This window comes from Pseudomonas sp. DWP3-1-2, assembly GCF_049896285.1.
Lineage (GTDB): Bacteria > Pseudomonadota > Gammaproteobacteria > Pseudomonadales > Pseudomonadaceae > Aquipseudomonas.
In genome coordinates this window covers 1-57,671 of the sequence record NZ_JAFCTZ010000009.1, presented here as the reverse complement: position 1 = coordinate 57,671, position 57,671 = coordinate 1, and the positions used below count along the sequence as shown (strand labels likewise).

General features: G+C 58.6%; 46 protein-coding genes (1 of these 46 running past the window's edge). 24 read left to right on the top strand and 22 right to left on the bottom strand.

Translation table 11 applies throughout. The features are described 5' to 3' along the window. The 6 genes from prmA to ACP7B0_RS18185 all read right to left on the bottom strand — a co-directional run. Window positions 1-829: the 5' portion of a 50S ribosomal protein L11 methyltransferase gene (gene prmA, locus ACP7B0_RS18210; protein ID WP_426142922.1), read on the bottom strand. 50 nt of this gene lie to the left of the window's left edge; only the first 829 of its 879 coding nucleotides appear in the window; it begins with the start codon at window positions 827-829; the stop codon falls past the left edge of the window. A gap of 128 nt (window positions 830-957) precedes the next feature. Further along, window positions 958-2,301, bottom strand: a complete 1,344-nt coding sequence (accC, locus tag ACP7B0_RS18205; RefSeq protein ID WP_426142920.1) for an acetyl-CoA carboxylase biotin carboxylase subunit — start codon at window positions 2,299-2,301, stop codon at window positions 958-960. 17 nt (window positions 2,302-2,318) lie between these two features. Further along, the gene (gene accB, locus ACP7B0_RS18200; RefSeq protein WP_426142919.1) at window positions 2,319-2,777 is read right to left on the bottom strand and encodes an acetyl-CoA carboxylase biotin carboxyl carrier protein; all 459 of its coding nucleotides are present in this window, start codon (window positions 2,775-2,777) and stop codon (window positions 2,319-2,321) included. Between the two features lie 90 nt (window positions 2,778-2,867). Further along, the gene (gene aroQ / locus ACP7B0_RS18195; RefSeq protein ID WP_065831849.1) at window positions 2,868-3,320 is read right to left on the bottom strand and encodes a type II 3-dehydroquinate dehydratase; all 453 of its coding nucleotides are present in this window, start codon (window positions 3,318-3,320) and stop codon (window positions 2,868-2,870) included. A 129-nt stretch (window positions 3,321-3,449) separates the two neighbouring features. Beyond that, window positions 3,450-5,234: a protein-disulfide reductase DsbD gene (locus tag ACP7B0_RS18190; RefSeq protein WP_426142917.1), complete on the bottom strand. Its 1,785-nt coding sequence runs from the start codon at window positions 5,232-5,234 to the stop codon at window positions 3,450-3,452. Window positions 5,235-5,893: 659 nt separating this feature from the next. After that, window positions 5,894-7,543 carry a diguanylate cyclase gene (locus ACP7B0_RS18185; protein ID WP_426142915.1) on the bottom strand — a complete coding sequence of 550 codons (1,650 nt, stop codon included), beginning with the start codon at window positions 7,541-7,543 and terminating at the stop codon, window positions 5,894-5,896. Window positions 7,544-7,840: 297 nt separating this feature from the next. Between ACP7B0_RS18185 and ACP7B0_RS18180 the strand changes: the two genes are divergently transcribed. The 4 genes from ACP7B0_RS18180 to ACP7B0_RS18165 all read left to right on the top strand — a co-directional run bounded on the left by ACP7B0_RS18180 (window position 7,841) and on the right by ACP7B0_RS18165 (window position 10,761). After that, entirely contained in the window at window positions 7,841-8,347 is a 507-nt protein-coding gene (locus ACP7B0_RS18180; protein WP_426142914.1) for an Hcp family type VI secretion system effector, read from the top strand. Further along, entirely contained in the window at window positions 8,344-9,591 is a 1,248-nt protein-coding gene (locus ACP7B0_RS18175; protein ID WP_426142912.1) for a peptidoglycan recognition protein family protein, read from the top strand. The genes ACP7B0_RS18180 and ACP7B0_RS18175 overlap by 4 nt, the downstream gene beginning before the upstream one ends. 294 nt (window positions 9,592-9,885) lie before the next feature. After that, window positions 9,886-10,347, top strand: coding sequence for a hypothetical protein (locus tag ACP7B0_RS18170; protein ID WP_426142910.1), 462 nt, complete (start codon window positions 9,886-9,888; stop codon window positions 10,345-10,347). Window positions 10,348-10,404: 57 nt separating this feature from the next. After that, complete coding sequence (locus tag ACP7B0_RS18165; RefSeq protein WP_426142908.1) at window positions 10,405-10,761, top strand: peptidoglycan recognition protein family protein; 357 nt, start codon at window positions 10,405-10,407, stop codon at window positions 10,759-10,761. Window positions 10,762-11,554: 793 nt separating this feature from the next. On the opposite strand, the gene ACP7B0_RS18160 is transcribed toward ACP7B0_RS18165, so the two are convergent. Next, window positions 11,555-12,091, bottom strand: a complete 537-nt coding sequence (locus ACP7B0_RS18160; protein ID WP_426142905.1) for a BRO-N domain-containing protein — start codon at window positions 12,089-12,091, stop codon at window positions 11,555-11,557. 644 nt (window positions 12,092-12,735) lie between these two features. Between ACP7B0_RS18160 and ACP7B0_RS18155 the strand changes: the two genes are divergently transcribed. From ACP7B0_RS18155 to ACP7B0_RS18135, 5 genes are all read left to right on the top strand, one after another. Further along, window positions 12,736-13,815: a DUF2333 family protein gene (locus ACP7B0_RS18155; protein ID WP_426142904.1), complete on the top strand. Its 1,080-nt coding sequence runs from the start codon at window positions 12,736-12,738 to the stop codon at window positions 13,813-13,815. Between the two features lie 3 nt (window positions 13,816-13,818). After that, complete coding sequence (locus ACP7B0_RS18150; protein WP_426142903.1) at window positions 13,819-14,364, top strand: NUDIX hydrolase; 546 nt, start codon at window positions 13,819-13,821, stop codon at window positions 14,362-14,364. Between the two features lie 178 nt (window positions 14,365-14,542). Continuing rightward, window positions 14,543-14,914: a translation initiation factor Sui1 gene (locus tag ACP7B0_RS18145; RefSeq protein ID WP_426142902.1), complete on the top strand. Its 372-nt coding sequence runs from the start codon at window positions 14,543-14,545 to the stop codon at window positions 14,912-14,914. A gap of 138 nt (window positions 14,915-15,052) precedes the next feature. Further along, window positions 15,053-16,966, top strand: a complete 1,914-nt coding sequence (speA, locus tag ACP7B0_RS18140) for an arginine decarboxylase (protein WP_426142901.1) — start codon at window positions 15,053-15,055, stop codon at window positions 16,964-16,966. Window positions 16,967-17,215: 249 nt separating this feature from the next. Continuing rightward, entirely contained in the window at window positions 17,216-18,610 is a 1,395-nt protein-coding gene (locus tag ACP7B0_RS18135; RefSeq protein WP_426142900.1) for a type VI secretion system Vgr family protein, read from the top strand. A 14-nt stretch (window positions 18,611-18,624) separates the two neighbouring features. Here ACP7B0_RS18135 and ACP7B0_RS18130 read toward each other — a convergent pair whose 3' ends face one another. Continuing rightward, window positions 18,625-19,974: an MATE family efflux transporter gene (locus ACP7B0_RS18130; RefSeq protein ID WP_426142899.1), complete on the bottom strand. Its 1,350-nt coding sequence runs from the start codon at window positions 19,972-19,974 to the stop codon at window positions 18,625-18,627. A gap of 379 nt (window positions 19,975-20,353) precedes the next feature. On the opposite strand from ACP7B0_RS18130, the gene ACP7B0_RS18125 reads away from it, so the two are divergent. Beyond that, a complete protein-coding gene (locus ACP7B0_RS18125) occupies window positions 20,354-25,312 on the top strand; it encodes an alpha-2-macroglobulin family protein (RefSeq protein WP_426142898.1) in 4,959 nt (1,652 codons plus the stop codon). 112 nt (window positions 25,313-25,424) lie between these two features. Here the strand turns inward: ACP7B0_RS18125 and ACP7B0_RS18120 are convergent, their stop codons facing one another. Next, window positions 25,425-25,718 (bottom strand): hypothetical protein, encoded by a 294-nt coding sequence (locus ACP7B0_RS18120; protein ID WP_426142897.1) that lies wholly within the window; start codon window positions 25,716-25,718, stop codon window positions 25,425-25,427. Between the two features lie 212 nt (window positions 25,719-25,930). Between ACP7B0_RS18120 and pbpC the strand changes: the two genes are divergently transcribed. From pbpC to trpE, 4 genes are all read left to right on the top strand, one after another. Further along, window positions 25,931-28,222, top strand: coding sequence for a peptidoglycan glycosyltransferase PbpC (pbpC, locus tag ACP7B0_RS18115; protein WP_426143094.1), 2,292 nt, complete (start codon window positions 25,931-25,933; stop codon window positions 28,220-28,222). 117 nt (window positions 28,223-28,339) lie between these two features. After that, entirely contained in the window at window positions 28,340-29,014 is a 675-nt protein-coding gene (gene rpe / locus ACP7B0_RS18110; RefSeq protein ID WP_426142896.1) for a ribulose-phosphate 3-epimerase, read from the top strand. After that, on the top strand, window positions 29,011-29,829 hold the full coding sequence (locus tag ACP7B0_RS18105; protein WP_426142894.1) for a phosphoglycolate phosphatase: 819 nt from the start codon (window positions 29,011-29,013) through the stop codon (window positions 29,827-29,829). The genes rpe and ACP7B0_RS18105 overlap by 4 nt, the downstream gene beginning before the upstream one ends. A 70-nt stretch (window positions 29,830-29,899) precedes the next feature. Continuing rightward, a complete protein-coding gene (gene trpE / locus ACP7B0_RS18100) occupies window positions 29,900-31,375 on the top strand; it encodes an anthranilate synthase component I (protein WP_426142892.1) in 1,476 nt (491 codons plus the stop codon). Window positions 31,376-31,500: 125 nt separating this feature from the next. Here the strand turns inward: trpE and estP are convergent, their stop codons facing one another. The 4 genes from estP to ACP7B0_RS18080 form a co-directional block, all read right to left on the bottom strand. Further along, window positions 31,501-33,426: an esterase EstP gene (gene estP / locus ACP7B0_RS18095; RefSeq protein WP_426142890.1), complete on the bottom strand. Its 1,926-nt coding sequence runs from the start codon at window positions 33,424-33,426 to the stop codon at window positions 31,501-31,503. Between the two features lie 119 nt (window positions 33,427-33,545). Next, entirely contained in the window at window positions 33,546-34,316 is a 771-nt protein-coding gene (locus tag ACP7B0_RS18090; RefSeq protein ID WP_426142888.1) for a transporter substrate-binding domain-containing protein, read from the bottom strand. Between the two features lie 67 nt (window positions 34,317-34,383). After that, window positions 34,384-35,238, bottom strand: coding sequence for a PfkB family carbohydrate kinase (locus ACP7B0_RS18085; protein WP_426142886.1), 855 nt, complete (start codon window positions 35,236-35,238; stop codon window positions 34,384-34,386). A gap of 2 nt (window positions 35,239-35,240) precedes the next feature. Beyond that, a complete protein-coding gene (locus tag ACP7B0_RS18080; protein WP_426142883.1) occupies window positions 35,241-36,254 on the bottom strand; it encodes an SIS domain-containing protein in 1,014 nt (337 codons plus the stop codon). A gap of 254 nt (window positions 36,255-36,508) precedes the next feature. On the opposite strand from ACP7B0_RS18080, the gene ACP7B0_RS18075 reads away from it, so the two are divergent. Next, entirely contained in the window at window positions 36,509-37,303 is a 795-nt protein-coding gene (locus tag ACP7B0_RS18075) for a GntR family transcriptional regulator (protein ID WP_426142882.1), read from the top strand. A 52-nt stretch (window positions 37,304-37,355) separates the two neighbouring features. On the opposite strand, the gene ACP7B0_RS18070 is transcribed toward ACP7B0_RS18075, so the two are convergent. Next, complete coding sequence (locus ACP7B0_RS18070; protein ID WP_426142880.1) at window positions 37,356-42,185, bottom strand: M10 family metallopeptidase C-terminal domain-containing protein; 4,830 nt, start codon at window positions 42,183-42,185, stop codon at window positions 37,356-37,358. A 541-nt stretch (window positions 42,186-42,726) separates the two neighbouring features. Between ACP7B0_RS18070 and ACP7B0_RS18065 the strand changes: the two genes are divergently transcribed. The 4 genes from ACP7B0_RS18065 to ACP7B0_RS18050 are packed head-to-tail and all read left to right on the top strand — an operon-like array spanning window position 42,727 to window position 45,974. Further along, window positions 42,727-43,326 (top strand): aminodeoxychorismate/anthranilate synthase component II, encoded by a 600-nt coding sequence (locus tag ACP7B0_RS18065; RefSeq protein WP_426142879.1) that lies wholly within the window; start codon window positions 42,727-42,729, stop codon window positions 43,324-43,326. Between the two features lie 22 nt (window positions 43,327-43,348). Beyond that, window positions 43,349-44,398 (top strand): anthranilate phosphoribosyltransferase, encoded by a 1,050-nt coding sequence (trpD, locus tag ACP7B0_RS18060; protein WP_426143093.1) that lies wholly within the window; start codon window positions 43,349-43,351, stop codon window positions 44,396-44,398. Continuing rightward, window positions 44,395-45,231, top strand: coding sequence for an indole-3-glycerol phosphate synthase TrpC (trpC, locus tag ACP7B0_RS18055; RefSeq protein ID WP_426142877.1), 837 nt, complete (start codon window positions 44,395-44,397; stop codon window positions 45,229-45,231). The genes trpD and trpC overlap by 4 nt, the downstream gene beginning before the upstream one ends. A gap of 47 nt (window positions 45,232-45,278) precedes the next feature. After that, complete coding sequence (locus ACP7B0_RS18050; RefSeq protein ID WP_426142875.1) at window positions 45,279-45,974, top strand: lipoyl protein ligase domain-containing protein; 696 nt, start codon at window positions 45,279-45,281, stop codon at window positions 45,972-45,974. A gap of 50 nt (window positions 45,975-46,024) precedes the next feature. Here ACP7B0_RS18050 and crp read toward each other — a convergent pair whose 3' ends face one another. Beyond that, window positions 46,025-46,669 carry a cAMP-activated global transcriptional regulator CRP gene (crp, locus tag ACP7B0_RS18045; RefSeq protein WP_426142874.1) on the bottom strand — a complete coding sequence of 215 codons (645 nt, stop codon included), beginning with the start codon at window positions 46,667-46,669 and terminating at the stop codon, window positions 46,025-46,027. A 204-nt stretch (window positions 46,670-46,873) separates the two neighbouring features. Here crp and ACP7B0_RS18040 point away from each other — a divergent pair, with 204 nt between their 5' ends. Further along, window positions 46,874-47,296 (top strand): OsmC family protein, encoded by a 423-nt coding sequence (locus ACP7B0_RS18040; protein ID WP_426142872.1) that lies wholly within the window; start codon window positions 46,874-46,876, stop codon window positions 47,294-47,296. A 240-nt stretch (window positions 47,297-47,536) separates the two neighbouring features. Then, the gene (gene speD / locus ACP7B0_RS18035; protein ID WP_426142871.1) at window positions 47,537-48,331 is read left to right on the top strand and encodes an adenosylmethionine decarboxylase; all 795 of its coding nucleotides are present in this window, start codon (window positions 47,537-47,539) and stop codon (window positions 48,329-48,331) included. Between the two features lie 65 nt (window positions 48,332-48,396). Here the strand turns inward: speD and coq7 are convergent, their stop codons facing one another. From coq7 to hemJ, 5 genes are all read right to left on the bottom strand, one after another. Next, complete coding sequence (gene coq7, locus ACP7B0_RS18030; protein WP_426142868.1) at window positions 48,397-49,044, bottom strand: 2-polyprenyl-3-methyl-6-methoxy-1,4-benzoquinone monooxygenase; 648 nt, start codon at window positions 49,042-49,044, stop codon at window positions 48,397-48,399. Window positions 49,045-49,170: 126 nt separating this feature from the next. After that, the gene (locus tag ACP7B0_RS18025) at window positions 49,171-49,509 is read right to left on the bottom strand and encodes a histidine triad nucleotide-binding protein (protein ID WP_426142867.1); all 339 of its coding nucleotides are present in this window, start codon (window positions 49,507-49,509) and stop codon (window positions 49,171-49,173) included. A gap of 104 nt (window positions 49,510-49,613) precedes the next feature. Further along, window positions 49,614-50,405 carry an SDR family NAD(P)-dependent oxidoreductase gene (locus ACP7B0_RS18020; protein ID WP_426142866.1) on the bottom strand — a complete coding sequence of 264 codons (792 nt, stop codon included), beginning with the start codon at window positions 50,403-50,405 and terminating at the stop codon, window positions 49,614-49,616. Between the two features lie 61 nt (window positions 50,406-50,466). Then, window positions 50,467-51,351 carry a DUF805 domain-containing protein gene (locus ACP7B0_RS18015; protein WP_426142865.1) on the bottom strand — a complete coding sequence of 295 codons (885 nt, stop codon included), beginning with the start codon at window positions 51,349-51,351 and terminating at the stop codon, window positions 50,467-50,469. 52 nt (window positions 51,352-51,403) lie between these two features. Beyond that, window positions 51,404-51,829: a protoporphyrinogen oxidase HemJ gene (hemJ, locus tag ACP7B0_RS18010; RefSeq protein WP_426143092.1), complete on the bottom strand. Its 426-nt coding sequence runs from the start codon at window positions 51,827-51,829 to the stop codon at window positions 51,404-51,406. Between the two features lie 137 nt (window positions 51,830-51,966). Between hemJ and argC the strand changes: the two genes are divergently transcribed. Together argC and erpA are read left to right on the top strand one after the other, a co-directional pair. Beyond that, the gene (argC, locus tag ACP7B0_RS18005; protein ID WP_426142863.1) at window positions 51,967-53,001 is read left to right on the top strand and encodes an N-acetyl-gamma-glutamyl-phosphate reductase; all 1,035 of its coding nucleotides are present in this window, start codon (window positions 51,967-51,969) and stop codon (window positions 52,999-53,001) included. Between the two features lie 159 nt (window positions 53,002-53,160). Further along, window positions 53,161-53,511, top strand: a complete 351-nt coding sequence (erpA, locus tag ACP7B0_RS18000; protein WP_426142861.1) for an iron-sulfur cluster insertion protein ErpA — start codon at window positions 53,161-53,163, stop codon at window positions 53,509-53,511. Between the two features lie 62 nt (window positions 53,512-53,573). Here erpA and ACP7B0_RS17995 read toward each other — a convergent pair whose 3' ends face one another. Then, on the bottom strand, window positions 53,574-54,668 hold the full coding sequence (locus tag ACP7B0_RS17995) for an anhydro-N-acetylmuramic acid kinase (protein ID WP_426142860.1): 1,095 nt from the start codon (window positions 54,666-54,668) through the stop codon (window positions 53,574-53,576). Between the two features lie 3 nt (window positions 54,669-54,671). Continuing rightward, the gene (locus ACP7B0_RS17990) at window positions 54,672-56,114 is read right to left on the bottom strand and encodes a peptidoglycan DD-metalloendopeptidase family protein (protein WP_426142859.1); all 1,443 of its coding nucleotides are present in this window, start codon (window positions 56,112-56,114) and stop codon (window positions 54,672-54,674) included. Between the two features lie 211 nt (window positions 56,115-56,325). Between ACP7B0_RS17990 and tyrS the strand changes: the two genes are divergently transcribed. Then, a complete protein-coding gene (gene tyrS / locus ACP7B0_RS17985; RefSeq protein WP_426142858.1) occupies window positions 56,326-57,525 on the top strand; it encodes a tyrosine--tRNA ligase in 1,200 nt (399 codons plus the stop codon). Window positions 57,526-57,671: the final 146 nt, after the last annotated feature.

The window sequence follows — 57,671 nt, the reverse complement described above, 5'->3', positions numbered from 1 at the left end:
GATCCAGATCAAACTGGGCGGCATAAGCGGCGGCCACTTCCTCGCCTTGCTCGGCAAGGATGCCGGACAGCGCGAGTCGTCCGCCGGTTTTGACGAGCGTTGCCAACTGGGGCGCCAGGGCGACGAGTGGACCGGCGAGAATGTTGGCGACCAGCACATCGGCTTGTTCCTGGGGCAGGTCTTCCGGCAGATACAGCGGGAAGCGCTCCGGCGCGATGTGGTTACGTCCGGCGTTATCCCGGGAGGCTTCCAGCGCCTGAACGTCGATATCCGTGCCCACGGCCTGTTTCGCGCCCAGCAGCAGCGCGGCAATGGCGAGGATGCCCGAGCCGCAACCGAAATCCAGCACGTTGCAGTCTTTCAGGTCCTGACCGTCCAGCCACTCCAGGCACAGCGCGGTGGTCGGATGGGTGCCCGTGCCAAACGCCAGGCCCGGGTCGAGCAGCAGATTGACGGCGTCCGGCTCTGGCGCGGCATGCCAGCTCGGCACGATCCACAGACGCTGACCAAAACGCATCGGCTGGAAGTTGTCCATCCAGCTGCGTTCCCAGTCCTGATCTTCGATGACTTCGCTCATGTGTTCAGGCAAGTCAGCGCCCGTGAGCAGTTTCAGGTGTGCAAGCACGTGGGCTGCATCGGTGTCGGCTTCGAACAAGGCTAGCAGATGGGTGTGCGACCACAGCGGCGTGGTGTTGAGTTCCGGCTCGAAGATCGGCTGATCTTCAGCGTCCATGAACGTCACCGATACGGCGCCGACTTCAAGAAGGGCGTCTTCGTAGGTTTCGGCTTGTTCTGGACTGATGGCGAGACGGACTTGCAGCCAGGGCATGGCGGGTTACCTTCAAATGAAAAAGTGATGTGCAGTTCAGTGCAGCAGAAAACGCGCAAGTTTACTGCCATGCGTCACAAACAACAAAGCCGCTGTGAAAGCGGCTTTGTTGTTATGGGGCAGGCGGACTATTGATTAGCCAGCTTGTGTTCCAGGTAGTGAATGTTGACACCGCCTTCGCAGAAGCCTTCATCACGGGTCAGATCACGGTGCAGCGGGATGTTGGTCTTGATCCCGTCGACCACGATTTCGTCCAGGGCATTGCGCATGCGTGCCATGGCTTCGTCGCGGGTTGCGCCCCACGTGATCAGCTTGCCGATCAGCGAGTCGTAGTTCGAAGGGACCTTGTAACCGCTGTACAGGTGCGAGTCGACCCGCACGCCATTGCCGCCCGGCGCGTGGAAATGCTTGACCAGGCCTGGGCTCGGAACGAAGGTTTTCGGATCTTCGGCGTTGATCCGGCATTCCAGCGAATGCCCGTGGATGACGACGTCATCCTGGGTAAACGACAGTTTGTTGCCAGCGGCGATGCTCAGCATCTCCTTGACGATGTCGATACCCGTGACCATCTCCGAAACCGGGTGCTCTACCTGCACGCGCGTGTTCATCTCGATGAAGTAGAAGTGGCCGTTCTCGTAAAGAAACTCGAACGTACCGGCACCGCGGTAACCGATGTCGACGCAGGCCTTGACGCAGCTTGCCAGTACGGCCTTGCGTGCTTCTTCGTCGATGAACGGGGCCGGCGCTTCTTCCAGAACCTTCTGGTGACGACGCTGCAACGAGCAGTCGCGGTCGCCCAGGTGGATCGCCTGGCCCTGGCCGTCGGAAATGACCTGCACTTCCACGTGACGCGGGTTGGTCAGGTATTTTTCCAGATAAACCATCGGGTTGCTGAACCAGGCAGCCGCTTCGGCGCGGGTCTGCTTGGCCGCTTCGATCAGGTCTTCTTCCTTGTGAACCACGCGCATGCCGCGACCACCACCGCCACCGGCGGCCTTGATGATCACGGGATAACCGACTTCACGGCCGATGCGCAGAGCGGTTTCTTCGTCTTCAGGCAGCGGGCCGTCAGAACCTGGAACCGTGGGCACGTTGGCGCGCTTCATGGCGTCCTTGGCAGACACCTTGTCGCCCATCAGGCGGATGGTTTCGGCTTTCGGGCCGATGAAGGCGAAACCCGATTTCTCGACCTGTTCGGCAAAGTCGGCGTTTTCCGCAAGGAAGCCGTAGCCCGGGTGAATCGCCGTGGCGCCGGTCAGTTCGGCAGCCGAGATGATGGCCGGGATATTCAGGTAGGAAAGGTTGGCGGGCGCCGGGCCGATGCAGACGGTTTCGTCCGCCAGGCCCAGGTGCATTAACTCGCGGTCTGCCGTGGAGTGTACAGCGACAGTCTTGATGCCCAGTTCTTTACAGGCACGCAGAATGCGCAAGGCAATTTCGCCGCGGTTGGCGATCAGAACTTTTTCCAACATCGCAGGCTCTCCCCGGTTCAAACGATGGTGAACAGCGGCTGGTCATACTCAACCGGCTGACCGTTTTCTACCAGGATGGATTCGATCACGCCGCTGACTTCAGCTTCGATGTGATTCATCATTTTCATCGCTTCAACGATGCAGATGGTGTCGCCTTTCTTGACGGTCTGGCCCACTTCCACAAACGCTGGCGAAGTCGGCGCAGGGGTGCGGTAGAACGTACCGACCATAGGCGACTTGACCACGGTGCCATTGAGCTTGGGCGCTGACGGCGCTTCTGCGGCGGCAACCGGTGCGGCGGCAGCAGCAGGCGCAGCCGCTGGAGCAGGCATCGGGGCAGGCGCGTAGTACTGCTGTGCCGGAGTCTTGCTGTGACGGCTGATCCGTACGGACTCTTCGCCTTCACGGATTTCCAGTTCGTCGATGCCGGATTCTTCCAGCAGTTCGATCAGTTTCTTGACTTTACGGATATCCATTAATCTTCAACTCCCAAGGGTCGGTCAGGGGTAAGTCTTAGTCAGCAGCCGGTTCAGGCGATGGTTCAACACAGCTTCACGCCGGGTCGATCAAGGCCTGGAACTTACGGCCAGTTGTTCCAGGGCGGCCTCCAGGGCCAGTCGATAACCGCTGGCGCCAAGGCCGCAGATCACACCTACCGCAACATCGGAAAAGTAGGAGTGATGGCGGAAAGGTTCGCGCTTGTGCACGTTTGACAGATGCACTTCGATGAATGGGATGCTCACTCCCAGCAGCGCGTCACGTATTGCCACGCTGGTGTGCGTAAAAGCAGCCGGATTGATCAGGATGAAATCCACGCCTTCATCTCGCGCAGCATGAATGCGATCGATCAATTCGTACTCGGCATTGCTTTGCAGGTACATCAGATGGTGGCCGGCGTCACGGGCCTGCTGCTCAAGGTTCTGATTGATCTGGGCCAACGTAATCGCGCCGTAGATCCCCGGTTCGCGGGTGCCAAGCAGGTTCAGGTTGGGGCCATGCAGGACCAGGAAAGTCGCCATCGTGTGTTCCTTGTTAGGGTTGCGAGCGCTGATGCCCGGCGACTATGCCGGAAACCGCATTGGACTGTCCAGTTAACTGCAATAGCCAGCACGATGACCGACATTCGCGAAAAGTTTGTGACTCATTCGCTAGATTTGGTCATTTGCTCTAATCAGGCGCTCTACAAGGTCGTTCGCGTCGATTTCGCCGATGACCCGCAGATCTGCGCGCTCCTGGCCATTTTTGCCGAAGATCAACAACGCGGGAGGGCCGAACAGCTTGTAGCGGTCCAGCAAGGCGCGCTGTTCGGCATTGCTGTCGGTCATGTCGAAGCGGATCAGTCGATAACCCTTGAGCTGACTGACAACGCCCGGATCTGGCAGGACTTCATGTTCGATCACCTTGCAACTGATGCACCAGTCGGCGTACCAGTCGAGCAACAAGGGCTGGCTGTTGGCCTTCGCATCGCTCAAGGCACGATCCAGCTCCGCAGGCGTGGTGATGGTCTGCCAACCGGCGCTGGCCACTGCACGGCTGTCATTAATGAGCGAAGGTTGGGCGCGACCCAGGGGACGGGTCGGATCGGTTTGCCCGCTCCAGGCGCCGAACCAGCAGGTCAGAGCATAGACCAGCAGGAACAGGCCAAACAGTTGGCCGAGGCGTTGCCGAGTGGTTTTCTCGGTGAACTCCAGAGCCCCCAGAAACAAAGCGACCCCGGCGGCGAGCAGGCCAGCCAGCATCAGGGTGATCTCACCCGGCAGGACGCGGCTGAGCAACGCGATAGCCAATGCCAGCAGCAAAATACCGATGGCGTTCTTGACCAGCAGTAGCCATGGCCCGCTGCGTGGCAGCCAGGTGGCACCCCCGGTGGCGATGAGCAGCAGCGGTGCGCCCATGCCCAGGCCCAGGGCAAACAGCTTCAACGCGCCGCCAAGTGCATCGCCGCTGGCGCTGATATAAAGCAGGGCGCCCGCCAGCGGTGCCGACACGCAAGGTGACACCAGCAAACTGGAAACCACGCCCAGCACTGCGGCCCCCCATAATGAACCACCCTCGGTCCGGCCTGCGATGCGGTCCAGACGGGAGCTGATCGCATAGGGCAGGCGCAGCTCGAAGAAGCCGAACATGGCGATGGCGAACACCACGAAAAACAGTGAAAACGGCACCAGAACCCACGCCGATTGCAGGCGCGCCTGAAGGTTGAGCCCCGCCCCGAACACGCCCATCAAGGCCCCGAGCGCGGCAAAACAGATCGCCATGGGCAGCACATAAGCCAATGACAGACTGAAACCGCGCCACCCGCCAACCTGCCCGCGCAACACCACGCCGGACAGAATCGGCAGCATGGGCAGTACGCATGGGGTAAACGTCAGACCAATACCCGCCAGGAAAAACAGCGCCAGCTCCTTCCAGTCCCACCCGGTGGCTGCCTGGGTTGCAGGGGGCATTCCGGCAGGCGTGGCCACCGCGTCACCGATGCTCAGGCGCTCGGTTTCCGGCGGGTAGCACAAGCCTTTGTCGGCGCAGCCCTGGTAGGTCACCACCAGTGTGAAGGGTCGGTTGTCACCGGGTTTGCGGGGCAGATCAACATCAACGATGCCGTGGTACACCTCGACGTCGCCGAAGTACTCGTCATGCTTCTGCTCGCCGGCTGGCAACTGCGCGGCACCCAGGCCAATGTCGGCCGGCTCGGTACGGAACTGGAAGCGGTGGCGATACAGGTAATAACCTTCAGTGGCGACAAACCGCAGCTTGATCGACTCGGGTGTGGTGTCGATCAGGTTGAGCTGAAAAGCCTCACGGACGGGCAGGAAATCCTTGCTGTTGTCCAGCGTTGACCCGCCCAGAACCGAGTTCGGACGGCCGTCCAGAATGCCGGCACCCACGGCAGGCAAGGCGAGGATCAACAGCAACAGGCATAACAGGCGGCGCATGGCGGTCTCGGGTCGCGAAAGTTCGCGCATCATAGCGGAGTGTTTGAAGCTGTGCAGGGATGCAGGTCAAAAGAGGTTTCAATCCAATAATCTATGGGTTTTGGGGCGCTGTTCATTCTGTAGGACCGGCTTTAGCCGGGAGAGGGCATCTGCAACGATAAAGAAGCCGTGACTGTGCTGGCCTCTTCTCGGCTGAAGCCGGTCCCACGGGTGGAATTTCAATTCAATAATTCATGGTTGTTGGGGCGCTGTTCATTCTGTAGGACCGGCTTTAGCCGGGAGAGGGCATCTGCAACGATAGAGAAGCCGTGAATGTGCCGGCCTCTTCCCGGCTGAAGCCGGTCCCACGAAAATAATTCAATTCAATACTTATGGTTTTGGGCGCTATTCACCCTGTGGGACCGGCTTTAGCCGGGAGAGGGCATTTGCAGAGATAGAGAAGCCGTGAATGTACTGGCCTCTTCCCGGCTGAAGCCGGTCCCACGAAGATAATTCAATTCAATATTTATGGTTTTGGGCGCTGTTCACTCTGTGGGACCGGCTTTAGCCGGGAAACGGCATCCGCAGCAATAGAGGCGCCGTGAATGTACCGGTCTTTTCCCGGCTGAAGCCGGTCCAACGGGCAATGATTTATGGCTTTTGGGCGGGCGCAGCGCGTGTCACAGGCTGTCGCCGACGCTCACCAAAAACGGCCCTTCATGGTCGCAGTGCACGTGATTACGTCCTGCATCCTTGGCACGGTACAGCGCTTCATCTGCACGGGAGGCGAGCATCAGGCTGTCGTCCGTATCGCGCAGTTCCACGACCCCCGCGCTGAAGGTGCACGACAGGTCCACCGGTTGCGCCGGAAAGTGGATTTCCGAGAAGCGCTGACGGATTTCGTCGAGCACTTTGTGGGCGTTGTGAATGCTGGTGTCCGGCATCACGATGGCAAACTCTTCGCCGCCGTAGCGCCCGATGTAATCGGTCTTGCGCAGCCGCTGCTTAAGAAACAGCGCCAGGCTTTTGATAACCCGGTCGCCCATGGGATGGCCGTGGCTGTCGTTCACTTTTTTGAAGTGATCAATATCGAGCATCGCAAAGCACAGTCGTTGATTTTCCCGGCGAGCGCGAAAGCTGCAGTCTTCGAGCAATTGCAGGATATGCGTGTGGTTATACAGCCCCGTCAGGCTGTCCCGGACCATGCGCGCCTTGAGGTTGCGTGCCCGGGCCGCACGGTTGCGCACCGTGGTGATCAGGTGGCGCGGCTTGATCGGCTTGGTCAGGAAGTCATCCCCGCCCTCGCTCATGGCGTCGAGCTGCTTGTCCAGATCATCTTCGGCCGAAAGGTAAATAATCGGCACGCTGACATAACGATCGTTGTGCCGGATGACTTTGGCCAGCTCCACGCCCGTGCAGCCGGGCATGTACATGTCGAGGATGATCAGATCAGGCTGAAAATCTGCCAGTTCCGTCATTGCCTGAATCGGGTCCAGCAGCGTGCGGGTCACGATGCCCGCGCTGTTGAGCAAGCGTTCGGTGTGGGCAACCTGGGCGCGGGAGTCGTCGATGATCAGCACTTTATAAGGCTCATACTGCGCGACACAGGTCAGGATCTCGATTTTCTCCAGCAGGCTCGACGCTTCAAGCGTCCCGGTGAGAAATTCCTCACCCCCGGCGCGCACCGCAGCCAGGCGCGTAGGCGTGTCGGTTTCCTCATGGCTGAAAAACAACAGCGGCAACTTTTGCTCCAGGCCTTCCTGAACCTGCGCCGCCAGCTTCAAACCTTCGCCGGGGCCACAGAAATCCACATCGATGACAATGGCAGCAGGATGCCGCTGAGCCATGGCTTCGTGGAAGGTCTTCAGGTCACTCAGCGATTGCGCGAACAGGCCGAAGAACTCCAATTGCTTGGCCAGCCGCTCCGCGCGCTCGCAGTCCTGCAAAGCAATGTAGATCGGCTTGCGCAGCGGTGGCAGCGACGTCTGCTCGAAACGGTCGCCATGACGCAATCCCGTGCGAGACAGGCGCTGCATGATGCGATTGAGGTCCGTAATCAAGCCACTGCTCAACCGGCCCCGATTCGCCTCGACCGCGTCAAGCGCCAGGCTGATTGCACCCGCCAGTTCCACATGCTCGACCTGCTCGAAGCGCTCGGCAAAGCGCATCAGACGCTCATTGGCGTCCTTGAGCTCAGCCAGATCCTCAGAAGACCATTCACTTTGTTGCAGCCGCTGCCACGCCTCAAGAATCTGACGCGCCTGATGGATGACTCGTTGAGCGAAGTGATGCTTGAGCCGGTCTCGGCTTGGGTCTTCTGACTCGGTCATGGGCTGACTACGTAGTGATTTCACGGGTGAATAATGCTGGCGCTATGCTAGCACCTCTGTTTCGACGCAGCGTGCCGTAAGTCAATTAATTGGCAACTATTTGTACGCCCGTCGGCTTCCTTGTCGTTCTGCAAGGCAAGTGCCATGGCTTGTAGGGTTTTTGAGCGGAATCGCCGAGTTTTTCGTGTGAATTGAACCTGGGGGTTGTCAGGTATTTCCGAATTTTTGAGGGGGTGGGTTGGGGGGCTGGAAGGGCTGGTAGGGTGCCGGGTATTTACTACCAAGGAGTGTCTCCCTATGCCAACGCCCGCGTACATGAGGATTGAAGGAACGCAACAAGGCGTCATAACCCAAGGCGCACTGAGCGAGGCCTCTGTCGGCAATTCATGGCAGCAAGGGCATGAAAATCAGATTCTCGTCCAGCAAATTAGCCACGCGATAACAGTACCTGGCGGCGTGCAAGCAGGTCAGAGAATGCACAAGCCGGTAATCATTACCAAAGCGCTCGATAAATCATCCCCTCTTATCAATACCGCCTTGAGTAACGGTGAGCCGCTGAAACTCTGTCGGATCGAATTTTTCCGTAACGCCGTCAGTGGAGCGCAAGAACATTTCTACACGATCGAACTCAAGAATGCCCTGATCATCGGCATCGACTTGCTGCTTCCCCATTGTCAGGATCTCAGCACCGCCCATTTCACCCAGCTTGAAAGAGTGCACATCGCTTACCAGACCATTACCTGGCGGCACGAAATCGCCGGAACGTCAGGCTACGACGAATGGATTGGAGAGAGCCCGCTTTGAAGTTGATCAGCGCTCAATATTCGCTGCCGCAAGAGCTCGGCAATGCCTACCCGGCCGATGAGGCGGCAGGATTGTTGGGTCAGGCTTTTGAGCGTCGCGAACGCATCGACGGTTTGAGTCAGTTGCGTCGCGATCAACTGATTAACTTCGAGAGCGAAGTATTGGAACGTGTTGAGACGGGTGAGTGGCTACTGGTCAAGGACGAAGCCTATGCGTTCGATTGGGGACAGTTTGATGAGCCTGTGCGCGAGCGGATGTTTGATCTACGAGTGCAGGAGTTGCTAAGGGCGCCTCCGGTTCAGGCATCGGTGAAAATCAGGTATGGTCAGATTTTTCGGATTATAAACAGTGAAACAGGAATGCCACTCCCTCTCAGGCCTTATGTTGCTGTAGTTGATGGAGAGGAAGTTAAGGGTAAGTCGGATTTTGATGGAATAGTGCGTGTGTTTGCGTTGTCTGAGCGCTCAAGGATCTCTATACGTGTCGAATATGAGGCTCCGGTAGGAAATATCGATAGGTTTGTGAGCGAGGAAGCGCGGGAACGCCTAATTACTCTAGTAGGTGCTCGCAATTTAGATATAGAATTGCCGCTAATTGAAATTCCAGTAGATGATCGTGCGATGACGCGTGAAGTCATTTTGCGGGCATTGAAGCGCTCAGAATTTTTATCCACGGAGCGTTCGGCTTGGGGGGCGCTTAAGAATACCCCGACGATGGCAATGGATTGGGACTATTCGATGGTTGCCTTGCATCACGCGGGGCGCACGTTTGGTTGTGGGGATTTTGGGGCGCTACAAATGGGGCGGATTTTGAGTAGCCATCTGGTTAAATTTGGAGAGGTTGGCTACCATTTCGGTATAGATTGTACGGGCCATATTTTTGAAGGGCGCGATTTAAGATTGAAAGGAAGCAGTGTCCTTCACTACAACACAGGCGTTATAGGTATCGTCCTGTTGGAGGATTTAACCACTCCCAATGAAGTCGGTGATCTGGTCGATGATGCGAAAGATTTTATGGCGGTATGGGGTTATAAAACCCAGAGCGAAGCTCCCAGTCGGCAGGTGGTGGCGCTTAACGCGTTGCTGGATGTTATTCAATCATTTTTCACCATTGAGGTTTTAGGTGGCCACCGGGAATTTCCCAAGCAAATTGATGAAGAGAAGGTTTGTCCGGGTAATGGAGGTTTAGAGTTGGCGCGAAAAATAAGAGCTGAGAGAGGGCTTCGAGCTCCTGATTTAGGATAGGGGCGGGCCTCATAGTATTGTTGGTATTGGTTCTTGTTATGGATGTGGGGTGCTAGAACGCTGGGCATGAAAATCGTCCTGATAGTGCCGTATTTTTTATTAAGGTGTCTCTTTTGTTCATGGTTAAGGTCACAAATATTCTCACCGTGTCGTAGGGGCAGAGCTCCCGTTTACAGGCGTGTGGTATGCAGCAATGATCAATTTTTGTAAACTTCGGTGTGAGATAGATGCAAAGTTAAAACGCTTCGGCGGTATCGAATGCTTGTATAAAAATTGCATGTGTGGAGGTCTTCGGTGAGTTTATTACGTTGGTTGAATGGTAGTTTTAGGCGATGCTGTTTAGTGTGGGGGATTTTTGATGGTTTATTCATTTTTTTGTATTGTCTAGTCAGTGTGATGAGTGATCATGTTCCTTATTTTTATGAGTTTCAGCTGTTGCAAATGTTTTGGGGGCAGCCGTATTCACAAAGCGACTGGCAGTTTTTAGCTGTTCCTATTGCTACGGCTTTATGGGTTTTCAACGTGTCTATCATTTTGTCGTTTATTCTTTTTTTGAGTGGGTCAAGACGGGTTCGGTATCTGATTTTTGCGCAGTTGCCATTTAGATTGGTTGGGGTGATAGTGCTGGGTACTGCTGTGGTTGCCAGCAAAACCATAACGGTTAAGGTGGCGCTGACTTTTGTAATGGTGTTTTTTGTGGTCGCTGAGATGATAAGATTTATTTCTCTAGTGTCGACTCATAAGTCACCAGTTTGAAGCTGTTATGGTCGTCATGTTGCCAAGTGGGGCCGGCTGCTTATGAAATGCCTTCGCATGCCATTCATTCGTTATAAAGGAAGTCATTTGGCTGGATTCAATACTGGCGTTATCGGTATCGTGCTGCTGCAAAATCTCACTGCTATTGATGAGGGGGATGATATCGTGGCAGACGCCAGGGTAATGGCAAATGACCGTGTCGGATATGATACGACGCCTGAAATACCTCCCCGTCAAATTGACGCTCTGCTTGGCCTTATTAAGGTGTTGAAGAGTGTATTTAATATTTTTGTTCTAGGTGGGCATCGAGAGTTTCCATTTCAAGAAGGGAAGATATGTCCTGGTTATTTGGCTCTGGAGTTTGTGCGCATATTGCGCTCTCAATCTGGCCTGCTTGCGCCGTCTAAGTCATGAAGGTTTTTCTAGCCGGTTTCGTGGTGCTTATAATTTACTTTGCTGCGAATTATGGGTTCTACGATTACCTCGAAGATGCTGATCCTGAAGCGGTATTTTTTAAAAAAAATACTTAACCTTGCAGGTGAGGTTTTATAATATTTTTGCTTATGAGTCCGACCCCAAGCGGATTGATGAACTCTCGCTTGATGAGCGAGAAAAGGTCATTACTTATTGTAAATATCGGCTCGGAATTATTACCGATCTGTCCACTGAGAGTGATCTGGAACAATGCAAGTATGGCAACGTACCTCTGCATTTCAGGCGGCAGTATCAAATGGAGTGAGTTTGAGCATGGGGCAAATCATGCATTTCCGGCTAAGTCAGCGAGTCGTATGTCTACTGTTCGGGATTTATGATGCTCTCTGTATCGTCTGGTACTGGTTTATCAGCCTGATGTTGAATCGCGTACCCTATTGGAGTGATTTCGAATTTATTGTGTCGAGCTTTGCTGATTTGTCAGGCTCGAGTTTCTCGTTCTTGCTGGTGTGGTTCGGTATCTGCTATCTATCTAATGTGTCCATTCTCGCGTTATGCCTGCTATTTTTTTGCAATAAGCCCGTGGTCAAATATGTGGTGTATTTTCAGCTGCCCCTAAGGTGGCTTCTTCTGATTATATTGTTAATGTTCATGGGGGCAGGCACAGAACAAGCGCCTTGGCTGAAAAAAATAATAGTATGGTCGATTTTTGTATTTTTCTTCTCTGTTGAAGTATGCAGAACGCGGTATATAGGGCAACTCAAGCCCTGGATCATCAGAAAAGCGCTCGCTCCTTACTGTCGAGGCCCAATCTAATTCTGATCTTTTTCCACCCACTGGCTGGCGTGACCTGCAACCCCTCCCGCCCCGGCAACAAACTCGGCATATCCCGCAATCGAATCCACGGTTCGTTCTGCCAGTGCATCACGCTCAGTTCGCCGCCTTGCCACTCCAGTCTTGCCGGTGTCGGGCTGTTGTGAATGTGGCGCGAGGGGGCTTGGTTGAGGTGGGGCAGCACTTCGTAGGTCAGCCATTGGCGCAGTTGGCTGTTGGCGGGGTGATGGTGGTAGATGAGCAGGGCGTAGACCGCGGACTCGCTGATCATCTGCACTTCTTGCACTTCCCCTTTGTAGCGCAGGTTCACGGTGCGGCGTTGATCTGCGTCGAGTTTTCGGGTGATGCGCTGTTCGAAGAACATGCCCATGAGTCGGCCCAGGTCCAGCGCGCAGAACCAGGCTTGACGTTCGATGATCAGCGCGTGGAGTGGCAGCTTGTGGCGGGTGAAAACGAGGGGTTCGTAAAGGGCGTCCATGCGGTCTGTCCTCTTTGCAGTAAAGGCGTCGGGAGCTAAGAACACCCAAACCTGGTGCCAGCATATTCCCCCGAAGGGTCTTTTATTAGCCGACTCCCGACATGACAGACAAGCAGAAGTGTAGTGCGCAGGCGATAAGAATCCTTATCGAAAGGCGCAAAAAAAGCCGCTGTCTATCGTGGCGGGAGTTAACGGGGTTGAGAGTTCTTAGGCTCAGGCCGCTCATGATAAAGAGCCGCACAGTTGGGTCAATGCCCAATCCTGTAGGGCATTTCCGGTTTTGGTGTGGTCGTATGAATGGCAGAGGGGTTGTGGGAGCGAGGCTTGCCCGCGAATCGGAATTTCAGGCGACCTATATAGATCGTCCGATACGACGTCTTCGCGGGCAAGCCGCGCTCCAACAGGATTTACGTTCGATACCGCCACATCTCTGCCACGCCAGCGCCCCCACGTTGGAGGCTCGCCCGCAAAGGCGATGTGCCTGCCACAGAAGATTTTCTGGAGGTCCCGCCCTCTTCGCGGGCAAGCCTCGCCAGCGGGTCATCTGGAAACAACAAAACCACCTACCCCTCATACCCGCAAAACGCACCTTGCTGTAAGGTTGCGGTCAGAGCACTGAACTCCGTGATTGAAAGGATATGGCCATGCTGGATTGGAAAAACCGCGCAGGCAGCGCGAGTGAACGCGTCGATGAACCTGCCTCAGTGAAGCGGCGCGGTTACTTGGGCGGGCTGTTTTACAGTCGGGCCTTGGGCGTGCTGATAGGGATTTACCTGATCGCCACGTTGCTGATCGGCTGGTATTGGAGCCAGGAGCCCGCGCTGTTCCCTGTCCAGCAGAACGCCCAGGCTGCGGCGCAGCGCGACGGCAGGCAGATGGTGGTCGGCTACACCACGGTCGAAACCTTGAAAACCGTTGCTCAGACGCTGCTCGACAAGCCGGGTGGCTACCTGTCCAACGACCGTCTGCCGCCGGGTCTGTGGCTGGACAACATTCCTAGCTGGGAATACGGCGTGCTGGTTCAGGTGCGTGATTTGAGCCGTGCCATGCGCAAGGACTTTGCCCGCTCCCAGTCGCAGTCCGCCGAAGACAGCGATCTGGCCAAGGCCGAGCCGCTGTTCAACTTCAACAACCGCAGCTGGATCCTGCCGTCGAGCGAGTCGCAATACCGTGACGGCATTGCTGCGCTGAGCCGTTATCAAGCGCGCCTTTCCGATCCTGCGCAGAAAAATGCGCTGTTTTATGCCCGCGCGGACAACCTGAACAACTGGTTGGGGGATGTGGGCACGCGCCTGGGTTCGTTATCCCAGCGTTTGTCGGCGAGCGTCGGTCGCGTCAAGCTCAACAGTACCTTGAAAACCGAGGCGATGGCTGAGGTGAAGCCGGGGGAAGTGCCGCAGGTGGACGAGGAAATCGTCGAGACGCCGTGGCTGCAGATCGACAACGTGTTCTATGAAGCACGCGGTCAGGCCTGGGCGTTGTCTCACCTGTTGCGCGCCATTGAAGTGGACTTCGCTGATGTACTGGCCAAAAAGAATGCAACGGTGAGTGTGCGTCAGATCATTCGTGAGCTGGAAGCGTCGCAAGAACCGATGTGGAGCCCGATGATACTCAACGGCAGTGCGTTTGGCGTTCTGGCCAACCACTCACTGGTTATGGCCAACTACATTTCCCGCGCCAATGCCGCCGTGATTGACCTTCGTCAACTGCTGTCGCAAGGCTGATCGATGTCGTTCTCAGCCAATGAAACCGCGCACCGCGCCGCCTCCGATGCCGAGCAGATCGCCTGGGTCGATGCTCAGGACCACTTGCTCGGCTCCATGGAGCGGGCGGAGCTTCGCGAGCGCGGCCTGATTGGCCGTGGCACTTACATTCTGGTGTTCAATTCTGCGGGCGATTTGTGTGTTCACCGTCGCACCTTGAGCAAGGCCATTTATCCCGGTTATTGGGATGTTGCTGCAGGCGGGATGGTGCAAGCGGATGAAAGTTATGCCGAATCCGCCGCCCGTGAATTGGCCGAAGAGCTGGGCGTCAATGGCGTGGCGTTACGCGCCCATGAGCAGTTTTTTTTCGATCAGCCGGGCAATCGGCTGTGGTGCGCCGTGTTTTCGGCGGTCTGGGACGGGCCGTTGACGTTACAGCCCGAAGAGGTGCTGGAAGCGCGTTTTATCCCGGTTGAGCAAGTGCTGCGCGAAACCGAGGCAAAGCCTTATTGCCCGGACTCTTTGGCGGCCTTGAAGCGCTATCTGGCCAACGTCGCGAAGGGTGAATGAATTGGCGCACATTAGCCCTTAGCAACCGGGCTTTTTGCCGTTACACTGCGCGACCTTTTCAAGCTGGCCGGGGTGATCCGGTCAGTTGCGCTGCCCCTGCATGAGTGGGGCTTCGCGGTCGACAACGGCGTCCATGCTCATGTCGACTGGTCTTCGGTCCTCAACAAGAGGATGTGCAGTGGCAAAAAAAGCCGCTTCATTCGCCGCGCTGGGTGGTCTGGTGTTTTCCACTGACGCGGGACGCCATTGTCCCGACTGTCGTCAGCCCGTCGACGCCTGTATCTGCAAAAAGACGGTGATCCCCGAAGGTGACGGCATCGCCCGCGTGCGTCGCGAAAGCAAAGGTCGCGGCGGCAAGACGGTGACGACGATCACGGGCGTCCCTCTGGCGGAAGACGCCCTCAAGGATCTGGCCAAAACCCTCAAGCAGCGCTGCGGCACCGGCGGTTCACTCAAGGAGGGCGTGATCGAGATTCAGGGTGATCATGTGGAGCTGCTGTTGGCCGAACTGGCTAAACAGGGCTTCAAGGCCAAGAAGTCCGGCGGTTGACCGGCGCTTCTAAACTCTGCCCCTCGCCGCCGGTCTACTAGCGGTGACGAGTTGGCGCCAAACCGTCATTTTCACTCTTTACACTGCGCCGAGCCCGATTTTCGGCTGGCGCTATCTGACTTTTTATAGGGGACGTTGATGTCCGTACGACGCACACGCAAAGACGATGGCAGCCAATGGACAGTTGCGGACAGCCGCAGTGTTTACGGGATACGCCATTGGGGGGCCGGTTATTTCGCGATCAACGAAGCGGGTCGCGTTGAGGTTCGTCCCAATGGTCCGAGCAGTTCGCCCATCGACTTGTACGAGCAGGTCGACAACCTGCGTAAAAGCGGTTTGTCCCTGCCATTGCTGGTGCGTTTCCCCGACATCCTGCAAGACCGCGTTCGCCAGTTGACCGGCGCGTTTGACGAGAACATTGCGCGCCTTGGCTATCAGAGCAAGTACACCGCGCTGTATCCCATCAAGGTCAACCAGCAGGAAGCCGTGGTCGAGAACATCATTGCCACTCAAGACGTTTCCATCGGTCTTGAAGCCGGTTCCAAGCCGGAGCTGATGGCGGTGCTCGCTTTGGCGCCGAAAGGCGGCACCATCGTGTGCAACGGTTACAAGGACCGTGAATTCATTCGTCTGGCGCTCATGGGTCAGAAGCTGGGTCACAACGTGTTCATCGTGATCGAGAAAGAATCCGAAGTTGAACTGGTGATCGAAGAAGCCGCCGACCTGAAGGTCGCACCGCAAGTGGGGCTGCGCGTTCGCCTGTCGTCGCTGGCATCCAGCAAGTGGGCTGACACCGGTGGCGAGAAGTCCAAGTTCGGCTTGTCTGCCGCGCAACTGCTTTCGGTGGTCGAGCGCTTCCGCAAGGCCGGTCTGGATCAGGGCATTCGTCTGTTGCACTTCCACATGGGTTCACAGATCGCCAATCTGGCTGACTATCAGCACGGCTTCAAGGAAGCGATTCGTTACTACGGCGAGTTGCGCAACCTGGGTCTGCCGGTGGACCACATCGACGTGGGCGGCGGTCTGGGCGTTGATTACGACGGCACCCACTCGCGCAACGCCAGCTCCATCAACTACGACATGGACGATTACGCCGGTGTCGTGGTCGGCATGCTCAAGGAGTTCTGCGATGCGCAGGGCTTGCCGCATCCGAATATTTTCTCCGAAAGTGGCCGCTCGCTGACCGCCCACCACGCCATGCTGGTGGTGCAGGTCACTGACGTCGAGAAGCACAACGACGAAGTGCCGAAGATCGAAGACAAGGAAAGCCTGCCGGAAACCGTGCAATGGCTGGTGGACCTGCTGGGCCCGACCGATATCGAGATGGTCACCGAAACCTACTGGCGCGCCACGCACTACATGAGCGATATCGCCACCCAGTACGCCGATGGCAAGATCGGTCTGGCTCAGAAAGCCCTGGCCGAGCAATGCTACTTCTCGGTTTGCCGCCGTCTGCACAACTCGCTCAAGGCGCGTCAGCGTTCCCACCGCCAGGTGCTGGACGAACTCAACGATAAGCTGGCTGACAAGTACATCTGCAATTTCTCGGTGTTCCAGAGCCTGCCCGACACCTGGGCAATCGGCCAGGTCCTGCCGATCCTGCCGCTGCACCGCCTGAACGAAGAACCGCTGCGCCGTGCCGTGCTGCAAGACCTGACGTGCGACTCCGACGGCAAGATCAAGCAGTACGTGGACGAGCAGAGCATCGAAACCAGCCTGCCGGTTCACGCCTTGAACGAAGGTGAAGACTACCTGCTGGGTATCTTCCTGGTGGGCGCGTATCAGGAAATTCTGGGAGACATGCACAACCTGTTCGGTGATACCGACTCGGTGAACATCTACCAGAATCCGGACGGCAGCGTTTACCACGCAGGCATCGAGACCCACGACACCATCGAAGACATGCTGCGCTACGTGCACTTGTCGCCGGAAGAACTGATGACCCACTACCGGGACAAAGTCGCCAGCGCCAAAATCTCCCCGCGCGAGCGCACCCAATACCTGGACGCGCTGCGTCTTGGTTTGACGCGCTCTTCTTACCTGTCCTCGTAATTCCCTGGCAGTCCCACCTGTGTAGCGCGCTGGCCCGGGCAAGCGCGCTACACAGGGGTCGGCACCGGATCAACTGCCAGGTTGAATCCGGTGTCAAGGACCCGCCTGAGTCATACGGCTACCCAAATCGGATGCTGTAATCCGAATTCCTTTCTTCTGTAGGCAACTTCCTAATCTGCGTTTCGCTCTCTACCCCGAGCATGTTCTCGGCCAGAATTCCCGGCCGCGTACACGTAGAGAAGCCCGCCCATGCATCAGGAACCGCACTTTCGCCTCGACATCGCCCTGGTTGCGAGCGGCTTGCAGGTGCTGTCTTTCAGCGGGACGGAGGGGATCAGTCAACTGTTTCGTCTTGAGCTGGAAGTGTTGGTCGATGACCCTGAACTGGACCCGAACAGCCTGATGTACCGGTCGGCGTTCCTGCATTTCAAGGGGCGCAAGCTGGGTGTTCACGGGCAGATTCAGGGCGTGGAACGCAGTCATTTCAGGCCAGGCCCCGCGTGCTACCAACTGACGATCGGGCCACGGCTTGCCTGCCTTGGGCAGCGTTACAATCCCCGCGTCTTTCAGGGTATGACGGCACCGCAGATTATCAGTCGGGTGTTGCTCGAACACGGTATTCGCGAGGACAGCTATCGGTTTGATCTCAAAACAGAATGCCGGGTGAGGGATCACTGCGCGCAATACCGTGAGTCCGACCTGCAACTGGTCCAGCGCCTGTGCAGTGAGGAGCGTATTCACTATCACTTCCGGCATTCGCCCCAAGGCCATGAACTGGTTTTCGGCGATGGCCTGCGCGGGTTTCGTCCCGTGCCGACGGCGCAATTTTCGGATATGCCCCTGCACGCCGGTGTCAGCCGTTTTTCGGTGAACACCTCCGGCGTGGATCGCTCGCTGCAGGTGGCTGCCGGGGAGAGCACCTTGCCGTTTGTGGCCGCCGGGCATCTGATGCCACTCAAGGGGCATCCGGTGGTGGCGTTCAACCACCTATGGCTGGTGACGGCCGTTGAGCATCGTGGCTTTGACCCACGGCAACTGGGTGCGCGCCGGGGCAGCGACGCCGCGCTCTATCTCAATCGGTTTAAGGCGACACCCTGGGAAAACGGTTTCACGCCTGAACCCGTCAAACGCCCCGCGGTTGCGGATATCCAGCGTGCATGCATCGTGGGGCTGGCGGGCGAGCCAGCCATTTATGATGCGCTCGGGCGAGTAAAAGCCCGGTTCGACTGGGGGTATCAGGGGGGCGGTGCGTCATACGGCGAGTGTTGGTTGCCTGTCGCCGCGAAGCTGGTGGCGATATTGCGCGGCGGTATGCAGGTGGTGGTGGGTTTTATGGATGAGGATCTTGACCAACCCATTGTAATGGCCACGCTTCGGCAGCCCGAAGACACCCCCGCCGTACTTCCGGGCGTGCCCCGGACCTGGACACTCGAAGCGAACGTGCCGCCGCAGTTTATCGGTGATGAACGCTGCATTCAGTTGAGGGGAGGGCCGCGTATCACTTATCAGGTGGGCAGCGAGTGGTCAGTCAGGGTGGGCGACAGCAGTATCAGTCTCGACGCCGATGGCTTGAAGCTGGTCAGCCCGCAGATTCTCTTTGCGGCGGCAAGCCAGCCGCCCCCTGTGGATGAAACCGAATCCTGACGGGATGCCGTCGCTCAGTGGGCGGGCCCGCTGAACCACTCCCCCGTCTTGTTCAACTGCCATGCGGTGACGCCCAGCGTGGCCCCACGAATCAACATGAACAGTAACAGCGTCAGCCACAGCCCATGGTTACCCAGGCTTTGGGCAGCGTAGGCGACGGGGGCGATGAGGATCACGCTGAGCAGCATGGCGTTACGCATCTCGCGGGCCCGCGTGGCCCCAATGAATAATCCGTCAAGCAGATAACTCCAGACCGCCAGCAAGGGGAGGGCGGCAAGGTACGGCAGGTAGATAAAGGCGGTTGCGCGCACGTCCGGGATATCGGTCTGCATCTGGATAAACAAATGCCCGGCAACCGAGAACAGCAGGGCGAACGCCAGGCTTGCAATCAGCGACCAGCCCCCGGCCACCGTCAGCGAGCGGCGCAGGGCGCGTCGGTTGCGTGCGCCGATGGCGTGACCACATAAAGCCTCGACGGCATGGGCCAGGCCATCCAGCGCGTGGGCGGTCAGCAGCAGGCCGTTGAGCAGCAAGGCGTTGGCAGCCACGGTGGCATCGCCCAACCGGGCCCCTTGCACGGTGATCAGGAAAAACACCGATTGCAGCGCCAGACTGCGAATGAAAATATCGCGATTGACCGCCAGCAAGGGCCGCCAGTTGTGCCAGCGCTTTAGCGCCCCCCAGGCGATCTGTCCTGACCAGGTGCGCAAGGTTTTCCGTGCCAGCACCAGACCCAGCAGTGCACCGGTCCACTCAGCCAGCACCGAGGCGCGCGCGGAGCCCACCACGCCCCAGTCCAGGCCGATCACGAACCAGAGATTCAGGGTGATATTGACCAGATTGGTGGTCAGCAGAATCGCCAGGGGTGCCCTGGCGTTCTGCGTGCCGAGGAACCAGCCCACCAGCGCGTAACCGGCCAGGGCGGCGGGAAGGCCAAAAAGCCGGGTGTGGAAAAAGTCCTCGGTCAGCGATTGCAGGTCGGCGGACGGTTGCATCATGTTCAGTGCCATGTGACTGAACGGCAGGCCGACAACGCCCAGCAGTGCCGCCAGCCCCATCGCCAGCAGCAGGCCTTGCAACAGAATCTGCCGCAACGCTGCCCCGTCGCTGCGCCCGGCCGCCTGCGAAGCAAAGCCGGTGGTGCCCATGCGCAGGAAACCCATGGTCCAGGCCAGAAACGTGTACAGCGTCGCGCCCACCGCCACGGCACCCAACTGATGGGCGTGGGGCAGATGACCGATCACGGCGCTGTCTACCAGCGCCACCAGGGGCACGGAGATATTGGACAGAATCATCGGTGCCGCCAGCGCCCAGACCTTTTGATGGGTGGGGCGGTGGCGCCAGTCGTCAAGCAAAGTGGACATGAAGGCTCCCGGGCAAGGCGGGCATTGTAGAGAGCAATGGACGTCTACAAAACCGTTGGCGCGAAGCGTGCCCGTGAACGCTCTTTTGGGGCGATAAATTTGTAACGGGTGTACAGGCTTCTTCGCAGGCAAGCCTCGCTCCAGCGAGATCTGCATCGCGGCTTGATGCCGTTGGGGATTCTATGTTCATCGGCGAATCCGAACGTGACCTTCTCGACATCTTCCCGGATGAGTCCGGTCCTACAGAGGTTGGTTGCTTTTAGCCTGCGGGACGCTGAGAACAACGTCTCAATCCCAATGTCTATTTTTTGCGCCGCATCATGTCGAACGTCCGGCTGCTATAGTAGCGTCCTCTCAATCGTCGCCCTATGAGTGTCCCATGCTTAACAAAGGATTGTTTCTGGCTTGCGCGCTTGCGCTGCTGAGCGCCTGCGATTCCTCCACACAAGACAAGCAGGCCCCGGTTTCTGCGCCAGCCAGCGGGTCAGTGGCCGGTGAATCGAGCCAGCCCAGGCCGGCGGTGGACATTCCTGCGCTGAGCCAGCGGTATGCCGGGCGGGAGCTGACGGTCGTTGACGTGTCAGAAATCCAGGTCGAGGGTGCCAGCACCTTGTCGGTAAGTTTTTCCGTACCGCTGGACCCGGAGCAGAAGTTTGCTGAAAAACTGCATCTGGTGGACAGCAAGAGCGGCAAGGTTGACGGCGCGTGGGAGCTGTCGGACAACCTGATGGAACTGCGGCTGCGGCATCTGGAGCCTCAGCGCAAACTGGTACTGACCGTTGATGCTGGCCTTCTGGCCGTCAATAAGGCCACCTTGGCCGCCGAGTTTACCAGCCGCCTTGAAACCAAGGACCTGCAGGCAACGGTGGGCTTCGCCAGTCGTGGCAGCCTGTTGCCGACCCGTTTGGCCGAAGGCCTGCCGGTGATCGCCTTGAACGTCGACAAGGTCAATGTCGAGTTCTTCCGGATAAAATCCGAAGCCTTGCCTGCGTTTCTGAGTCAGTGGGGTGGCGCTTCCAGCGTGCAGAGCTACAACTCCGAAGAGCTTCTGGCCCGGGCCGATCTGGTTTACGGCGCGCGCTTCGACTTGAACCCGGCGCGCAACACGCGGGAAACCGTGCTGTTGCCCATTGCGGGTATCAAGGCATTGCAGCAGCCGGGCGTTTATCTGGCCGTGATGAAAGCGGCAGGCAGCTACAGTTATTCGAATCCGGCCACAGTATTTACCCTGAGCGACATTGGCTTGTCGGTGCATCGCTACGCCAATCGTCTGGACGCATTCACTCAGGCGCTGGAAGGGGGCAAGGCCCTGAGCGACATCGACCTGGCGCTCTACGACAGCGATGGCAAAATCGTCGGTCAGGCCAAAACCGACTCGGCGGGCCACGCCGAGCTGCCGCTTTCAGCCAAGGCGGCATTGGTGCTGGCCCATAAAGACGAACAGACCAGCATGCTGCGTCTGGACAGTGCTGCACTGGATCTGGCGGAATTCAACATCACTGGGCCAAAGGCTCATGCCCTGCAATTCTTTATCTTCGGCCCGCGGGATCTGTATCGCCCCGGCGAAACCGTGCTGCTCAATGGGTTGCTGCGCGATAACGATGGCAAGGAGGTAAAGCCGCAACCGGTCACGGTGGAAGTGCGTCGCCCGGACGAGCAAGTCAGCCGCAAGTTTGTGTGGGACGCCGACAAGACCGGGCTTTATCAGTATCAACTGCAGCTGTCTGATGAAGCGCCCACCGGGCGCTGGCAATTGGTGTTCGACCTGGGCGACGGCAAGCCGCAGCTGTACGAGTTTCAGGTAGAAGACTTTCTTCCCGAACGCATGGCGCTGGAAATCAAAGCCAGCGACAGCCCGATTGCCCCTGCGGACAACGCAGTGTTCGACGTGACCGGTCGTTATCTGTACGGCGCTCCGGCCTCTGGCAATAACCTGACGGGCCTGCTTTACGTGCGCCCCCTGCGTGACGCGGTGCCTGCGTTGCCGGGCTATCAGTTCGGTTCGATCACTGAAGAAGAGCTCAAGCAGGATCTGGAGATCGACGCCAGTACCCTGGACGAACAGGGCAAGCTGAGCATCGATGTGCCAAGCCAATGGTCCAATGCCAGATCGCCCCTGCAACTGATTCTGCAAGCCAGCCTGCAAGAGTCTGGCGGTCGGCCGATCACCCGGCGTGTGGTGCAACCGGTCTGGCCCGCAGAGCAATTGCCCGGTGTGCGTGCATTGTTTGGCAGCGACACCACGAGCGGCGAAGGCGAGGACGATGACACCAACGGTCTGGCCCAGACCGATGGCGACGGCCCGGCCGAATTTGAAGTGCTGGTGGCTGACAGCGCAGGCAACAAACTGGCCGCGGATAACCTCAAGGTTCGCCTGATTCGTGAGCGTCGCGACTATTACTGGAATTACTCGGACAGCGATGGCTGGAGCTATCACTACAACGAGAAGTACCTGAATCTCAGCGAAGAAACCGTCAGCATCAAGCAGGGCTCGACCGCCAAGGTCACGTTCCCGGTTGAATGGGGCCCTTACCGAGTCGAAGTCGAAGACCCGCAAACCGGGCTGGTCAGCAGCATGCGCTTCTGGGCCGGTTATCAGTGGCAGGACAACGCCGACGGCGGCGCGGTGCGGCCCGATCAGGTCAAGCTGGCACTGGACAAACCGGCCTATGCCGATGGCGATACCGTAAAAGTCACTGTGACGCCACCGTCGGCAGGCAAGGGTTATCTGCTGGTGGAATCCAGCGAGGGGCCGCTGTGGTGGCAGGAAATCGACGTGCCGGCTGAGGGCAAGGCGTTCGATATCCCGCTGGACAAGACATGGACGCGCCATGACCTGTATGTCAGCGCGCTGGTGATTCGCCCCGGCGAGCGCAAAGCCAATGTCACGCCCAAGCGTGCTGTAGGCGTATTGCATTTGCCGCTGGATCGCACCCAACGCAAGCTGGCGCTGAGCATCACGGCGCCGGAAAAAATGCGTCCGCAGCAACCGCTGAAACTCAAGGTGATCGCTAAAAATGCTGACGGCAGTGTGCCCAAGGACGTGCATGTACTGGTATCGGCGGTAGACGTCGGCATCCTTAATATCACCCGCTATGCGACACCTGATCCGTTCGCCAGCCTGTTCGGTCGCAAGTCCTATGGCGCGGATCAACTGGACGTCTACGGGCAGTTGATCGAGGCTGGCCGCAACCGTCTGGCATCCCTGGCCTTCGGGGGCGATGCGGCGCTGGCCAAAGGCGGCAAACGACCTGAAACCAGCGTCACTATTGTTGCCCTGCAAAGCGCGCCGGTGACACTGAACGAACAGGGCGAAGGCGAAGTCAGCGTGGACATCCCGGATTTCAATGGCGAACTGCGCGTCATGGCGCAGGCCTGGACCGGTGAACGCTATGGGATGGCCGAGGCAAAAACCGTGGTGGCTGCGCCGATCATTGCCGAGCTGTCGGCCCCGCGTTTCCTGGCGGGTGGCGATCAGACGACAGTGGCCCTGGATGTTTCCAATCTGTCCGGCAAGGCTCAGGTGCTGAACGTGCAACTGAGCGCGGACGGACAACTGAGCTTGGCCGACGGCGAGTTCACCCAGCGCGTGCCCTTGGCACAGGATCAGCGCAAGACACTGCGTATTCCGGTCAAGGCACTGGGCGGCTTCGGCCAGGGCAAGATCAAGGTGCTGGTGCAAGGCCTCGATCTTCCGGGCGAAAACCTGCCGCCGTTCACTCGCGAATGGACCCTTGGCGTCCGGCCGGCCTACCCGGCGCTGCTCAAGCACTACCGTGCGGCCATCACCGATCAGCCGTGGAACCTGCCGGAGGGCGCACTGGAAGCGTTCGAACCTGCCGGGCGTGAAGCCTTGCTGGCAGTGTCGAGTCGTCCTCCCCTGAACCTGGGTGAGCAGATTCGTGCGCTCAAGGCGTATCCCTATGGCTGTCTTGAGCAAACCGCCAGCGGCTTGTACCCCTCGCTGTACGCCGATGCGGCAACCCTCAAGCGTCTGGGCCTAAAGGGTGAGCCGGAAGCGGATCGCAAGCGCAGCGTGGAAATCGGCATCGAGCGTCTGTTGGGCATGCAGCGCTATAACGGCAGCTTTGGTCTGTGGAGCGCCGACGGAGAAGAGGAGTACTGGCTCACGGCTTACGTGACCGATTTCCTGTCTCGGGCCCGGGATCAAGGTTTCGCGGTCCCTCCCGAAGCGCTGAAAAAAGCCAACGAACGGCTGCTGCGTTATTTGCAGGAGCGCAATCAGATCGAGGTCAGCTACAGCGAAAACGCCGAACATACGCGCTTTGCCGTGCAGGCTTATGCCGGTCTGGTGTTGTCCCGCAGCCAGCAAGCGCCATTGGGCGCGCTGCGCAGCCTGTTCGACCGTCGCACTGACGCACGTTCCGGTCTGCCGCTGGTGCAGCTGTCCATCGCCCTGGAAAAAATGGGCGACAAGCCGCGTGCAGATCAGGCGATGCTGGCCGGTCTCGCGGCAGGACGCCAGGCCAACGAATGGCTCGCCGACTACGGCAGTCCCCTACGCGATCAGGCATTGATCCTGGCCTTGCTGGAAGAAAACCACTTGGCAGCGGACAGGCGCGATCAGCGACTGTTTGCGCTGGCGGATGAAGTCGCGGCCAACCGTTATCTGTCGACTCAGGAGCGCAACTCGCTGTTCCTCGCGGGGCGGGATTTGCTGGGCAAACCGGAGAAGAACTGGAAAGCGCTCCTCACCAGCGGCAACCAGACCAGTGAGATCAACACTGCCAATCCGGGCCTGAAGCTGGAGGGCGCGTTGCTGGCTTCGCCGATGTCCTTGCAGAATGAGAGCGGCGAGACGCTGTATCAGCAGTTGACGATTTCCGGTTATCCATCCAAGCCACCCACGGCGGGGGGTGAAAACCTGAGCATCCGTCGCGAATACCTGAGCCTGAACGGCGAAGAGGCCGACCTGGATTCGTTGAAAAGCGGTCAGTTGTTGCTGGTGCACATCGAAGTCAAAGCCAGACAGCGGGTGCCGGATGCATTGGTGGTCGATTTGTTGCCAGCCGGTCTGGAGCTGGAAAACCAGAACCTTGCGCAGGCAGCGGCCAGCCTTGATGACGCCAGCGAGTCGGTCAAGCAATGGAAGACCTCCATGGAGAATGCCGGGGTCAAACATCAGGAGTACCGCGCCGACCGTTATGTCGCCGCCCTGGATTTGAATGGCGACAGCACTGTGCATTTGCTGTATCTGGCCCGCGCGGTCACACCGGGTGTCTATCGTGTGCCGCCGCCGCAAGTGGAGTCGATGTATCGGCCGAACTGGCAGGCGCTGGGTGAAGCGCCGGCGCAGATGGTGGTGAAGGGTAAATAGTTAGCTTCTGTTGGAGCGAGGCGTGCCCGCGAAGCGTCGGTTCAGGCGATAAACAGGTCGCCTGGAATTGCGATTCGCGGGCAAGCCTCGCTCCAACGGTGTTCGGCTCAAATCAATGAATAATCCAGCTCAACAGCCACAGCCCCAACACCAGCCAGATAATGCCGGCGACGATCGAGGCGCGCATGAAGGCGCGGATAGCCGAGTACAGCAGCATCAGCCCGACAATCAACGCCAGAATGCTGATCAGGGAAGTGTCCATGCCCAGTGTGCGTGACAAGCCGTCGACGAAATTGCCGCCCGCGTGAGTGAACAGATTGAATATCCATTCCAGCCCATCGACGATGAAGCGGATCACCGCGCCGAGCGCCTGGCCAAGCCATTCGAAAAAGCTTTCTACCTGCATATGTACTTCCTGATGGGGTTCGTGGAAAAACGCGCCTGTTCGCTTTGGCTGTTCATTAGAGCAGCGAGTTCCGTGGATGATAAAGGCTCTTTGCCTTGAAGCTGCGAATATCGTCAGGTGACTGGCGCGGGAGCTTGAAGTCCGCAACCTCTGCGGTAGGTCATGCCTTCGGGCAAAAGCTGCTCAAACCTGGTCTTCGTATTCTGGGTGGCGTGTCGTTGGTCATCGCCCTGCTCTGGCTGGCCGACCGCATCTGGCCGCTCCCCCTGCCCGAAGACGATCTGGCCCGTGTGGTGCTCGCGGAAGATGGCACGCCCTTGTGGCGTTTTGCCGATGCCGATGGCGTCTGGCGTTATCCGGTGTCGGTCAGGCAGGTGTCGCCGTATTACATCGAAGCGTTGCTGACCTACGAGGATCGCTGGTTCTACAGCCATCCCGGCATCAACCCGCTGTCATTGGGCAGGGCGGCCTGGCAAAACCTGCGGGGCGCGCGTGTGGTATCGGGCGGCAGCACCTTGTCGATGCAGGTGGCGCGGCTGCTTGACCCTCACTCCCGAACCTTGCCCGGTAAAGCCCGTCAGTTGTGGCGCACCCTGCAACTGGAATGGCATTTGTCCAAGGACGAGATTCTCGGCATTTACCTTGATCGCGCGCCGTTTGGCGGGACGTTGCAGGGTGTCGCAGCGGCCAGTTGGGCGTATCTGGGCAAGTCGCCGCTGCAGATGACCCGCGCCGAAGCCGCGTTGCTGGCCGTGCTGCCCCAGGCGCCCAGCCGATTGCGGCCGGATCGCCATCCGCAACGTGCCCAGGCGGCCCGGGACAAAGTGCTCAGGCGTCTGGCCGAGTTTCAGGTCTGGCCGCAACGTGCCGTCAATGAGGCCCTGGAAGAGCCGCTGCTGCTGGCGCCCCGTCAGGAGCCGGCCCTTGCGCCCCTGTTGGCACGGCGTCTGAATCGTCCGAACAGCCCGCCTTTGATCCGCACCAACCTGGATGCGACGCTGCAACGAAGGCTTGAAGACCTGTTGCTGGGCTGGCGTGCCCGGTTGCCTGAGCGAACCTCTGCCGCGATTCTGGTGGTGGAGGCTCAAAACATGGCGGTGCGCGCTTACGTCGGTTCCGTGGACATCAATGACGTAAAGCGTTTCGGTCATGTGGACATGGTCAGAGCGTTGCGTTCACCCGGCTCGACCCTCAAGCCTTTCCTTTACGGAATGGCCATGGATGCCGGGTTGATTCATTCCGAGTCGTTGCTGCAGGACGTGCCGCGCCGATATGGCGATTACCGGCCGGGTAATTTTTCTGCGGGTTTCAGCGGTCCGGTGGCGGCCAGTTCTGCCTTGTCCATGTCGTTGAACCTGCCTGCGGTGCAACTGCTGGAAGCCTATGGCCCGAAACGCTTCGCCGCGCACATGCACAATGGCGGCGTGCCCCTGACCTTGCCCCCTCTTGCACAGCCCAGTCTTGCGCTGATCCTGGGGGGCGTCGGCAGTCGTCTGGAAGAGCTGGTCGGCGGTTACAGCGCCTTTGCGCGCGGAGGCAAAAGCGCCGACATCCGCCTGCAACCCGACGACCCTCTGCGGGAGCGACCCATGATGTCGCCGGGGGCGGCGTGGATCGTGCGCAAGATTCTGAGTGGCCATTCACGGCCCGACATGGACCCCCATGCGGACCTGGTGCAACGCCCGCAACTGGCGTGGAAGACCGGCACCAGTTATGGCTTTCGGGATGCCTGGGCCATAGGCGTCGGACCGCGTTTTCTGGTCGGCGTGTGGATCGGTCGCCCGGATGGCACGCCGGTGCCGGGGCAGTTCGGGCTCGCGTCGGCAGCGCCTTTGATGTTGCAGGTTCACGATGTGCTGACCAATCGCGACAGCCAGCGCGGCATCGTTGCGCCGGTCCAGCCCGTTCCACTGAATGTGGGGGTCGCGGCGATTTGCTGGCCTTTGGGGCAGCCCATGAGCAAGAACGATCCGAACTGCCGACGCCAGCGGTTCGCCTGGACCCTGGACGGCACGACACCGCCGACGTTGCAGGCCACCGATCAGCCATTGGGCCTGGGGTTACAGGAAAGAATCCTGGTCAATGCCAAGGGCCTTCGCGTCGGGTCTGGTTGTCCCGGTGCCGTGGCTCAGGACGTTGCCCTCTGGCCTGCGCCACTGGAACCCTGGCTGCCCCGTGCCGAGCGCCGCGAAGCGCGCTTGCCCGAGGCTGATCCGGATTGCCCGCCCCAAGGCCTGATGCTGGCTGCGCCGTTGACGATTGTCGGGGTGCGCGACGGGGACCATCTGCGCCTGCCAGCGGGCACGCATCAGGCCTTGCGCCTGAAGCTTTCCGCACTGGGCGGCAGCGGTCGTCGCTGGTGGTTCGTTGACGGCGCGCCCGCCGCGGATACCGCCAACCAGGACAGCTTCGGCCCGACCCTGACGCGCCTGGGCCGCTATGAACTCAGCGTGCTCGACGAAAGCGGTCAGACCGCCAGGGTCATCTTCGATGTGGTGGACTAGGCACTTCGGTGCCGATTGACCCTAAAGACCGTGTCCTGACCCGATCAATGCCCCAAAGCGTTCGCGAAACTCTTGGAGTACAATGCGCGCCACTGTGATCCTGCCCAAAGGTGCGTCATGCAGCCCTTTCTCATTGCTCCGTCGATTCTTTCCGCCGACTTCGCCCGTCTGGGCCAGGAAGTCGACTCCGTTCTTGCCGCAGGCGCCGACATCGTGCATTTCGATGTCATGGACAATCATTACGTGCCCAACCTGACCATCGGGCCGATGGTTTGTGCGGCGTTGCGCAAATACGGCGTGACGGCGCCCATCGATGTGCACCTGATGGTCAGCCCGGTGGATCGCATCATTGGCGACTTCATCGAGGCCGGTGCCAGCTACATTACCTTTCACCCGGAAGCGACCCAGCACATCGACCGTTCGCTGCAATTGATCAAGGAAGGTGGCTGCAAGGCGGGTCTGGTATTCAATCCGGCGACGCCTCTGAACCTGCTGGAGTACGTGATGGACAAGGTCGACATGATCCTGCTCATGAGCGTCAACCCCGGTTTTGGCGGTCAGAAGTTCATTCCGGGCACGCTGAACAAACTGCGCGAAGCGAGGGCCTTGATCGAGGCTTCCGGGCTGGACATTCGCCTGGAGATCGACGGCGGCGTCAACGTCAACAATATCCGTGAAATCGCCGCTGCCGGTGCCGATACATTCGTGGCCGGGTCAGCGATTTTCAACACGCCCGATTACAAGCAAGTGATCGACAAGATGCGCGCAGAACTGGCGTCAGCCCGCGCATGAGCGGCTTCGAGCTGCTGTTTCCGGGTCGCCTGCCCAAACTGATCATGTTTGATCTGGACGGCACCCTGATCGATTCGGTACCGGATCTGGCCGTGGCAGTGGACAAAATGCTGGTCGCCCTCGGGCGGGAGCCTGCAGGCCTTGACTCGGTCAGAATGTGGGTCGGCAACGGCGCGCCGATTCTGGTGCGTCGCGCGCTCGCCAACAGTATCGATCACAGCTCGGTCGATGACGAACTGGCTGAACAGGCGCTGGCGATTTTCATGGAAGCTTATGCGCAAAAGCATGAGCACACCGTCGTCTATCCCGGCGTGCGTGAAACCCTCAAGTGGCTACAGAGGAAGGGCGTGCAAATGGCGCTGATCACCAACAAGCCGGAGCGCTTTGTCGCACCGCTGCTGGATGAAATGAAACTGGGGCGCTTTTTCCGGTTGATCGTGGGTGGCGACACCCTGCCGCAAAAAAAACCGGATCCGGCCGCGCTGTTTTTCGTGATGAAAATGGCCAACGTCCCTGCTTCGCAGTCGCTGTTCGTGGGCGATTCAAGCAGCGACGTGCAAGCGTCCAAGGCTGCCGGGGTTGCCTGTGTCGCGCTCAGCTACGGCTACAACCATGGCCGGCCCATCGCGGAAGAATCCCCCGCATTGGTCATCGACGACCTGCGTCGGCTTATTCCCGGTTGCCTGGATCTGGACGCTGAGATACTGTTGCCGGGAACCCAATCTGCCTCTCTTAGAGATTCCATCGTGGTGGTCACTCGCAAACTCTGGATGAAAGTCATGAAGGCCCTGGCCCGCTGGCGTTGGCGCGCCTGACTTGAATTCGCCGAATCATCGGCACCGTTTGCCTACCTGACCGTTTTACCCCTCAACCACGAGGCTGATCATGAATCGCGAAGAATTCCTGCGTTTGGCTGCTGCCGGTTACAACCGCATCCCGCTTGCCTACGAAACCCTGGCCGACTTCGACACGCCGCTGTCGATCTACCTGAAACTGGCTGATGAGCCCAATTCCTATCTGTTGGAATCGGTTCAGGGCGGTGAAAAGTGGGGCCGTTACTCCATCATTGGTTTGCCATGCCGCACCGTGATGCGCGTCCATGAGCAACAGATCAGCGTGACCCACGACGGCGTCGAGATCGAACGTCTCGAGTCCGAAGATCCGCTGGCATTCGTCGAAGAATTCAAGGCGCGCTACAACGTGCCGACTGTCCCGGGGCTGCCGCGCTTCAATGGCGGACTGGTGGGTTATTTCGGTTACGACTGTGTGCGCTACGTGGAAAAGCGACTGGGCAAATGCCCGAACCCGGACCCGCTGGGCGTGCCAGACATCCTGCTGATGGTTTCCGATGCGGTGGTCGTGTTCGACAACCTGGCGGGTAAGATGCACGCCATCGTGCTGGTGGATCCTGCGCAACCGGATGCCTATGACGATGGCCTGGCGCGTCTCGAAGCGCTGATGGAAAAACTGCGTCAGCCCATCACGCCCCGTCGCGGCCTGGACCTGACGCGGCCACAGGCAGCCGACCCGGTGTTCCGTTCCAGCTTCACCCAGGACGATTACGAGAAAGCGGTCGACACCATCAAGGAATACATCCTGGCGGGTGACGTCATGCAGGTAGTTCCTTCGCAGCGCATGTCCATTGATTTCAAGGCCGCGCCGATTGATCTGTACCGGGCGCTGCGCTGTTTCAACCCGACGCCTTACATGTACTTCTTCAACTTTGGCGACTTCCATGTCGTCGGCAGCTCGCCGGAAGTTCTGGTGCGCTGTGAAGACAACCTGATCACCGTGCGCCCGATTGCCGGCACCCGTCCGCGCGGCGCCAACGAAGAAGCTGATCTGGCGCTGGAAAAAGACCTGCTGTCAGACGACAAGGAAATCGCCGAACACTTGATGCTGATCGACCTGGGGCGCAATGACACCGGTCGCGTCTCGGAAATCGGTTCGGTCAAGCTCACGGAAAAGATGGTCATCGAGCGTTATTCCAACGTCATGCACATTGTTTCCAACGTCACGGGCCAGTTGAAAAGCGGGCTGACGGCCATGGACGCACTGCGCGCCATTTTGCCTGCGGGCACCTTGTCCGGCGCACCGAAAATCCGTGCCATGGAGATCATCGACGAGCTTGAGCCGGTCAAGCGCGGTGTCTACGGCGGCGCCGTCGGTTACCTGGCCTGGAACGGCAACATGGACACCGCCATCGCCATTCGGACCGCAGTGATCAAGAACGGTGAGCTGCATGTGCAAGCCGGCGGCGGCATCGTGGCCGACTCGGTGCCCGTGCTGGAATGGGAAGAAACGCTGAACAAACGCCGCGCCATGTTCCGCGCCGTGGCGTTGGCTGAGCAGGAGCTGTAACTGCATTCCGTAGGAGCGCACGAAGGTTACGACGCCCGCGAATCGGTGTGTCAGGCAAACTGATATCGCTGCCTCGCGTGGCTCGTGAGCTCCTACAGAGTAGGCACGTTGGCTTCTGCTTTGAATCAAAAATCCAGACTCAGCGCCAGGTTCACCCCTTGCTGCGTTACATCATCATTCTTGCGCCAGTTGTAGCCGCCACGCAGGGTGAGCTCGGGTGTCAGTTTTTGGCTGATGCCCAGGCTCGCGCGGTTCAGATCGCGCTGTGGCGTATAGCCTTGTAGCGTGAAGTCATTGAGCGGCAAGCTGTTCAGGCTGATTGTGACGTCCTGTTGATCCGTTTCGAATTCCCGTTCATGGGCCACTTCACCCCAGAATTGAGTGGAGGGTGTGAGCTTGAACTTGCCTTGCAACCCCGCACCCAGCCGCTTCGATTTTCGGGTCTGATCATCAAAGGTCAGGGCGGTTGAGCGGGTTCCTTTTTCCGAGTAACCGTTGACTTCAACGTGGGCATAGTCGGCGCTGATGAAGGGCGACAGGTGCCAGTTGCTCCCGGCACCGGCGAGATCAAAACCCAGCCTGGCACTCGCCGCATAAAGCTCGCCATCGGTGTCGCCTTTTTCTACGCCTTCGCTGACACCCAATGCAAATTTACGCTCGGCATTTTCGTAATCCAGTTTGCCACCGGAAGCGGCCAGATCGGCCCACCAATGATTGGCCTGATACTGAATGAATGCAGTAGCGATGTAGCTGTTGAGTTTGTAATCCGAATCACGTGGGCCGGCTTCAAGGTTCTGCCGATAAGCCCCGGCGACCATGCCGGCTCGCCAGTTTTCGGCAAAACGGTAGCTGCTGCCCAGGGTGAGGTTGTAGCCATGACCGTCAGCGTCCGCTGAATTGTCCTGAGCGTCGAAGTCCATTTTCTGACCACCCGCAGCGACGATAGCCCGCCACTGCCCGACGCTCTGCCAATCGCCCCAATCTGCCAGCCATTGGGCGCGAAGTTCATCCTGCTGGGCCCGCAACGTGCCGGTGGCCATTTCCGGTAACAAAGAGATTTCCCACGGCGCTGCGAGCAGCGAATAGGCGTAGTCGGCGATCAACTGCTGCCCGGTGGAGGTCGGGTGCACGCCGTCATTGAAGAGCAGCTTGCTGGGGTCGGGGGTGGCGCTGTTCAGGCCATACGCGCTGTTTTCAGTGCAGTTGTCGCCGTTAAAGCACGTGCCCACCAGATCCTGATCGGCAGCGAGGCCGAAGCGCGCAGGCTCCGCGAGGGTTTCGGACAGCAGGCGCGGAATATTCAGCGGGATGATCTCGGCATCGATCTGCGCCAGACGGCTGATCAATTGTGCGTTGAAGACGTCGCTGAGCAGCGAGGTGACCGGTTGCAGCACGGTGCCAGCGACGGCAGGCGTCTGGCCGATGTCCGGCAGCAGCCAGACCATGATGTAGCGTGCCCCCGCTTGTTGGAGCGCCTGAGCGCTGTCCGCCAGGCGATCGGCGGCGTCCATGGATTGGGAAAGGCTCAGAACCCGGCCCTGAAGAAAGTCGTTACCACCACCGGTCAGGTAATAAAGCGCGTTGGGGTCGGCACGAAAGCTGTTCGTCGGCAGATAGCCTGCGCGGGTGCGCAGAACGGTGCCATCCGTCAGGGCCACAGTGGACTCAGCGGTGATGGCGTCGTAGATCTGGTCGGTGCGATCACCGCCGACCGCCCAGTTATTGCCATCGGCCACGCCGAGTGCGGCGTTGACCGGGGAGGTGGATGGCGCAAGGTCAGCAGGCGCAACGTTCAGCTTCAGGCCCAGCAACGTGGAGGAATTCAGGCCAAATACCTCGCCGCTGTTGTCCTGATACGTCGGGCCGGTGCGGTTGGTAAAGCGCAACGTCGCGCCTTGCGGCCCGTTTGTATCCGGGTATTGCCCGGCGTCGGCCAGGCTGTCGCCGAAGACCACCAGAGTGGAATAGGGGGAGGGTGCGGCCACCGCATGAGCGCAGGCGAACGTCAGCAGACATGCCGCGAGCGGCACTGAAAGCGCAGGGTTGATCATTGCTACATTCCTTTCTTATTGTTTTTTACAACTTCAAGGAAGGTAGCAAAAGGCACTGTGAATGCCATTTCAGGGCACCCGAACCGCTGAAAGGTCTTGAGCAGTGCCTTGGCCCGGATTTATTCAGGCGCGATATCGACGTCGAAGTATTTGTCGGCGAGGCGCTGATAGGTTCCGTTCTGGCGGATGCGTTGCAGGGCCTGATCGATGTCCTGTTTCAGCGCCGTATCGCTTTTACGCAGCCCGATACCCGTGCCCGGGCCAAAGACTTCGACGGATTTCACGACATCTCCGGCATACGCGAAGCCTTTGCCCATGGGTTTTTTCAGCATGCCTTCGGAAACGGCGATGGCGTCGTCGAACACGGCGTCCAGGCGCCCAGTGGTCAAGTCCTGATACGCCAGGTCACTGCTCTGATAGGGCACGACCTCGACGCTTTTGGGGCCCCAGATTTTGCGGGCGTAGACTTCAAAAACGCTGCCTTGCTGCACGCCGATGCGTTTGCCCTTGAGGGTTTCTGCATCAGGGGTCAACGAGCTGCCCTGAACGGCCACCAGGTGGGCCGGGGTGTCGTAGAGCGTGTCGGAAAAAGCCACTTCTTTCTTGCGTTGTTCGGTGATGGAAAACGCTGAAAGGATGCCGTCGAACTTGCGACCCTTGAGTGAGGCGACCAGGCCGTCGAAGCTGGTTTCAACCCAGACGCAGCGCCGCTTGAGTTCAGCGCAGATGCTTTCGCCCAGTTCAATGTCGAAGCCGGTCAGTGAGCCGTCCGGGTTTTTCGACTCGAAAGGCGGGTAAGTCGGATCGACGCCAAAGCGCAGGTCCGTGCTGGCGGCCCAGGTGGCGAACGGGAAAGCCAGCAGGGTCAAACCGAGAAGGTATTTTTTCATCGACAGGTTTCCACGACAGGGTTGATGGAACCGCCCGAGACGGATGCCCAGGGCTTCACGTGCGTTGTCAGCCTTGAGCCTTCAGCGCTTGTTTCAATTGCGCGGCGCGCGCGGGGTCTAGCGTCTGGCCGTGACCAAAACCGCCCGCACTGGCGCAGACGCAAGCGGCGAAATCCGCCCCTTTGAGTAAACAGTCGGCCAGACTTTCGCCGGTCTGCCAGGCCAGCAGGAACGCCGCAATAAAGCCGTCACCCGCGCCCATGCTGTCGATCACGTCACAGGGGCGGCTGGCCTGCTCGTGAAAACCTTTGGCATCCAGCGCCAACGCACCCTGAGCGCCGCGGGTGATCACCACCACGGTTGGCCCCAGCGCCAGCATCTCTGTGGCCAGTTGACGAGCCGCTTCGAGATCAAGCTCGGCGGCGGAGAAGAACGCGATGTCCACATGAGGAATCATTGCCCGCCAATCGTATTCGTCCCAGTTGTCCGAAAAGTCGAAGGACAGCACGCCGCTGGCTTTGCGAATCTGCGCGAGGCTTTTCTGCAGGCCGCTGTAAAGGCTGGTGTGCGCCAGCGGATACGCCGCGAGGGTGGCCAGGGCCTGGCTGTCGATTTGCAGTTGATGGCAAACCCCGGCGTCGCTGCCCAGGAAGATTCGCTCGCCGTCCACGCTGTCGACACACGCCCAGGCGCTGGGGCCCGGCAGGGTTTTGCAGCGGGAAATATCCACTGATTCGCCCTTGAGGGTTTCCAGCAACCAGCGTCCGTGAGCATCGTCGCCCACGCAGCCCAAGTACGCGCTGCTTGCACCGAGTCGCGCGGCGAACACCGCGACGTTCAGGGCATTGCCGCCGGGGTATTCCCGCTGCTGGTGCAGGTACACGTCGACGGTGTTATCGCCGACGGCGATCATTTTCGGCATGTTCAATACTCTGTTTTCCACATGTAGCGGCGCGTGGTCAGCGGTTGCTGATGCCAGACGGCCAGATGCGCGGCGACACGTTCGGCGGCGATGCCGACGATATACGGCGCAACCAGCGCCCGGATCTGCGGATCAATGCCGTTCATGGGGAAGTCTTTGGAGTCGTAGACCATGACCCGTTCGGTATAGCGCTGGCAGAAGCGCACCACGCGCTCCATCTGCGCCCGGCTCGGGTCTTCGCCTACAAACAAAAGCAGCGGTGTTGACGCGTCGATGGCTTCGAACGGGCCATGGAAAAACTCCGCAGCCTCAACCGGCAAACAGTGCAGCCATTGGCTCTCCATCACCACGCAGACGCCGAACACATAAGCGGTGGTAAACATCGGGCCTGAGGCGAGGAAGTACATAAGCCGGTCGTCTTTGTAGAGGCGGGCTTCTTCAGTGGCGCGTCGATCATTGTTGATCGCGGCGTCGGCCAATGCCTCGGGCAGCGCCTTCAGGGAGCTGATGAGTTTGTCCAGCAGCGGCCAGTCTTCACGCTCGGCCAGAATCCCGCCGATCAATGCCTGCAGAATCATGAAGCAACCGAAATAAGCCTCGTCTGTGCGCCCGAGCAGGAAACAATGCTGCACGGCCTGGGCCAACGGCAGTTCGGCGGTTTGGGTCACGCCGACGGTGAGGCAGGCTTTGTCTTTGAGGAAGTGGGCGGCGGCAATGGTTTCCTGGGTGGTGCCGGATTTGGACGCGAGGATCACCAGGGTGCGTTCATCCAGTCGCGGCGGATCGATGTCCATGAATTCGGCGGGGAAATAGCGACGTACTTCCAGTGAATGACTGAAACGTTCGAGCCAGTATTGCAGGCCAAGCATGATGCGATTGGGGGCACCGCAACTGACGAAGTAGATGCGGTCGATCTTGGGCGCCAGTTCGCGGCCGTAGCGTTGGGCATCGTCAACGATCTGAACGGACTGTGCGAGGGAAGACACGAAAGCTTCCCGGTTGAACTCAATCGCCATGCTGGCTCCTTGGTGAGCGGGGGGAGGTCATCGAGGTGGTTCGTCGATCCCTTTGTTAGACCAGAATCTATACCATGGAAAATACCATCTCAAGGGTTTATGCTCGTGGTCTAGCATGCTCAATCAGCGAATCGGGTGCAGCGCAAAGGGTTGAGGGCTGTCACGGTCAGGTAAGTGCGCGGATTCATTAGGATTTGACGCGGGTAAAAAATCGGCTCAATTCACGAAAAAATAATCGGGATGTAGACCACGCAATGGGCGTTAAAAAAACGGTGGAAGGCACCTCGCAGACGACGTTTCCGATGCCTCAGCGCAAGCAGGTGGCGTGGCAGGCCGTGCAGAAATTGCTGGAGATGCTTGAGCGCCCGGAGTTTGGCCCGAATGAGCGCATTCCGGCGGAGCGGGATCTGGCCGAGCATATGGGCATCAGTCGCATGACCCTGCGCAAGGCTATCCAGGTGCTGATTGAACGAGGAACCCTTGAGCGCCGAGGCAATCGCGGGACATTCGTGACCGCGCCGGGGGTCGAGCGGCCGGTCAGTCTGTCGCGCAAGGGCATCACTCAAGTCGTCGAACAGTCAGGCTCTCGGCCGGGAAGCACATTGCTGTACTTCGAACAGGGCGAGGCCAGCGGCCGCGTGGCCAGAATATTGGGCATCGAAGAGGGCGATGGCCTGCTGACCATCCGCCGTCTGCGCACGGTGGACCACAAGCCGTTCTGCATAGAGACCAGCTACATCCCGCTGGCCCGGGCGCCGGATCTGTTGGCCCAGGACCTGGCCGAAGGGGCGTCGCTGTACGCACTGTTACTGGAGCGCTATGGCATTGAGGTGGAGAGCGACGAAGGCACGTTGAGCATCGCCAACATGAACGATCAGGAGGCACGCTTGCTGGAAGTTGCGGCAGGGACCGCCGCACTGACCTATCGCGGGGTCATTTTCGACAGCCAGGGAAAGCCGCTGGAATATCTGGTTTCGATCAACCACCCGCAGCGCGTGGTGTTCAAGCTGGAGAACAGCCGGGTGGATGCGTTCAATTCCCGTCACTGAAAACGCCTGGCGGCACAGCCCGCCGCCCATTGCAGGCGGCGGGCTGTCTGGCTCACGCCATGATGTCGGCAGCCTGCAAGGTTTGTACGCCGGTCAACTGGATAGAGAAATCAGCTTCGCCGTCGGAGTCGATGTTCCCGTACAGAACGCCATCGGCAAAACGCAGTTCCCCGATGTTGTTGGCGCTGAAGGCGGCGTCGCCAATGAACGCGAAGGTGTCATTGGCCTCGGTTTGCGGGCGGGCGTCGATGGCCGAGAAGTCCAGCTTGTCGCCTTCGGCCGCTTTGAAGCCCTGGATAATGTCGGCCAGTTCGCCAAGCCCCATTTCCGACAGGTCGCTAAACACGTAGGTGTCGGTTCCCGAACCACCGATCAGCGTATCGGTGCCTGCGCCGCCGATCAGCACGTCATTGCCGGCGCTGCCCATCAGGGTGTCGTTGCCGTCACCCCCCGTGAGCCAGTTGTCACCTGAATTGCCGGTCAGGAAGTCCGCGAACTGGCTGCCGGTGAGGTTTTCGAACCCTTTGAGGGTGTCCAGCCCCGAGCCTAGTGTGTCCTGTTGGGCGGAGGTGGACAGTTTCACCGTGATACCCGCAGTGGCATTCAGGTAGGACACCGTATCCACACCCGCTCGACCGTCCATCACGTTATCGCCAGCCCCGGCGTACACCACGTTGTCCAGCGCGTTGCCGATCCCGTTGAGCGGCCCTTCACCCGTCAGGGCAAGGTTCTCGACGTTAGACCCCAGGGTATAACTCGCCAGGGTGCTGTAGACCGTATCAACACCGCCGGTCACGCTGTCGCTGTTGGTTTCGAGCACGCTGTCGTTGGCGTCGTCCACGAAATAGCTGTCCGAGCCGTCCTTGCCCTTGAGGCTGTCAGCGCCTGCCCGGCCATCGAGGACGTTGTTGCCGTTATTGCCGGTGATGAAGTTATTCAAATCGTTGCCGCTGCCGTCGATGGCGGACACGCCGGTCAGCGTCAGGTTTTCGGTGTTGGCGCCCAGCGTCCAGTTGACCGAGGCGCGAACAGTGTCAATCTGCGATACCGAGTCGTTGGTTTCGGTCACGCTGTCCATGGCGTTGTCCACCACGTAGATATCGTTGCCGTCACCGCCGCTCATGTCGTCCGCGCCCAGGTCGCCGTCGAGAATGTCATTGCCGGCGCTGCCGACAAGGGTGTCGTCATCGCTGGTGCCGAAGATGGAGCCGCCTTCGTTCTGAGTGCCTTCAGTGATGTCGGCGGCGCTGTTGTTATCGCTGCTGTCGGCGACGAATCCCAGGTCGGTTGCAATGTAGTCCGCCAGGCGCTGACCGACGATTTCTGCCGATTCTTCGTGCAGGTGCCAGACGTCGTCGGGATAGACCAGCGGATCGACTTCGTAGCGCAGGGGCAGGTCGGTGTAGTCAACGGCCAGTTTCACATCGCTGCGTTCAGCGGCCATGGCTTCCTGAGCGGCACGCACATAGCTCACGCCTTCAACGATGCCGTCGATTTTCTCGGCCGAGTAGCCGCGTGCCTGTGCGGCTTGGGGTTGGTAGTGGCCGGTTTCCATCAGGTACACGTTGAAGTCGCCGATCTGCTCATGGAGGTAATCGAACACTTTCAGCGTGGAAGCCTTGTACAGATCGGCGGCGGCCTGTTTGTCCGTCGCGCGGGCGATTTCCTGTGCGGCTTCTTCCCCCTGACCCCAGATGATGCCTGTGGTGACGTTATCGATGGCCGTCAGGCTCGCCAGTTGGGTCTTGAGCAGTTCAACCGCGCGCAACAACGCTGGGCCAGGCTGGTCGGTGTCGGTCAGCCACCAGGAAAGGTTCAGCGCTTCGGCACTGGAGGTCGACAAGCCCGAGACTGTGCTGCCGCCCACCGCGAGGTCGATGCCGTTGCCGTCAGCATCGGTGAACTGACTGCGCACGTCGTAATCGGTATAGCGGATCAGGTCGTTGACCAGCATTGAGGTGCCGGATTGGTCGTCGTCCTCGGTCATGCGCAGCAGGCGTGCGTTGGACTGACCCAGTGTCGGCAGGAACAGAATGTCCTGGGACTCGCGCTCGGCGAACACGAAATCCGCCTCGGTGATCGTGTCCATCAGATTGCCGCTCAGGGCGATTTCGAAGCGGTTGCCGTCTGCGTCAGCCTCGCTGGATTTGACGTAGGTCTTATCGCCAGCAGCATTGAGCGTCATGTAGAGCGTGTGGCTTTCGCCGTCGCCCAGCCCGAGAAAGCCGAGCGCCGAGACATCGATTTTGTCTTCACCGGGGGTGAAATCGTAGATCGTGTCGGTGGCGGTCAGGCCGCCGCTGGCATAGTCGCGAAAGCTGTCGCTGACCGCGTCGTAGACAAACGTGTCGTTGCCGGCGCCGCCATAGAGGGCGTCGCGACCTGCGCCGCCGGTGATCACATCATCGCCCGCGTCGCCGCGCACGGTATCGGCGCCGGCCAAGGCTTGTATCACGTCATTGCCTGCGGTGCCGTAGAGCGATTCCCCGTTGTCGGAGCCCGTCACGACGCCGGGTGCGGGCGTGCCCACCGTAAAGGCGAAGCTGTCACTGACCGAAGCGCCTGCGGCATCGCTGGCCGTGAGCAGTATCGAATACGTCCCTGAAGCAATGCCGGAGGTGCCACTGAAGGTCAGGGTTTTGCTGTCGAACTTCAGCCAGTCAGGCAGGGCCGTGTTGTCAGCCAGGGTGGCGGTGTACGTCAGGGCATCGTTATCTGGATCAGAGAAACTTCCTGCCTGGACGGCGTAGGAGAACGCTGTTTGCTCCTGGGTCGTCTGGTCCAGCAACGGGGTATTGAGCACAGGCGCCTGATTGACCGCCGGAGCACTGGAGAAAATGAAGTTGCTGGCGCTGAGGCTGCTCAGCAGATTGCCTTCAAGGGCGATCTCGAACCGATTGCCCGTGGTGTCGATGGCTTGGGTTTTGACATAGGTTTTGCTGCCGTCGGCATTCACCGACAGATAGATCGTGTTGTTGCTGCCGTCTCCAAGCCCGCGCAAGCCCAGGGCAGATAAATCGATCCGGTCCTCGCTCGTATTGAAGTCGGTGATCGTATCGCTCTGCTTCGACCCACTGGTGTCGTAGTTGCGGTAGCTGTCCAGGCGACTGCCATAGGCAAAGGTATCCGCACCCGCGCCGCCGGTCAGCGTGTCGGCTCCGGCGCCACCGTTGATCAGGTCGGCACCCGCGCCGCCATCGATGCGGTCCGCACCCGCGTTGCCGTTCAGGGTGTCGTTGCCTGCGGTGCCGGTCAATTGATCATCGGCGGCGGTGCCTTCAATGACGCGCTCGAACAGAAAGTGGCTGGCATCCAGCTTGCCCAGCAAATTGCCGCTCAGACCCAATTCGAATCGGTTGCCTTGGCCATCGGCGGTCAGGGATTTTACGTAAGTGCGGTCCAGAGAGGCGTTGTAACTGATGTTAAGCGTGCCAGCGGTCCCGTTGCCCAGACCGGTGAAGCCCAGGTTTGCCAGGTCGATCTTGTCCTGGCTGATATCGAAGTCGGTGATCAGGTCCGTAAAGCCGGTAGTGGCGGTGCGATAACTGTCGGTCACTGAATCGAAGCGGAAAACATCAGCCCCGGCTCCGCCGCTGAGTTTATCTGCGCCCATGCCGCCGACCAGGATGTCGTCGCCAGCATTGCCGTTGAGCGTGTCTTTGCCTTCAAGGCCCAGAATCAGCTCATTGGCGGCGCTGCCATTGACGGTGTCGTTGGCGGCGGTGCCTTCCAGGGTCACGACGGGGAAGGCGTCGCCGACGAAGCTGCCATCGCCATAGATCAGCACCAGGCCCTTGGACGTGTGGCTGATGGTGTTGCCGACGATACTGTTGCGGTCGGTCCCGTCTTCGTCGCGCTCGGCGACGCCGTAAGTCGAGTTATCGCTGCCGGTGATGGTGTTGCCGCGAATGAGGTTATCGCTGCCGTCGAAGTACTTGCCGGAAACGCCCTGGGTGTCATCGTAGGACTGAATGATGATTTCCGGCACTGGGGCGCCCAGCGAGTTGTTGGTCAGCGTATTGTCGACGATATCGACATTGGAGCTGCCATAAACGCGAATGCCCGCGCTGCCGTTGTCGTAAATATTAAGGCCGCTGACGGTGACTTCGCTCGACAGCTTGATCAGCACGCCTTCGGCACCGTTGTCATAGACCGCGCCGCCGGTGATGGTGATATTGGCCGGCGACGGAATGTTTTCACTGCCACGCTGGACCACGATACCGGTGCTGCCGTTGCCGTAGGCGATGTTGTTGCTCAGGGTGAAATCATGGGTGCTGGTCACCACGTTGAAACCGTGGCGATCATTGTTATAGGCAATGTTGTTTTCGAAGACGCTGTCGGTCAGGAAGTCCGCGACGAAGCCGTCCAGGCCATTACCGTGGGAGACGCTGTTGCTGATTACCATGTTCACGGTCTGCTCGTGAGGGTCGAAGCCATACCCTGAGCAATCCATGATCTCGACCTTGTCGAGGGTGACGTTGGAGTCTTTGCCGTCGGAGCCGGGAATGTAACCGTTGAACCAGCCATCCACTTTGCCAGTGGTGGCGTCACGATTGCCGTCCAGGGTCAGATTGTTCATGCCGAAGTCGTGGGTTTCTTCGCCGTAAGCGGAGCGGACGATACCGGTAACTTTGGTGTCCGAGCCGTCTTCCAGTTTGATGACCGTTTCGCCCATGCCAGCGCCGCTCAGCGTGACATTGCTTTTGAGCATCAGGCAGCCGTCAGAAGGCTCCTCGCCCGCGGAGACAACGTAGGTCCCCGTGCCCATCTGGACTGTTCCCCCACCTGCCGCAGCCGCTGCATCAATTGCCGCTTGAATCGCTGCAGTATCGTCCGTGATGCCATCGCCCTGCGCGCCGTAGTCTTTTACGTTAAAAATCATGGTGTTACTCCGGGCTGCGGGGTGTGTGGGGGGAAATGTCAAGAACACAGCACTTCGCTATATGACCGCCTTCTTCAAGAAAGTTGCGTGTTAATGCGCTTAATTTCGCCAAAGGTGCAGCTATCTGCGTCAATCCAATGGCTGGCGGAATTGTGGCGGGGGCGGGGAGGTGTGTCGGTATTCTGACGTCAACATCGAGCGCCCATCAGGCGGGGCTTTTGGGGGATCGAGGCTTGAGTTTGTGCCCGTGATATTGCACCGCCCACCGAGCTGGGCTAATGTGCCGGGACGTATAAACGAGACCTCCCCTGTGTTGATCGTCAGCAAACTCTTGATGCGCGTTATCAAGGCTCACGCCCGTTGGCGTTGGCGCGCCTGACTCATTCTTTTTCCGGCCAGTCCGGACCTCTTTCTGATACGCCTTTAAATCCTTGTCCTGCCGCTTTTCGGGAAAATCCCCGACCGCCAGACTAGCGGCCCACGATGGGCAACGATTCGAAGGTCGAACAACTAGTCAGTAATTCAATGGGTTGAAGCCAAAATGCTGCTGATGATAGATAACTACGACTCCTTTACTTATAACGTCGTGCAGTACCTGGGTGAGTTGGGTGCCGACGTTAAAGTGATCCGCAACGACGAATTGACCGTCGCCCAGATCGAAGCCTTGAACCCGGAACGCATTGTCGTTTCCCCCGGCCCCTGCACTCCGAATGAAGCCGGTGTCTCGCTGGACGTGATCAAACACTTCGCGGGCAAGCTGCCTATCCTGGGTGTTTGCCTGGGGCATCAGTCGATTGGTCAGGCGTTCGGCGGTGATGTCGTGCGTGCTCGCCAGGTCATGCACGGCAAGACCAGCCCGGTAATCCATGAAGATCACGGCGTGTTCGAAGGCCTGAATCACCCGCTGACAGTTACCCGTTACCACTCGCTGGTGGTCAAGCGCGAGACGTTGCCGGACTGCCTGGAAGTAACCGCGTGGACCGCGCTGGAAGATGGCTCGGTCGATGAAATCATGGGGCTGCGCCACAAGACGCTGAACATCGAAGGGATTCAATTCCATCCCGAGTCGATTCTTACCGAGCAGGGGCATGAGCTGTTCGCCAACTTCCTCAAGCAGACCGGCGGCACTCGTCAGGGTTAAGGATTCTTTTATGGTTAAGCCAATGGATATCAAGACGGCCCTGGGGCGCGTGGTCAGCCAGCTGGATCTGAGCACTGAGGAAATGAGCGACGTCATGCGTCAGATCATGACCGGCCAGTGCACCGAAGCGCAGATCGGGGCCTTCATGATGGGCATGCGGATGAAAAGTGAAAGCATCGACGAAATCGTCGGCGCCGTGACCGTCATGCGCGAACTGGCCAGCAAGGTCGAGCTGAAAACCCTTGATGGCGTTGTTGATGTGGTGGGCACCGGGGGCGATGGCGCGAATATTTTCAACGTCTCCACTGCCTCGGCGTTTGTGGTGGCGGCAGCGGGTTGCACGGTTGCCAAGCATGGCAACCGTGCCGTGTCGGGTAAAAGCGGCAGTGCCGATCTGCTGGAGGCGGCGGGTGTCTACCTGAACCTGACGCCGGTGCAGGTTGCGCGCTGTATCGACAGCGTCGGTATCGGCTTCATGTTCGCCCAATCCCACCATGGGGCGATGAAGTTCGCGGCCGGTCCGCGCCGGGATCTCGGTCTGCGTACGCTGTTCAATATGCTCGGTCCGCTGACCAACCCGGCTGGCGTACGCCATCAGGTTGTCGGGGTGTTTAACCAGGCGTTGTGCCGCCCGTTGGCCGAAGTCTTGCTTCGTATGGGCAGCAAGCATGTGCTGGTGGTGCATTCCCAGGATGGTCTGGACGAATTCAGCCTGGCGGCGCCGACGTTTGTGGCCGAGCTGAAAAATGGCGAGATCACTGAATACTGGGTACAGCCCGAGGATCTGGGCATCAAGAGTCAGAGCTTGTTCGGCCTGGCGGTTGATGGCCCGGCGGCTTCGCTGGAGTTGATCCGCGATGCATTGGGGCGTCGCAAGACCGAAAACGGGCAGAAAGCGGCGGAAATGATCGTGCTCAATGCCGGTGCTGCACTCTATGCTGCTGATCATGCCTACACACTTAAAGACGGTGTGGCGCTGGCCCATGATGCACTGCACACCGGCCTGGCCCGGGAGAAACTGGACGAATTGGGTGCCTTTACCGCGGTATTCAAGCAGGAGAATGAAGGATGAGCGTGCCAACCGTTCTGGAAAATATCCTCGCCCGAAAGGCCGTGGAGGTCGCTGAGCGCCGCGCGCGTGTCAGTCTTGCCGAGGTTGAGGTGCTGGCCAGGGCGGCCGATCCGACCCGTGGTTTTGCCAAGGCGCTTATGGATCAGGCCAAGCGCAAGCAGCCAGCGGTGATCGCTGAGATCAAAAAGGCGTCGCCCAGCAAGGGCGTGATTCGCGAAAATTTCGTGCCGGCGGACATCGCCAAAAGCTACGAAAAGGGCGGGGCGATGTGTCTTTCGGTCCTGACCGATATCGATTATTTCCAGGGTGCCGATGTTTATCTGCAACAGGCGCGGGCCGCCTGCAAGCTGCCGGTCATTCGCAAGGACTTCATGATCGATCCTTATCAGATCGTCGAGTCTCGTGCATTGGGCGCAGACTGCGTGCTGCTGATCGTGTCTGCGCTGGACGACGTCAAGATGGCCGAGCTGGCAGCCGTCGCCAAAAGCGTCGGTCTGGATGTTCTGGTGGAAGTGCACGACGGCGATGAACTGGAGCGTGCGCTGAAAACACTGGATACGCCGTTGGTTGGCATCAATAACCGTAACCTGCACACCTTTGAGGTCAATCTCGAGACGACCCTCGACTTACTGCCGCGTATTCCGCGAGATCGCCTTGTGGTCACCGAAAGCGGCATTTTCCATCGTGCGGACGTTGAGCTGATGGAGATCAGCGATGTCTATGCCTTCCTGGTGGGCGAGGCGTTCATGCGTGCCGAACAACCGGGAGCGGAATTGCAGCGGTTGTTCTTCCCTGAGCGCGGTATGTTGATCAACGCCTCTGTGGTGGACTGATCAACGCGTAGCAAGGCTCGCGTCGACCGTTTTCATAGAGGATCGTCATGTCTGATCAGGTTGTTGATATCTGCGTCGAAGCGGGCCTGCAGGCCGAGCAGGACTTGCTGGCGCGCGTGTGTGCGGGCGAAGCGGATTACGGCCTGTTGCTGTGGCGTCCGGTTGATCGTGCGCTGGTAATGCCACGGCGCATGAGCCGCCTGCCCGGGTTCTGCGAAGCCAGCGAAACCCTCTCTGACAGCGGCTGGCCCATCTTGCTGCGCGAGAGCGGCGGTGAGCCGGTTCCGCAATCATCCGCGACGGTGAACATCGCTCTGGTGTATGCGCAACCGGCCAGCGACCTTGATCGCGATCGCATCGAAACCGCCTACCGGCGTCTGTGCCAGCCCATTCTCGATGTGTTGTATGAGTTGGGCGGCGCTGCCACGCTGGGGGAGGTGGAAGGTGCGTTTTGTGATGGGCGTTTCAACGTCAATCTCGATGGCCGAAAAATGGTCGGCACAGCCCAGCGGTGGCGACAAAGCCAGGGCGGCGCACGGCCCGTCGTTCTTGCCCATGGCGCACTGTTGATGGATGACGAGCGCGTGGAAATGACGGCAGCTGTCAATCGCTTCAATGAAAACTGCGAGCTGGAACAGCGCGTTCGGGCCGACAGCCACATTGCCTTGCGCGAGGCGTTTTCTGGCGACGGTGTGCTGGAAAAACTGGCGAGTCGTTATGGCGCGATGCTCGCGCAGCTTTGACGTTAACCCGTTGAAGCGAGGCCCCGGCTATTTCGGTCGCCTGTACGGTTTCACCGCGTCCCGAACACCACCATGGTCTTGCCTTTGACGTGGACCAGTTTCTGTTCCTCCAATGCCTTCAGCACTCGACCGACCATCTCCCTTGAGCAGCCCACGATTCGTCCGATCTCCTGACGGGTGATCTTGATCTGCATGCCGTCGGGGTGGGTCATGGCGTCGGGTTGCTTGCACAGATCCAGCAATGTGCCTGCTACGCGACCGGTCACATCAAGAAAGGCCAGATCGCCCATCTTGCGCGTGGTGTTGCGCAGCCGCTGGGCCAACTGATTGCCGATGGCGTACAGAATGTCCGGCTCTTGCTGAGTGAGTTCACGGAAAGTGCTGTAGCTGATCTCGGCCACTTCGCATTCAGTCTTGGCGCGCACCCAGGCGCTGCGTTTTGTCTCATGCCCGGGCGCTTCGAACAGGCCCAGCTCGCCGAAAAAGTCGCCGGTGTTCAAGTACGCGACGATCATCTCCCGGCCTTCGTCGTCTTCAATGACCACGGTGACCGATCCCTTGAGGATGAGAAACAGGGAATGCGCAGGATCGCCTGCGCAGATGATGTTGGACTTTGCAGAACAGCGGCGGTGTTGGGCGTGGGACAGGAGCTTGTCCAGGTTCTTGATTTTGGGTGTGAGCGTTATTGCAACCATGCTGATAATCCAAAAATGCGTCGCTTCAGGACATTTCCATGGTTATCGGCAGCAACGCTCATTTACCGTAATGCATTCGAAGGTATTCACCGACATTTGCGAAATTTCCTACGTCTTGGTTTCAAAACCTTACTGACACCTTCATCCAGCCGCTGACGGCCCCTGTGATAAGCTGGCCCCCTTTTTTAGCAGTGGAGTCCGGCGATGAAGGCACGCATTCAATGGGCGGGTGACGCCATGTTCCTCGGCGAATCCGGTAGCGGTCATGTTGTGGTCATGGATGGCCCGCCCGAGAGCGGCGGTCGCAATCTGGGTGTGCGGCCCATGGAGATGGTTTTGCTCGGCCTGGGTGGCTGCAGTAACTTCGATGTGGTCAGTATCCTGAAAAAATCACGTCAGCCGGTTGAGAGCTGCGAGGCTTTCCTGGAGGCGGAGCGCGCCACTGAAGATCCCAAGGTCTTCACCCGCATCCATTTGCATTTCGTGGTCAAGGGTCGTGGCTTGAAAGAAGCCCAGGTCAAGCGCGCCATCGAGCTTTCAGCCGAGAAGTATTGCTCTGCGTCGATCATGCTGGGCAACGCCGGCGTAAAGATTACCCACGATTATGAAATCGTTGAATTAGGCTGATTCGACATCCAACTATCATAAAAACGGCGCACACTCTGGCAGACCGCTTCTGACGTCTGCATAATGCGCCCCTTTTTCAGGGTGCAGGCTGCACAGTCCGATGGCGGCCGTGCCCGAACAGATAACCAAAATCGCCAACGCGAAGAGGTGTAAACCGTCCTACGCAGCTGAGCCAGGCTCATCTGACGGGCATGCTTGATCACGTGGCCTGGGCCGCACACATATAGAGAGTTTTTAACGGTGAAAAGCAAACTCAAGCTCCACGGGTTCAACAACCTGACCAAGACCTTGAGCTTCAATATCTATGACATCTGCTATGCGGAAACCCCGCAGGACCAGCAGGCTTACGTCGAGTACATCAACAGTGTGTACGACGCCGAACGCCTGACGCGGATTCTCACGGATGTTGTCGATATCATTGGTGCCAACATCCTGAACATCGCCCGTCAGGATTACGATCCCCAAGGCGCCAGCGTGACCATCCTGATTTCCGAGCAGCCGGTGACACCTACCGAAAGCCAGATTGAAGAGTCGCCGGGCCCGCTGCCGGAAACCATTCTGGCGCACCTCGACAAGTCCCACATCACGGTCCACACGTACCCGGAGATTCATCCGGTCGATGGTATCGCGACATTCCGCGTGGATATCGACGTATCAACCTGTGGTGTGATTTCGCCGCTTAAAGCGTTGAACTACCTGATCCACAAATTCGAATCCGACATCGTGACCGTCGATTATCGTGTGCGTGGCTTTACCCGTGACGTCGAAGGCAAGAAGCACTTTATCGATCACGAGATCAACTCCATCCAGAACTACCTCTCGGAAGATACGCGCAACGGTTATCAAATGACCGACGTGAACGTCTACCAGGAGAATCTGTTCCACACCAAGATGCTGCTCAAGAATTTCGAACTGGACAATTATCTGTTCGGTGATGCGACCAGCACCCTGTCAACCGAGCAACGCGATCAGGTGACGGCCAAGGTCAAGCACGAGATGCTGGAAATCTTCTACGGGCGCAACGTCGCTCGCTGAGATTCAAGCAGCAAAAAAGGCGCCTGTTACAGGCGCCTTTTTTGTGGGCATTCAATGGCGGTAAGTCAGATCCGGTAGGTGCTTTTGGTCATGACTTTGGCCAGCACGCTCATGCCGAATTTGACCGGGGCCGGAAACCGGAAGCCGCCGGCATTCAGCGCATTTTCCGCATGTTGCTCTTCATCGATCCGCATCTGCTGCAGGATGGCACGGGACTTTTCATCCTCGGCCGGGATCTGCTCAAGATGTTCGTTCAGGTGCTTGCAGACCTGGTTTTCGGTCGCGGCGACGAAACCCAGGCTGACTTTGTCGCTGATCAAGCCGGCGACGGCGCCAATGCCGAACGACAGGCCATAAAACAGCGGGTTCAGCACGCTGGTGTGGCTGCCCAGCTGGTGGATGCGCTGTTCGCACCAGACCAGATGGTCGATTTCTTCTTCCGCCGCGTGCTCCATGGCCGCACGAACGTCAGGCAATTTAGCGGTCAGGGCCTGGCCCTGGTAAAGCGCCTGCGCACAGACTTCACCGGTATGGTTGATGCGCATCAGCCCGGCCACGTGTCGGGTATCAACGTCGCTCATCTGGACTTCAGGTTGAACGATGGCAGGTGAGGGCCGATAGGAGTAGCCCTTGGACGGCAACAATGTGCGCATCGCGGCATCGGCTTGTAACAGAAGACGATCAATAGGGGAGTAGTGACGTTCGGTAGCCATGGGCACCTCCGGAAAAACCATGGAGGCCAGTCTACTCCAATCACGGGCAAGAGGCTTGAGCTGGATCAGCCCGCTGCGGGGCCGTTAAAGCCGACAGCGGGCTGCAAGTGGTTGATCTGGCTGGAATCAGCCCGGCGGCCAATGCATCTGGCGCTGACCCAGAACATGCATGTGAATGTGATAGACGGTCTGGCCGCCCAATTCATTGCAGTTCATGACCACACGAAAACCGTCTTCGCAGCCCAACTCCCTGGCCAGGCGCTGTGCCGTGAACAGGATGTGCCCTGCCAGGGCCTTATCCTCTTCCGTCAGGTCATTGAGGGTGCGGATCGGCTTCTTCGGAATGACCAGAAAGTGCACCGGCGCCTGGGGCGCGATGTCGTGAAAGGCCAGCACTTGATCATCTTCATAGATGATCTTGGCCGGTATCTCCCGGTTGATGATTTTGGTAAACAAAGTATCCACAGCCGTTTGCTCCTTTTGGGTGGATGTTGAATCGCTGATAAATCGACTGAGCGACGGGAACTGAGTGTATCGAGGCAGCTTTGGCGCGCCCAGTCGTTTGTCTGTCAGCGTGGGCAGTACGACTTGTTGATCAGGCCCACGAGATTACGGGTCAGCCAGCGTGAACCAATCCGCGGGCAGAACGCGAGCAGCTTGTTGCGCCAGCCAGGGACAATAATTGCGCGATTTTTTGCCAGGGCGCGGACGGTATACAGCGCGACTTCCTCCGGGCTCATCATGCGTTTGCTGCGTTCGAGCTTTTCACTGTGAAGCTGGGCGGTGCGGAAAAACGGCGTCCGGGTCGGTCCAGGGCAGAGAACCGAAACCTTGATGCCGGTCTTTTTCACCTCCTCCCGCAAACCTTCGGAGAAATGCAGAACATAGGCCTTGCTGGCGTGATAGCTGCTCATCCAGGGGCCGGGACTGAACGCCGCAAGTGAGGACACATTGAGGATTTGCCCGCCGCCCTGCAGGGCCATCAGATTGCCCACCGTGTGGCACAGGCGCGTCAGGGCCAGAATGTTCAAGTCGATCAGATCCTGCTCAAGGCTCCAATCCTGCGCCAGGAAGGGGCCACAGGTGCCGATCCCGGCACAGTTGACCAACAGGTCGATCTGATGGGCGCCTTCGTCTTCAAGTTCTAAAAGGAAGCCGGAGAGCCGCAACGGCTCCCCGAGATCGCAGGCCCGAATCAGCACTTCGACGCCAAAGCGCTGAGTCAGCTCAATGGCGACGGTTTCCAGCAAGTCACGCTGGCGCGCAACCAGAATCAGACTGCGCCCCCGGCGCGCCAGCGCTTCAGCCATAGCCAGGCCTATGCCGCTGGTTGCGCCAGTAATCAAGGCGTAACGGGTCATGCTGTTCTCCATTTAGCGTACTGCAAACCACAATTCATCACGGAACCTGTAAAGCGGCTATTTATTTACTTTGCTGCGTAGCGGTGTCGGCGTCAGCGCCGTCGTCATAGAGCTGCGATTGCTCGTAGTTGACACTTGAGTTTTCCAGTTCCGTCTGCAGAGTGCTGAAGCCTCCGACAAAGCCCGCTACAAGGAAAAGTACGAGAACGAGGACCCACAGCCACGCCAGTACTTTGACCGTCTGAGTATTGGGCGGCGGGGGAGGGCCGTATTGATTGGCCCCGTGATTGCCGGGCATCGCGGTAATCATCATGGGGAATATGCTGTTGACGAAGGGAATCAGGTTCAACAGCAGTAACCATCCCGACCATCCGATGTCGTGCAGGCGTTGCACACCGATCTGTACGCTGACGACGATGAACGCGACCACACCCACCGCAGCCAGCAGTCCACCGCCAACCAGTGACACGCTCATGACGCCTACGCAAATCGCCCCGACTACACACGCCATGAGGACCAGCACCAGGCTCCAGGCCATGTAGCGCACCCGCCCAATCCGGCCTTGTATGCTGAACACCTTGAGTGTCGAGTGCTCAGGCAGGCTCGTGCCAACCGGTGCGCGAGGCGGAGCGTAAGGCGAGGCCGCAGGCGCGCCGACGGGCTCGGAATACGCTTTAGGCTCTTCGATTTCTTCCAGGCTGAGGGTGATGGCCGGGTCTGACTCGATCCGCGCATCGACACCGGCATCGCTCAATGCACTGAGATAGTTCAGGGCGTCCGAGTGGGGCAGGCCGCGCTTGAGTGCAATCGGCTTGCCGCTGAACAGTTTTTCCACTGCCGACGGTTCGCTCTTGAACAGTTGTGCAAGGTTGAACTTGGCGGTTTGTAAGTCAACGCCGGTGCGCAACTGCCCGTCGAACACGATCTTGTAGAGGGTTTCAGCCACGGTGGCTTCCTTGTCTTGAAATGAATGAAAAGCTGCGATTACGGTCCAGGGCTTAGAAGGGTTTGACCACCACCAATATGACGACGGCCAGCAATACCAACACCGGGACTTCATTGAACCAGCGGTAGAAAACGTGGCTGCGGCCATTCTCGCCGCGAGCGAAGCGTTTGACCTGGGCGCCACAGACATGGTGATACCCGATCAGCAGCACAACCAGCGTCAGCTTGGCGTGCATCCAGCCATGGCTGAAATACTCCTTGGCGTTAAGGCTGATCAGCCAGATGCCAAACACCAGCGTCGCGATCATCGCCGGTCCCATGATGCCTCGGTACAGCTTGCGCTCCATAGTGCAGAAACGCTCCCGGCTTATGGTGTCTTCGCTCATCGAGTGATAAACAAAGAGGCGCGGCAGATAGAAAAGTCCTGCAAACCAGCAGACCATCGAGATGATGTGGAACGCTTTGAGCCATAAATACATCATTTTTAGTGTTTTCCAGATTCACGGTGCTGCAAATAGTAGTGGCTTGTGCGTCGATACGTCACGTTGTTGGTTGTCCCAGACGCATTACGCCCATATTATCGAGGGCTTTCTAGTAGGTACGCAGAGGGCAGGTTATGGTCAAGGTCGGTATCGTCGGCGGCACGGGTTACACCGGGGTCGAGTTGCTGCGTTTGTTGGCGCAGCATCCGCAAGCTGAAGTGGTCGTCATCACTTCCCGATCCGAGGCAGGGCTGCCCGTCGCTGAGATGTACCCGAACTTGCGCGGCCATTACGATGGCCTGGCGTTCAGTGTGCCTGACGTGAAAGCACTTGGCGCCTGCGATGTCGTTTTCTTCGCCACGCCTCACGGGGTAGCCCACGCCTTGGCGGGCGAATTGCTTGACGCGGGCACCAAGGTCATCGACCTGTCCGCTGACTTTCGTTTGCAGGACCCCGTGGAGTGGGCCAAGTGGTACGGCCAGCCTCACGGCGCACCGGACCTTCTGGAGCAAGCGGTCTACGGCTTGCCTGAAGTCAATCGCGAGCAAATCAAGCAGGCTCGTTTGATCGCCGTTCCTGGCTGCTACCCGACGGCGACCCAGTTGGGTTTCCTGCCATTGCTTGAGGCCGGTCTTGCGGACAACACGCGCTTGATCGCCGACTGTAAATCCGGTGTCAGCGGCGCGGGACGTGGTTTGAGCCTGGGCTCGCTGTACTCCGAGGCCAACGAAAGCTTCAAGGCTTACGCCGTCAAAGGGCACCGTCACTTGCCGGAAATCACCCAGGGCTTGCGTCGCGCAGCGGGTGGGGAGGTCGGCTTGACGTTCGTACCGCACCTGACGCCCATGATCCGTGGTATTCACTCCACGCTTTATGCAACGGTGGTTGATAAATCGGTTGACCTGCAGGCGCTCTTCGAGAAGCGCTACGCCAACGAACCGTTCGTTGATGTCATGCCCGCCGGGAGTCACCCGGAGACCCGCAGTGTGCGTGGCGCCAACATGTGCCGGATTGCTGTGCATCGTCCTCAAGGCGGTGATCTGGTGGTGGTGCTGTCGGTCATCGACAATCTGGTCAAGGGCGCTTCGGGCCAGGCCGTGCAGAACATGAACATTCTGTTCGGTCTGGATGAAAAATCAGGTCTTGCTCATGCGGGAATGATGCCCTGAGAAACCGCTGCGCGTTCCAGGCGACAAGCCGCAGGAAGCAACCCTGTTTTTTGTGGCTTGAAGCGTGCGGCGTCTCAAATAGTTGACCGATTTTGTCGGAGAAGCGGATAATGCGCGTCATTACGCATTATGACGGCTTACCGCCGGGAGATATTTAACATGAGCGTCGAATCCTTCACTCCAACGGCTTTGCACTTCACCCCCGGTGCCGCGCACAAAGTGAAAAGCCTGGTCGATGAAGAGGGCAATGATCGCCTGAAGCTGCGCGTCTTCGTGACGGGCGGCGGCTGTTCGGGTTTCCAGTATGGCTTCACGTTCGATGAAGATGTCGCAGACGATGACACCATCGTCGAGCGTGAAGGCGTCAGTCTGGTCGTCGATCCGATGAGTTTCCAATACCTCGCCGGTGCAGAGGTGGACTACCAGGAAGGTCTGGAAGGCTCGCGCTTTGTGATCAAAAATCCGAATGCATCCACGACCTGCGGTTGCGGCTCGTCATTTTCGATCTGATGAGTTGTCTGCCAGAATAAAAAACGCCGCGCTTATGCGCGGCGTTTTTCATGGTGCGTCCGTCAGGCCGGGTAAATAGCGCCCAGCACCCGCAGGCCTTTGGCGCCAGTGACCGTCGGCCGGTTGGCAGGCACGCCCTCAAGGCAGCAATGGGCCAACCATGCGAACGCCATCGCTTCGACCCAATCCGGATCAACGCCAAAGGCTTCAGTGCTGCTGACCTTCGTATTGGGCAGTAATTGCGCCAGCCTGTCTGTGAGCGCCACGTTATGAGCGCCACCACCACAGATCAACAATTCCTTGGTTTCCGATTGCGCTGACTGCAACGACTCAGTGATCGTCAGGGCGGTCAGCTCCATCAGCGTGGCCTGTACGTTTTCCGGTGCCAGGGTTGGCAGGTGGCTCAAGTGATCATGCAGCCACTCAAGGTTGAACACTTCACGGCCAGTGCTCTTCGGACCCTTGGTCAGGAAGAACCGATCGCTGAGCAACGACTTGAGCAGCTCTGGCTCAACGTGCCCGCTTGCACCCCATGCACCATTTTTGTCATAGCTCTGGTCGCGCTGCGATTGAATCCAGGCATCCAGCAGCACGTTGCCGGGGCCGCAATCGAAGCCTGTGACAGGGCGGTCCAGCTCTATCAGGCTCAAATTGCTGAAGCCGCCGATATTCAGTACCGCGCGGCGGTCCTTGTTATCGTCGAACAGCGCCTCGTGGAATGCAGGCACCAGCGGAGCACCCTGGCCGCCCGCTGCGATGTCGCGGCGACGAAAATCACTGACGACGGTAATCTCGGTGAGTTCGGCGAGCAGCGCCGGGTTGCCGATCTGTACCGAGAAGCCCCGCGCAGGCTCATGGCGTATCGTCTGCCCATGGCTGCCGATAGCGCGAATCTGGCCTGCGACCATATTCTGCTCGCTGAGCAGCGTCAGCACGCCTTGTGCTGCCAGTTTTACCCACTTCTGCTCGGCAATGCCTGCACGCGCCAACTCGTCCGGCCCGCTAGAGCAGAGTCCCAATAGCTCGGCACGCAATTCGTCAGGCATCGGGATGTAGTGAGTCGCGAGCAATCTCGGGCGCTCATCTTGCTCCAGCAGGGCAATATCGATCCCGTCGAGGCTGCTGCCGGACATCACACCTATATAAAAAAAGGCCATGGCTTATCGTTTGCTCGAGGCCAGCATGGTGGCCTTTTCCTGATCCATACGAGCCATCAATGGCTGGCTCTGTTGCATGAACCGCTGTTTTTCGGATTTGGCGATCGGATCTGCCATCGGCAATTTCCGACCCAGTGGATCGACGTGCACACCATTGACCTGAAACTCATAGTGCAAATGAGGTCCTGTGGACAAGCCGGTAGTACCAATATAGCCGATGACCTGGCCCTGTTTGACACTGCTGCCGGTGCGTATGCCTTTTGCGAAACCCTGCATGTGGCCATACAGCGTTCGATAGGTATCGCCGTGCTGAATGATCACCGTATTGCCATATCCGCCGCGACGGCCAGCAAGCAATACCTTCCCATCGCCGGTAGCCTTGATGGGCGTGCCCCGTGGGGCTGCATAGTCCACGCCTTTATGGGCGCGAATCTTGTTGAGGATAGGATGCTTGCGGCCCATGGAAAACATGGAACTGATACGGGCGAAATCCACCGGCGTACGGATAAAGGCCTTACGCATGCTGTTGCCGTCGGCGGTGTAGTAATTGGTATTGCCCTGTTTGTTGGTATAGCGGACAGCGGTATAGGACTTACCGTGGTTGGTAAAGCGCGCAGAAAGGATATTGCCGGTGCCGACAGTCTTGCCGTTCACGACCTTTTGCTCGTAGATCACATCGAATTCATCGCCTTTGCGAATGTCTTGAGCGAAGTCGACGTCGTAACCGAATATGTTTGCCATATCCATGGTCAGCGAGTGAGACAGGCCTGCCCGCTGTGCGGATTGCGACAACGAACTGTTGATCACGCCGTGGGCGTAGGCGGTACGCACGTTAGGCTTGCTGATTTCCCGGGCGAACGTGAAGCCTTTGTCGGTTCGGGAAAGACTGATGCTTTCCAGATCGCTGAGCTTGCTGTGCAGTTGCTGAAGCTCACCTTCCGGCGACAGCTCGAACTGCAGGACCTGGCCGTTTTTAAGCTGGCTGAATTGCCTGGCCTGTTTATCGCTGGCCAACACTTCGGCCAGGGTGGCGGGTGCAAGCCCGACTTTCTCGAATACTGTCGAAAGCGTGTCACCTTTGGCGACCACGACTTCCCGATGATTGGGGTTCTTCGCAGCGACTGCAGATGCCTTGGGCTGGGTCGCAGCCTCATTGGTGACTGGCTCAGCGGTCGCGTTTTCCTGAGGTTCTTCGGTGCTGTTGTCGATCTCGGCAAATGGAAACTCAGCGGCGTTCAGTGTGGCTTGAGTCGACTCTGCGGCGTCTTGTTGTTCTGTGAGCTGATCGGCGGGTGTTTCCAGATCAAGACTCAATGTGGTTTTTTTGGCTTCAACGTCACTTGAAGGGAAGACCAGGAGAGCCAGACTGAGCAAGGCAGCGATGCCGCTTGCAGCGAGCAGATGGCTCTTCGGATAAAGCGGGGGCGCTTTAGGCGGTGTATTCATAGGTAATTTTGACTTTGAAAAGATGAATTGGAAAAGATGAATGACATGATGAAGATGAAATAACTGTATAAAATATAACCAAATCCTGCTTGAAGCAACCCTGCCAAACGTATCAAATCATGATTCGTCGGGCTGTGCTGGGCAAAACTTTGTAATCGGGCCCTGATCTTGTATCGTTGGTCCCCTTTTGAATAGGCGAGGACGGGCTTATATGAAGTCGGTTGAAGAGCAGCTGGCGCTAATCAAGCGCGGAGCAGATGAACTCCTGGTCGAGGCTGAGCTGGTCACCAAGCTCAAGCGCGGTCAGCCACTACGTATTAAAGCCGGGTTTGACCCGACGGCACCTGATCTGCATCTAGGTCACACCGTTCTCATTAATAAGCTGCGTCAGTTTCAGGACCTCGGCCATCACGTCATCTTTCTGATCGGTGACTTCACCGGTATGATCGGCGATCCGAGCGGCAAGAGTGCAACGCGTCCACCTCTGACTCGTGAGCAGGTGCTGGACTACGCCGAAACCTATAAGTCTCAGGTATTCAAAATCCTTGATCCGGCAAAGACCGAGGTGGCGTTCAACTCCACCTGGATGGATCAGTTGAGCCCGGCGGATTTCATTCGTCTGTCGTCGCAGTACACTGTGGCGCGAATGCTTGAGCGCGATGACTTCGACAAGCGTTACAAAACCAATCAGCCCATCGCCATCCACGAGTTCCTCTATCCGCTTGTTCAGGGTTACGACTCCGTTGCGTTGCGTGCAGATGTCGAGCTCGGCGGTACCGACCAGAAATTCAATCTGCTCATGGGGCGCGAATTGCAGCGCGCCTATGGGCAGGAAGCGCAATGCATTCTGACCATGCCTCTGCTGGAAGGGCTGGATGGCGTGAAAAAAATGTCCAAGTCCCTGGGTAACTATGTCGGTATCCAGGAAGCGCCGGGCATCATGTACAGCAAGCTGGTGTCGATTCCTGACGCGCTGATGTGGCGTTACTTCGAGCTGCTGAGCTTCCGCTCCATGGAAGAAATCAACGGTTTCAAAGCCGATTGCGAAGCGGGCGCCAATCCGCGTGACATCAAAATCAAGCTGGCCGAGGAAATCGTGGCTCGTTTCCACGGTGAAGAGGCGGCTGCTTCAGCGCATCGTTCTGCGGGCAACCGTATGAAGGAAGGCGAGTTGCCGGAGGATCTGCCTGAGATTGCTTTGGCTGCCGCGGAAGATATGCGTATCGCTGCCGTTCTTAATAAGGCAGGCCTCGTCAAGAACTCTGCAGTGGCGCGAGATCTGTTGGCGTCGGGTGGCGTGCGTATAGATGGTGAGGTTGTTGACCGCAGCTTTATCTTCAAGGTAGGCGCAACGCACGTTTGTCAGGCTGGCAAGAAAGCTTTCGCGCGTATTACGCTTGATTCGGAATAAAACTGAAATAAACGATTGACGCCCTCCCGAATCTCTCTATAATTCGCACCTCTTCCGGAGCAGACGAAACGGAAAACCTCTTGTTAATCAAGTGGTTAGCCAGTTTGGTTGGCGAGGAAGAGGCTTCGATGCGTTGATCGAAAGCG

Excerpts from the sequence above, each read along its gene's own strand:
- crp (WP_426142874.1), bottom strand. The coding sequence starts at position 46,669 with ATGGTTGCAATAACGCTCACACCCAAAATCAAGAACCTGGACAAGCTC.
- argC (WP_426142863.1), top strand. The coding sequence starts at position 51,967 with ATGGTCAAGGTCGGTATCGTCGGCGGCACGGGTTACACCGGGGTCGAG.
- ACP7B0_RS18190 (WP_426142917.1), bottom strand. The coding sequence starts at position 5,234 with ATGCGCCGCCTGTTATGCCTGTTGCTGTTGATCCTCGCCTTGCCTGCC.
- tyrS (WP_426142858.1), top strand. The coding sequence starts at position 56,326 with ATGAAGTCGGTTGAAGAGCAGCTGGCGCTAATCAAGCGCGGAGCAGAT.
- trpC (WP_426142877.1), top strand. The coding sequence starts at position 44,395 with ATGAGCGTGCCAACCGTTCTGGAAAATATCCTCGCCCGAAAGGCCGTG.
- ACP7B0_RS18130 (WP_426142899.1), bottom strand. The coding sequence starts at position 19,974 with ATGTCCACTTTGCTTGACGACTGGCGCCACCGCCCCACCCATCAAAAG.
- trpD (WP_426143093.1), top strand. The coding sequence starts at position 43,349 with ATGGATATCAAGACGGCCCTGGGGCGCGTGGTCAGCCAGCTGGATCTG.
- ACP7B0_RS18020 (WP_426142866.1), bottom strand. The coding sequence starts at position 50,405 with ATGACCCGTTACGCCTTGATTACTGGCGCAACCAGCGGCATAGGCCTG.
- aroQ (WP_065831849.1), bottom strand. The coding sequence starts at position 3,320 with ATGGCGACTTTCCTGGTCCTGCATGGCCCCAACCTGAACCTGCTTGGC.
- ACP7B0_RS18135 (WP_426142900.1), top strand. The coding sequence starts at position 17,216 with ATGCATCAGGAACCGCACTTTCGCCTCGACATCGCCCTGGTTGCGAGC.
- ACP7B0_RS17995 (WP_426142860.1), bottom strand. The coding sequence starts at position 54,668 with ATGGCCTTTTTTTATATAGGTGTGATGTCCGGCAGCAGCCTCGACGGG.
- accC (WP_426142920.1), bottom strand. The coding sequence starts at position 2,301 with ATGTTGGAAAAAGTTCTGATCGCCAACCGCGGCGAAATTGCCTTGCGC.
- ACP7B0_RS18040 (WP_426142872.1), top strand. The coding sequence starts at position 46,874 with ATGAAGGCACGCATTCAATGGGCGGGTGACGCCATGTTCCTCGGCGAA.
- ACP7B0_RS18085 (WP_426142886.1), bottom strand. The coding sequence starts at position 35,238 with ATGCCGAAAATGATCGCCGTCGGCGATAACACCGTCGACGTGTACCTG.
- ACP7B0_RS18185 (WP_426142915.1), bottom strand. The coding sequence starts at position 7,543 with ATGACCGAGTCAGAAGACCCAAGCCGAGACCGGCTCAAGCATCACTTC.
- ACP7B0_RS18180 (WP_426142914.1), top strand. The coding sequence starts at position 7,841 with ATGCCAACGCCCGCGTACATGAGGATTGAAGGAACGCAACAAGGCGTC.
- ACP7B0_RS18160 (WP_426142905.1), bottom strand. The coding sequence starts at position 12,091 with ATGGACGCCCTTTACGAACCCCTCGTTTTCACCCGCCACAAGCTGCCA.
- ACP7B0_RS18065 (WP_426142879.1), top strand. The coding sequence starts at position 42,727 with ATGCTGCTGATGATAGATAACTACGACTCCTTTACTTATAACGTCGTG.
- rpe (WP_426142896.1), top strand. The coding sequence starts at position 28,340 with ATGCAGCCCTTTCTCATTGCTCCGTCGATTCTTTCCGCCGACTTCGCC.
- ACP7B0_RS18120 (WP_426142897.1), bottom strand. The coding sequence starts at position 25,718 with ATGCAGGTAGAAAGCTTTTTCGAATGGCTTGGCCAGGCGCTCGGCGCG.
- estP (WP_426142890.1), bottom strand. The coding sequence starts at position 33,426 with ATGATCAACCCTGCGCTTTCAGTGCCGCTCGCGGCATGTCTGCTGACG.
- ACP7B0_RS18050 (WP_426142875.1), top strand. The coding sequence starts at position 45,279 with ATGTCTGATCAGGTTGTTGATATCTGCGTCGAAGCGGGCCTGCAGGCC.
- ACP7B0_RS18125 (WP_426142898.1), top strand. The coding sequence starts at position 20,354 with ATGCTTAACAAAGGATTGTTTCTGGCTTGCGCGCTTGCGCTGCTGAGC.
- speA (WP_426142901.1), top strand. The coding sequence starts at position 15,053 with ATGTCCGTACGACGCACACGCAAAGACGATGGCAGCCAATGGACAGTT.
- hemJ (WP_426143092.1), bottom strand. The coding sequence starts at position 51,829 with ATGTATTTATGGCTCAAAGCGTTCCACATCATCTCGATGGTCTGCTGG.
- ACP7B0_RS18090 (WP_426142888.1), bottom strand. The coding sequence starts at position 34,316 with ATGAAAAAATACCTTCTCGGTTTGACCCTGCTGGCTTTCCCGTTCGCC.
- ACP7B0_RS18080 (WP_426142883.1), bottom strand. The coding sequence starts at position 36,254 with ATGGCGATTGAGTTCAACCGGGAAGCTTTCGTGTCTTCCCTCGCACAG.
- ACP7B0_RS18165 (WP_426142908.1), top strand. The coding sequence starts at position 10,405 with ATGCCATTCATTCGTTATAAAGGAAGTCATTTGGCTGGATTCAATACT.
- ACP7B0_RS18105 (WP_426142894.1), top strand. The coding sequence starts at position 29,011 with ATGAGCGGCTTCGAGCTGCTGTTTCCGGGTCGCCTGCCCAAACTGATC.
- coq7 (WP_426142868.1), bottom strand. The coding sequence starts at position 49,044 with ATGGCTACCGAACGTCACTACTCCCCTATTGATCGTCTTCTGTTACAA.
- trpE (WP_426142892.1), top strand. The coding sequence starts at position 29,900 with ATGAATCGCGAAGAATTCCTGCGTTTGGCTGCTGCCGGTTACAACCGC.
- accB (WP_426142919.1), bottom strand. The coding sequence starts at position 2,777 with ATGGATATCCGTAAAGTCAAGAAACTGATCGAACTGCTGGAAGAATCC.
- ACP7B0_RS18075 (WP_426142882.1), top strand. The coding sequence starts at position 36,509 with ATGGGCGTTAAAAAAACGGTGGAAGGCACCTCGCAGACGACGTTTCCG.
- erpA (WP_426142861.1), top strand. The coding sequence starts at position 53,161 with ATGAGCGTCGAATCCTTCACTCCAACGGCTTTGCACTTCACCCCCGGT.
- ACP7B0_RS17990 (WP_426142859.1), bottom strand. The coding sequence starts at position 56,114 with ATGAATACACCGCCTAAAGCGCCCCCGCTTTATCCGAAGAGCCATCTG.
- ACP7B0_RS18155 (WP_426142904.1), top strand. The coding sequence starts at position 12,736 with ATGCTGGATTGGAAAAACCGCGCAGGCAGCGCGAGTGAACGCGTCGAT.
- ACP7B0_RS18070 (WP_426142880.1), bottom strand. The coding sequence starts at position 42,185 with ATGATTTTTAACGTAAAAGACTACGGCGCGCAGGGCGATGGCATCACG.
- ACP7B0_RS18150 (WP_426142903.1), top strand. The coding sequence starts at position 13,819 with ATGTCGTTCTCAGCCAATGAAACCGCGCACCGCGCCGCCTCCGATGCC.